Annotated in this window: 56 protein-coding genes and 1 other annotated feature (2 of these 57 running past the window's edge); of the genes, 9 read left to right on the plus strand and 47 right to left on the minus strand. The window is 38.7% G+C overall.

Going from position 1 to position 57,671, the window contains the following annotated elements:
• The 4 genes from ACIQVU_RS03240 to ACIQVU_RS03255 all read right to left on the minus strand — a co-directional run.
• Positions 1-1,047 carry the 5' portion of a M20/M25/M40 family metallo-hydrolase gene (locus ACIQVU_RS03240; RefSeq protein ID WP_340804693.1) on the minus strand. Its footprint begins 558 nt before the window's first position, so the window shows 1,047 of its 1,605 coding nt (coding positions 1-1,047); it begins with the start codon at positions 1,045-1,047; the stop codon falls past the left edge of the window.
• A gap of 39 nt (positions 1,048-1,086) precedes the next feature.
• Positions 1,087-2,517, minus strand: a complete 1,431-nt coding sequence (locus ACIQVU_RS03245) for an amino acid permease (protein ID WP_340808532.1) — start codon at positions 2,515-2,517, stop codon at positions 1,087-1,089.
• A gap of 101 nt (positions 2,518-2,618) precedes the next feature.
• Positions 2,619-3,380: a dimethylarginine dimethylaminohydrolase family protein gene (locus tag ACIQVU_RS03250; protein WP_340804692.1), complete on the minus strand. Its 762-nt coding sequence runs from the start codon at positions 3,378-3,380 to the stop codon at positions 2,619-2,621.
• Positions 3,381-3,393: 13 nt separating this feature from the next.
• Positions 3,394-4,266: a dimethylarginine dimethylaminohydrolase family protein gene (locus ACIQVU_RS03255; RefSeq protein WP_340804691.1), complete on the minus strand. Its 873-nt coding sequence runs from the start codon at positions 4,264-4,266 to the stop codon at positions 3,394-3,396.
• A 209-nt stretch (positions 4,267-4,475) separates the two neighbouring features.
• On the opposite strand from ACIQVU_RS03255, the gene ACIQVU_RS03260 reads away from it, so the two are divergent.
• Both ACIQVU_RS03260 and rpmB read left to right on the plus strand, forming a co-directional pair.
• Positions 4,476-5,219 (plus strand): IclR family transcriptional regulator, encoded by a 744-nt coding sequence (locus ACIQVU_RS03260; protein WP_340804690.1) that lies wholly within the window; start codon positions 4,476-4,478, stop codon positions 5,217-5,219.
• 171 nt (positions 5,220-5,390) lie between these two features.
• Positions 5,391-5,579 (plus strand): 50S ribosomal protein L28, encoded by a 189-nt coding sequence (gene rpmB, locus ACIQVU_RS03265; protein WP_340804689.1) that lies wholly within the window; start codon positions 5,391-5,393, stop codon positions 5,577-5,579.
• Between the two features lie 83 nt (positions 5,580-5,662).
• Here rpmB and spoVM read toward each other — a convergent pair whose 3' ends face one another.
• The 15 genes from spoVM to ACIQVU_RS03340 all read right to left on the minus strand — a co-directional run bounded on the left by spoVM (position 5,663) and on the right by ACIQVU_RS03340 (position 20,073).
• Positions 5,663-5,764, minus strand: a complete 102-nt coding sequence (gene spoVM, locus ACIQVU_RS03270) for a stage V sporulation protein SpoVM (RefSeq protein WP_099805045.1) — start codon at positions 5,762-5,764, stop codon at positions 5,663-5,665.
• Between the two features lie 18 nt (positions 5,765-5,782).
• On the minus strand, positions 5,783-6,436 hold the full coding sequence (locus ACIQVU_RS03275; protein WP_340804688.1) for a thiamine diphosphokinase: 654 nt from the start codon (positions 6,434-6,436) through the stop codon (positions 5,783-5,785).
• The gene (gene rpe, locus ACIQVU_RS03280) at positions 6,433-7,101 is read right to left on the minus strand and encodes a ribulose-phosphate 3-epimerase (RefSeq protein ID WP_340808531.1); all 669 of its coding nucleotides are present in this window, start codon (positions 7,099-7,101) and stop codon (positions 6,433-6,435) included. The genes ACIQVU_RS03275 and rpe overlap by 4 nt, the downstream gene beginning before the upstream one ends.
• A 2-nt stretch (positions 7,102-7,103) precedes the next feature.
• Positions 7,104-7,988, minus strand: a complete 885-nt coding sequence (rsgA, locus tag ACIQVU_RS03285; RefSeq protein ID WP_340804687.1) for a ribosome small subunit-dependent GTPase A — start codon at positions 7,986-7,988, stop codon at positions 7,104-7,106.
• Between the two features lie 11 nt (positions 7,989-7,999).
• Positions 8,000-9,979 carry a Stk1 family PASTA domain-containing Ser/Thr kinase gene (gene pknB, locus ACIQVU_RS03290; protein WP_340804686.1) on the minus strand — a complete coding sequence of 660 codons (1,980 nt, stop codon included), beginning with the start codon at positions 9,977-9,979 and terminating at the stop codon, positions 8,000-8,002.
• Positions 9,980-9,981: 2 nt separating this feature from the next.
• Complete coding sequence (locus ACIQVU_RS03295; protein WP_340804684.1) at positions 9,982-10,731, minus strand: Stp1/IreP family PP2C-type Ser/Thr phosphatase; 750 nt, start codon at positions 10,729-10,731, stop codon at positions 9,982-9,984.
• A gap of 6 nt (positions 10,732-10,737) precedes the next feature.
• Positions 10,738-11,880, minus strand: coding sequence for a dual-specificity RNA methyltransferase RlmN (gene rlmN, locus ACIQVU_RS03300; protein WP_340804683.1), 1,143 nt, complete (start codon positions 11,878-11,880; stop codon positions 10,738-10,740).
• On the minus strand, positions 11,858-13,240 hold the full coding sequence (gene rsmB, locus ACIQVU_RS03305) for a 16S rRNA (cytosine(967)-C(5))-methyltransferase RsmB (RefSeq protein WP_340804682.1): 1,383 nt from the start codon (positions 13,238-13,240) through the stop codon (positions 11,858-11,860). Before rsmB ends, rlmN begins: the two co-directional genes overlap by 23 nt.
• A complete protein-coding gene (gene fmt, locus ACIQVU_RS03310) occupies positions 13,237-14,178 on the minus strand; it encodes a methionyl-tRNA formyltransferase (RefSeq protein WP_340804681.1) in 942 nt (313 codons plus the stop codon). The genes rsmB and fmt overlap by 4 nt, the downstream gene beginning before the upstream one ends.
• A gap of 1 nt (position 14,179) precedes the next feature.
• A complete protein-coding gene (def, locus tag ACIQVU_RS03315) occupies positions 14,180-14,674 on the minus strand; it encodes a peptide deformylase (RefSeq protein WP_340804680.1) in 495 nt (164 codons plus the stop codon).
• 40 nt (positions 14,675-14,714) lie between these two features.
• Complete coding sequence (gene priA / locus ACIQVU_RS03320) at positions 14,715-17,126, minus strand: primosomal protein N' (protein ID WP_340804679.1); 2,412 nt, start codon at positions 17,124-17,126, stop codon at positions 14,715-14,717.
• Positions 17,123-18,133, minus strand: coding sequence for a bifunctional phosphopantothenoylcysteine decarboxylase/phosphopantothenate--cysteine ligase CoaBC (gene coaBC / locus ACIQVU_RS03325; RefSeq protein WP_340804678.1), 1,011 nt, complete (start codon positions 18,131-18,133; stop codon positions 17,123-17,125). Before coaBC ends, priA begins: the two co-directional genes overlap by 4 nt.
• 171 nt (positions 18,134-18,304) lie before the next feature.
• Entirely contained in the window at positions 18,305-18,532 is a 228-nt protein-coding gene (gene rpoZ / locus ACIQVU_RS03330) for a DNA-directed RNA polymerase subunit omega (RefSeq protein ID WP_053993872.1), read from the minus strand.
• A 4-nt stretch (positions 18,533-18,536) separates the two neighbouring features.
• On the minus strand, positions 18,537-19,154 hold the full coding sequence (gene gmk / locus ACIQVU_RS03335; protein WP_340804677.1) for a guanylate kinase: 618 nt from the start codon (positions 19,152-19,154) through the stop codon (positions 18,537-18,539).
• Positions 19,155-19,197: 43 nt separating this feature from the next.
• Positions 19,198-20,073 (minus strand): YicC/YloC family endoribonuclease, encoded by an 876-nt coding sequence (locus ACIQVU_RS03340; RefSeq protein WP_340804675.1) that lies wholly within the window; start codon positions 20,071-20,073, stop codon positions 19,198-19,200.
• Between the two features lie 260 nt (positions 20,074-20,333).
• Between ACIQVU_RS03340 and ACIQVU_RS03345 the strand changes: the two genes are divergently transcribed.
• The 6 genes from ACIQVU_RS03345 to ACIQVU_RS03370 all read left to right on the plus strand — a co-directional run bounded on the left by ACIQVU_RS03345 (position 20,334) and on the right by ACIQVU_RS03370 (position 29,412).
• Entirely contained in the window at positions 20,334-22,028 is a 1,695-nt protein-coding gene (locus tag ACIQVU_RS03345; RefSeq protein ID WP_340804674.1) for an Rqc2 family fibronectin-binding protein, read from the plus strand.
• 1,740 nt (positions 22,029-23,768) lie between these two features.
• On the plus strand, positions 23,769-25,427 hold the full coding sequence (locus ACIQVU_RS03350) for a peptide ABC transporter substrate-binding protein (protein WP_340804672.1): 1,659 nt from the start codon (positions 23,769-23,771) through the stop codon (positions 25,425-25,427).
• Between the two features lie 147 nt (positions 25,428-25,574).
• Positions 25,575-26,504 carry an ABC transporter permease gene (locus tag ACIQVU_RS03355; protein WP_340804671.1) on the plus strand — a complete coding sequence of 310 codons (930 nt, stop codon included), beginning with the start codon at positions 25,575-25,577 and terminating at the stop codon, positions 26,502-26,504.
• Positions 26,504-27,424, plus strand: a complete 921-nt coding sequence (locus ACIQVU_RS03360; RefSeq protein ID WP_340804670.1) for an ABC transporter permease — start codon at positions 26,504-26,506, stop codon at positions 27,422-27,424. Before ACIQVU_RS03355 ends, ACIQVU_RS03360 begins: the two co-directional genes overlap by 1 nt.
• A 13-nt stretch (positions 27,425-27,437) precedes the next feature.
• A complete protein-coding gene (locus ACIQVU_RS03365; RefSeq protein ID WP_340804669.1) occupies positions 27,438-28,493 on the plus strand; it encodes an ABC transporter ATP-binding protein in 1,056 nt (351 codons plus the stop codon).
• The gene (locus ACIQVU_RS03370; protein ID WP_402893843.1) at positions 28,486-29,412 is read left to right on the plus strand and encodes an ABC transporter ATP-binding protein; all 927 of its coding nucleotides are present in this window, start codon (positions 28,486-28,488) and stop codon (positions 29,410-29,412) included. The genes ACIQVU_RS03365 and ACIQVU_RS03370 overlap by 8 nt, the downstream gene beginning before the upstream one ends.
• Positions 29,413-29,774: 362 nt before the next feature.
• Here ACIQVU_RS03370 and pyrE read toward each other — a convergent pair whose 3' ends face one another.
• The 10 genes from pyrE to pyrR form a co-directional block, all read right to left on the minus strand.
• Positions 29,775-30,404: an orotate phosphoribosyltransferase gene (gene pyrE / locus ACIQVU_RS03375; protein ID WP_340804666.1), complete on the minus strand. Its 630-nt coding sequence runs from the start codon at positions 30,402-30,404 to the stop codon at positions 29,775-29,777.
• A gap of 3 nt (positions 30,405-30,407) precedes the next feature.
• Complete coding sequence (gene pyrF / locus ACIQVU_RS03380) at positions 30,408-31,112, minus strand: orotidine-5'-phosphate decarboxylase (protein ID WP_402893845.1); 705 nt, start codon at positions 31,110-31,112, stop codon at positions 30,408-30,410.
• On the minus strand, positions 31,112-32,023 hold the full coding sequence (locus ACIQVU_RS03385; protein WP_340804664.1) for a dihydroorotate dehydrogenase: 912 nt from the start codon (positions 32,021-32,023) through the stop codon (positions 31,112-31,114). The genes pyrF and ACIQVU_RS03385 overlap by 1 nt, the downstream gene beginning before the upstream one ends.
• Positions 32,020-32,793, minus strand: coding sequence for a dihydroorotate dehydrogenase electron transfer subunit (locus tag ACIQVU_RS03390; protein WP_340804663.1), 774 nt, complete (start codon positions 32,791-32,793; stop codon positions 32,020-32,022). Before ACIQVU_RS03390 ends, ACIQVU_RS03385 begins: the two co-directional genes overlap by 4 nt.
• 1 nt (position 32,794) lies before the next feature.
• Positions 32,795-35,992, minus strand: a complete 3,198-nt coding sequence (gene carB / locus ACIQVU_RS03395; protein WP_340804662.1) for a carbamoyl-phosphate synthase large subunit — start codon at positions 35,990-35,992, stop codon at positions 32,795-32,797.
• Complete coding sequence (carA, locus tag ACIQVU_RS03400) at positions 35,985-37,085, minus strand: glutamine-hydrolyzing carbamoyl-phosphate synthase small subunit (RefSeq protein WP_340804661.1); 1,101 nt, start codon at positions 37,083-37,085, stop codon at positions 35,985-35,987. Before carA ends, carB begins: the two co-directional genes overlap by 8 nt.
• Positions 37,085-38,362 carry a dihydroorotase gene (locus tag ACIQVU_RS03405; RefSeq protein ID WP_340804660.1) on the minus strand — a complete coding sequence of 426 codons (1,278 nt, stop codon included), beginning with the start codon at positions 38,360-38,362 and terminating at the stop codon, positions 37,085-37,087. The genes carA and ACIQVU_RS03405 overlap by 1 nt, the downstream gene beginning before the upstream one ends.
• A gap of 1 nt (position 38,363) precedes the next feature.
• Complete coding sequence (locus ACIQVU_RS03410) at positions 38,364-39,242, minus strand: aspartate carbamoyltransferase catalytic subunit (RefSeq protein WP_340804659.1); 879 nt, start codon at positions 39,240-39,242, stop codon at positions 38,364-38,366.
• Between the two features lie 192 nt (positions 39,243-39,434).
• Positions 39,435-40,745: a solute carrier family 23 protein gene (locus tag ACIQVU_RS03415; protein ID WP_340804658.1), complete on the minus strand. Its 1,311-nt coding sequence runs from the start codon at positions 40,743-40,745 to the stop codon at positions 39,435-39,437.
• A gap of 14 nt (positions 40,746-40,759) precedes the next feature.
• Entirely contained in the window at positions 40,760-41,308 is a 549-nt protein-coding gene (gene pyrR / locus ACIQVU_RS03420; protein WP_340804657.1) for a bifunctional pyr operon transcriptional regulator/uracil phosphoribosyltransferase PyrR, read from the minus strand.
• An 87-nt stretch (positions 41,309-41,395) separates the two neighbouring features.
• On the opposite strand from pyrR, the gene ACIQVU_RS03425 reads away from it, so the two are divergent.
• Positions 41,396-41,524, plus strand: a complete 129-nt coding sequence (locus ACIQVU_RS03425; RefSeq protein WP_340804656.1) for a hypothetical protein — start codon at positions 41,396-41,398, stop codon at positions 41,522-41,524.
• 23 nt (positions 41,525-41,547) lie between these two features.
• Here the strand turns inward: ACIQVU_RS03425 and ACIQVU_RS03430 are convergent, their stop codons facing one another.
• From ACIQVU_RS03430 to ACIQVU_RS03515, 18 genes are all read right to left on the minus strand, one after another.
• Complete coding sequence (locus tag ACIQVU_RS03430) at positions 41,548-42,459, minus strand: RluA family pseudouridine synthase (RefSeq protein WP_340804654.1); 912 nt, start codon at positions 42,457-42,459, stop codon at positions 41,548-41,550.
• Positions 42,456-42,935 carry a signal peptidase II gene (gene lspA / locus ACIQVU_RS03435; RefSeq protein WP_340804653.1) on the minus strand — a complete coding sequence of 160 codons (480 nt, stop codon included), beginning with the start codon at positions 42,933-42,935 and terminating at the stop codon, positions 42,456-42,458. Before lspA ends, ACIQVU_RS03430 begins: the two co-directional genes overlap by 4 nt.
• Before the next feature lie 162 nt (positions 42,936-43,097).
• Positions 43,098-45,866 (minus strand): isoleucine--tRNA ligase, encoded by a 2,769-nt coding sequence (gene ileS, locus ACIQVU_RS03440; protein ID WP_340804652.1) that lies wholly within the window; start codon positions 45,864-45,866, stop codon positions 43,098-43,100.
• 105 nt (positions 45,867-45,971) lie between these two features.
• Positions 45,972-46,196: a binding site (T-box leader), on the minus strand.
• Positions 46,197-46,282: 86 nt separating this feature from the next.
• Complete coding sequence (locus tag ACIQVU_RS03445) at positions 46,283-46,807, minus strand: DivIVA domain-containing protein (RefSeq protein WP_340804651.1); 525 nt, start codon at positions 46,805-46,807, stop codon at positions 46,283-46,285.
• 95 nt (positions 46,808-46,902) lie between these two features.
• Positions 46,903-47,691: a YlmH family RNA-binding protein gene (locus ACIQVU_RS03450; protein ID WP_340804650.1), complete on the minus strand. Its 789-nt coding sequence runs from the start codon at positions 47,689-47,691 to the stop codon at positions 46,903-46,905.
• A gap of 127 nt (positions 47,692-47,818) precedes the next feature.
• Positions 47,819-48,100: a YggT family protein gene (locus tag ACIQVU_RS03455; protein WP_340804649.1), complete on the minus strand. Its 282-nt coding sequence runs from the start codon at positions 48,098-48,100 to the stop codon at positions 47,819-47,821.
• A 20-nt stretch (positions 48,101-48,120) separates the two neighbouring features.
• Positions 48,121-48,618, minus strand: coding sequence for a cell division protein SepF (locus tag ACIQVU_RS03460; RefSeq protein WP_340804648.1), 498 nt, complete (start codon positions 48,616-48,618; stop codon positions 48,121-48,123).
• The gene (locus tag ACIQVU_RS03465) at positions 48,602-49,306 is read right to left on the minus strand and encodes a YggS family pyridoxal phosphate-dependent enzyme (protein WP_340808530.1); all 705 of its coding nucleotides are present in this window, start codon (positions 49,304-49,306) and stop codon (positions 48,602-48,604) included. The genes ACIQVU_RS03460 and ACIQVU_RS03465 overlap by 17 nt, the downstream gene beginning before the upstream one ends.
• A 117-nt stretch (positions 49,307-49,423) precedes the next feature.
• Positions 49,424-49,666, minus strand: a complete 243-nt coding sequence (locus tag ACIQVU_RS03470; protein ID WP_340804647.1) for a PRC-barrel domain-containing protein — start codon at positions 49,664-49,666, stop codon at positions 49,424-49,426.
• A 121-nt stretch (positions 49,667-49,787) separates the two neighbouring features.
• Positions 49,788-50,561: an RNA polymerase sporulation sigma factor SigG gene (gene sigG / locus ACIQVU_RS03475; RefSeq protein ID WP_004227313.1), complete on the minus strand. Its 774-nt coding sequence runs from the start codon at positions 50,559-50,561 to the stop codon at positions 49,788-49,790.
• Between the two features lie 114 nt (positions 50,562-50,675).
• On the minus strand, positions 50,676-51,383 hold the full coding sequence (gene sigE, locus ACIQVU_RS03480) for an RNA polymerase sporulation sigma factor SigE (protein ID WP_340804646.1): 708 nt from the start codon (positions 51,381-51,383) through the stop codon (positions 50,676-50,678).
• A gap of 13 nt (positions 51,384-51,396) precedes the next feature.
• A complete protein-coding gene (locus tag ACIQVU_RS03485) occupies positions 51,397-52,230 on the minus strand; it encodes a sigma-E processing peptidase SpoIIGA (RefSeq protein WP_340804644.1) in 834 nt (277 codons plus the stop codon).
• Positions 52,231-52,421: 191 nt separating this feature from the next.
• A complete protein-coding gene (gene ftsZ, locus ACIQVU_RS03490; protein ID WP_340804643.1) occupies positions 52,422-53,579 on the minus strand; it encodes a cell division protein FtsZ in 1,158 nt (385 codons plus the stop codon).
• A gap of 53 nt (positions 53,580-53,632) precedes the next feature.
• Positions 53,633-54,916, minus strand: coding sequence for a cell division protein FtsA (gene ftsA, locus ACIQVU_RS03495; RefSeq protein WP_340804642.1), 1,284 nt, complete (start codon positions 54,914-54,916; stop codon positions 53,633-53,635).
• 95 nt (positions 54,917-55,011) lie between these two features.
• Complete coding sequence (locus ACIQVU_RS03500) at positions 55,012-55,383, minus strand: small basic family protein (RefSeq protein ID WP_340804641.1); 372 nt, start codon at positions 55,381-55,383, stop codon at positions 55,012-55,014.
• A gap of 3 nt (positions 55,384-55,386) precedes the next feature.
• Positions 55,387-56,106 (minus strand): DUF881 domain-containing protein, encoded by a 720-nt coding sequence (locus ACIQVU_RS03505; RefSeq protein ID WP_340804640.1) that lies wholly within the window; start codon positions 56,104-56,106, stop codon positions 55,387-55,389.
• A gap of 104 nt (positions 56,107-56,210) precedes the next feature.
• Positions 56,211-56,936 (minus strand): DUF881 domain-containing protein, encoded by a 726-nt coding sequence (locus tag ACIQVU_RS03510; RefSeq protein ID WP_340804639.1) that lies wholly within the window; start codon positions 56,934-56,936, stop codon positions 56,211-56,213.
• Positions 56,917-57,671, minus strand: partial view of a cell division protein FtsQ/DivIB gene (locus tag ACIQVU_RS03515; protein ID WP_340804638.1) — the 3' portion only. 76 nt of this gene lie beyond the right edge of the window; only the last 755 of its 831 coding nucleotides appear in the window; the start codon falls outside the window, past its right edge; the stop codon is at positions 56,917-56,919. The genes ACIQVU_RS03510 and ACIQVU_RS03515 overlap by 20 nt, the downstream gene beginning before the upstream one ends.

Genomic DNA, 57,671 nt, shown 5'->3' on the forward strand with positions numbered 1-57,671 from the left:
TTTTACTTGTCCAACGCCCTGTACTTGTTCTCGCATACAAATTTGTTGGTATTGTTGGTTACAGGCAGCCATCGCTTCTACAGCCACCTGTTCAAAAATATCCATCACCTCTGAGGCTGTGCGCTTTAACAAAAACACATTATAAAGAGCAGCCGCACGATACGGTGTTTGTGTCGAATATTCCATTTTCAAATCTTTTAATTGTAACGATACTGGCAGTGGTGTGCTCTCTCCTAAATCGGTTTCACGGAAAAGAGGGTTCCATTCCATATGCTGTGTCATATAGGATGCAATAAAGTTCGCAGTCATCCCCTTCAATGGTTCACCAACATGCGTTTCTTTGCCATAAAACAAAGCGGCAGGCATAATTTTGCCAATTGTTCCTGAATAAATATATTCATTAATGTCAGACGGGCCTTGTGAAAAAGACGGCTCACTATTTAAAAATAGTTTATATGTTAAACCGTGCTGTTCACGAATTCGAACAAGCTCTACAACAGCAGCTCGCATCCCCGCAGAGTTTACTTCCTCATCAGGAACAGCCGTTAAAATTAAATTAATCGGCCATTGCTCAAAGCTTGCTTTTTCAATGAGCTGCATATGTAAGGCAAGTCCCATTTTCATATCCATTGTGCCACGGCCAAATAAATAATTCCCTGATTCTAAATCAATTCTAGCTGCCTCTGGTAAATCTTTTTTATATTTAGGCTCCATTAATTTTTTTGTTAACGCTTCTGGTTGACAAGCTAATGGCTCTAGTTCACCATACTCCTCCGTATGCACTGTATCAAAGTGACTGATTAATACAACGGTTTCAGTTGCAGTTGGATGCTTATACAACGCTGTAACAGCATTTCTACCAAGACCTGCATCATGCAATTCAATAAGCTCAGGATGTTGTTCAAAATATGGAATCGTTAATAGTTTGCTTTGTAATTTGTAAGCAAATTCTGTTTCACCCTCAGTCAACGTTCTACTTTCCCAGCTGACAATTTCACATAATAGTGCTCGTAGTTTCTCAGGTGTATCCCACATATAATTATTCATAAAAAATTCTCCTTTAGACCCAATTCGTATGACGCTCTTTTAACGAATATCTAGTGATTCTTTATTGTTATCTTCTATATCCGTTGGAATAATAGCTGTCTTTTTTAGTTTTAGTTGATAGAAAATCATACAAGCAATAAAGAAGCCAATCCCATATAGCAAGCCAATTCGTTGTGTTGGATCGAATGCTAAAAACGCTAAAATTACTAGACAAAACAGTATACAAAATACTGGAATTAACGGAAACAGTGGTGTTTTAAACTTCAAAGCATTCATATCTCCACCAGACTTTATATAACGATAGCGGAACATTAATTGAGAAGCGCAAATACCCATCCATGAAATTGTAACGGATATTCCTGCTATAGACATGAGTAAAACAAATACTGCATCCGCCTCCATAACACTTGTTAGTAATGATAGTAATGAGAAAAGCATCGTAAAGATTAATGCATTTAATGGCACTTTATTTTTCGTAAGACGTCCAAATAGTTTTGGTGCCATACCCTCTCGTGACATTGACCACAATAAACGTGTCGATGCGTATAGACATGAATTACCAACCGATAAAATCGCTGTCAATATAACAAAGTTCATAATACCTGCTGCATAAGGAACACCTGCTAAATTCATTAACGTTACAAAAGGACTTTCCATTAAGCCAAGCTCTGATGCTGGGAAAATCGCAGATAGCACGATAATCGATGCAATATAGAAAACGATAATTCTAAAAATAATTGTCCGTATAGCGCGTGGAATATTTTTTTCGGGATTTTCCGTTTCACCTGCTGCAATTCCAACAAGCTCTGACCCTTGATAAGAAAAAATAACATTCATCATTGTGACAAAAATAATGGCAATGCCTGCTGGGAATAAGCCAGTAGGTGCTAAATTTGTCAGATGTGGTGTTGGACGATCAGCTAATGGAATTAAGCCAAAAATTGCTGCACCGCCAATAATAATAAAAGCAATCACGGCAATCACTTTAATGCTTGCAAACCAAAATTCTGCTTCAGCAAACCCTTTTGTTGTTAAAGCATTTAGCACAAATAATAGCACCATAAAAACAGCACACCATATCCAAATTGGTATATCTGGAAACCAATGCTGCATTAAGATGCCCGCAGCTGTAAATTCAACGCCCGCTGTAGCAGCCGATCCAACAAAATACATCCACCCTAATGAAAACCCTGCTGAAGGGCTAATAAAACGTGTCGCATATGTTTGGAAGGAGCCTGTAACAGGCATATATACTGCTAATTCACCAAGACAGTTCATAACCATAAATAAAATTAAGCCACCAAATAAATAGCCAATCAAAGCGCCTCCTGGACCTGCCTGATTAATGGTATAGCCAACATTTAAAAATAGCCCTGTCCCAATAACACCTCCAAGTGAAAGCATTAATAGGTGACGGCTCTTCATGGAACGATTTAATTGATGATGAGATTGATCGTCTTTATTCAATATCCATCCCTACTTTCTATATAATGTAAATATTCTGATATTTTAAGAACGAAATTACCCAATCAATTTGCGCTGTTAAATTGATTGGGTAATGTTCGAATTATTTAAAAGCGTAATGATAAACAGCTTAAGCCACCATCATGCTTTCTAAATTCAGACATCTCTAGTTCAATTGTTTGATAGCCTAAATCATGTAATTTACGATTTGTTGCTGGATAGCCCGCTGGAATAATCACATAATCATTCACTTGAATACAATTTGCTGAGTATTCATCCTCTTTTGGAATAATGATTTTCTCATACGATTCAAATGCAGGATGATCAATAAACTCACCAGCCACTACCATACGATTTTGCCCTACATAGGCAATGCCTGTTTTTAAATGGAAAAATTCTTTTAATGGAATAACCGTTGCCTCATAGCCCTCTTGTTCCACAATTTCTTTAAATTGCTGTGCGCCCTCCTCATTTGTACGATCTGAAATTCCTACATAAAATTTCTTTTCAGCCTGTAATACATCTCCACCATCAAGTGTGCCAGAACCTTTAATATAATAAATTTTATCGTAAAACTGCTTTACAGCTGGTTCAATATCCTCAATCTCACGGTTACGAGCCTCTGCCCCAGGATTTGAAATAATGGCAAACTCAGGTGTTAAAACAGCTGTGTCCTCTACAAATGTTGAATCGGGAAATGCTTCATTTGCTGGTAGCTGTGTTACCTCAACACCGCATTTTTTTAAAGCCTCTACATATTTTTCATGCTGTTCAAATAATTTTTCTAAAATTGGTTTTCCTAAATCACTTGTTGTTAAGCCATTTACAAAGCTGTTTCCTGGATTTTTTACAATAACATTTTTAAACATATTCTCTGCTCCTTTATGCTCTGACTACTGGACAAGTAAGACATGTTGGTCCACCTGTTCCCTTTACAGTAATTTCATCACCTTTATATTCAAAAACCGTTGCACCAGCATCAAGTAACTGTTGCTTTGTCACATTATTACCTGCTGGAATCACGCATACCCTTGGTGCTAGTGCCAAGACATTACAGCCTAGTGCATCATATTCATCTTTTGGTACTTCCACTAATTGAATTCCTCGCTCTATTAGCAGTTGGCGGAAAAAGACAGGCATTAAGCGTGAATGCACAACAGCTAAATCCTTGTCTACCATGCTAATAAAGGACATTAAATGTAAACATTCATCTTCACCTAAATCATGCGGTAGCTGTACAACAATAAAATCATCTACCATATTAGCTGTTATTTCTTTTAGCTGACGGATTGCCTCATCATTTGTTCGATAGCCGCGACCAACAACAAGTGTTCGATCATCAAGCCAAACAATATCGCCACCATCTGATACAGCATCTCCTGTTAATTCACCAACAATGGGAATGCCCTTTTCCTGTAAAAATTGCTTATAGACTGTTGCTTCTGGCTGTCTTAATGTTTTACCTGATTTTAAAATAATCGCTCCATGTGGTGTAAACTTCACAGGATCATGTGCATAGAGCGAATCTAAGCCTACTTCTTCAGAAACTGGCAAATAATCAATTTTTTCTACATACTTTTCAAGAATTGCGATAAATTCAGCATACTCTGTTAAAGCTTTATCAAAATTTGGCTCTGATAAATAGTTAAATGTTTTCCATTTATCGCTAAGATGCTGTTGGTTGCGGAAAGCATCTTTTGGATGTTTGACGATGACATGTTTTAAAGGCGCATACATTGATGAACAATAATGCATTCCCTTCACCCCTTTTTCCGTGTAGTGGAAAACGTTTCCGTATAGAGGAAAGTTTATATAAAAAATATATGTGTTTTATGCTATACTGTCAATATATTTAGAAAAGTTTTTATTTTCCGTTTAATTTAAGAAAACAATAGAACTCTACTGAAAACCTTATAGACGCAGAATAAGAATAAAAATAGAATAGACAAGAGGAGGTGGGGCAGATGCAATTATTAGAACGAGCAATGACAATTGCAAAGGTGTTAGCTTCAGAAACACATCACAGTGGTTTGTCCATTTCGGAGCTTTCAACAAAATGTGATTTACCTTTAAGTACCTTACATAGAATTTTAAAAGCCATGATTCACCAAGGAATGATTGAACAGGATGAGCAAACAAAGCATTATTATCTTGGTACAATATGGATGGAATTAGGCTTGCAGGTCTATGATACGATGGATTATATTAGCAAAATCAGACCTGAATTAGAGCGGTTAGCAAGACAAGTAGAGGAAAGTGTCTATCTAAGTAAGCTAGCTGGTTTAGATACCATTATTATTGAAAGAATAGATAGCGCTGCAAATCCAATTCGTATTTATGACCAGCTAGGTATTCGCATACCTATGCATATTGGCGCTGCCAATAAAGCCATTCTTGCTGCTATGCCTAGCGCTCAATCGAAGGAAATAATCGCACAATTAGTAGCCAAGGAAGAGATTGCTACATTTGAACAACAGCTTGACCAAATCCGACAGCAAGGCTATGCAATCAGTCATGGAGAAAGAACAGCAGGTACCTCCTCAGTGGCAGTTGCGATTTTAGATGGTTTCGGTGAGGTGATTGGTGCAGTTAGCATCGGTTTTGTCACATTTAATAGCTCACAGGACTACATCAACACACTAGTAGAGCAGTTACTGGAAACTGGCAAGCGCGTATCCATGAAGCTTGGCTATCGAGGAAAAGGATAGATTATATCCTCAACGATCCACCGCAATTTTATGCCTGTAAAGGTTTTTTTCTTGAAAGGTTATGTGAAAACTGTTGCACTGAACGCCATCGTATGTTAAATTATTATGGTATGTGAAATACCGAACTGAAATAGTAATCTTTCAGCATTAACAGTAAGGAGGGAATACAACATGCCAAAACAATGTGTAATCACTGGTCGTAAAGCTCGTACTGGTAACAACCGTTCCCACGCTATGAACGCTAACAAACGTACTTGGGGTGCTAACCTTCAAAAAGTTCGTATCTTAGTTGACGGTAAACCAAAACGTGTATGGGTTTCTGCTCGTGCATTAAAATCAGGTAAAGTTGAGCGCGTTTAATCGCTGCTTCTAAAAAATCGATTTCGCCCTAAGCGTAAATCGATTTTTTTTATATCTTCAACAGTAAAAAAATCCGACTAGCTTCAGTCGGATTTTTTTACTTTCTTATCTTTTTTAAATAGGTTTATACACGTACGCGTAATACTACTCACAAATTTCGGCAGCTGGAACGTATATACTTTCAGGACTCTCTCCCCCTTACGCTAATCTATGCTTCTTATCATTAAACATATGCCTTGCGAGAAAGATATAGACCCTGAAGCTCCTATTATTTCATTACTTGTAAATCGAGATGTTCCTAGAGAAATTTCTTCTTTTGTTGTTTCATATTTGACCTGTCTTAATGTTACCTCTTGAACTGACTTCTCATATGCAAAAAAAGACAAATAGCGGTAGCGATTATCCGCATCAATTATATGTGTACCTGGCAATAAAAATTGCAGCATATTTGTATGATTCACAATTTTCAATGCAACAGATGGATACTCTTTTTGCAAGCGATACATGGAACGAACAGCTGCCTCATAATGATCTAAACGACCACCTGTTACACCTGTTAGCACAATTTCCTGTGGTGCATATGTCAATGCTTTCAATAAGGCTAAATCTGTATCTGTTTCATTTTTCTCCTGCTGAAAGCGTTGCTGGTCCTTTGCTTGTGCCATCACAGCTTGATATTCCTCAGCTGTTAAAGAATCAAAATCTCCCACAATAGCATGAGGTATAATTCCCTGCTCCACTAAATATAAAGCTCCACGGTCTGCACCGATAAACACAACATCCTGCTGCTGTTGAAAAAATGATAATGAGCAAAGCTCTTGTTTTGGTCCACCTGCACAAACAACGACTGTTGTCATCCTTTCAGCGCAGCCTCACCAGCCGCTAAAATTTCCTGAAGCGCAGCTGTCCGATCTTCTTTACTATAAATGGCTGACCCTGCTACAAAAATCGTCGCCCCTGCCTGTGCACATGGCACAATCGTTTCAGCAGTAATACCCCCATCAATTTCAATAGCAATGTCCAAGCCTCGCTCTTTAATCATTGTTGACAATGCTTCAATTTTAGGTACAACAGAATGTATAAACTTTTGTCCACCAAAGCCCGGGTTTACAGTCATTAATAATACCATATCAATATCTTGTAAAATATGTTGAATCGTTTCTATTGGTGTATGTGGATTTAATACAACGCCAGCCTTTACACCATATGAACGAATTAATTGAATTGTTCGATGTAAATGACGACATGCCTCTACATGTACTGTAATATAGTCTGCACCAGCCTTCGCAAACTGTTCAATATATTGATCTGGGTTTTCGATCATTAAATGGACATCTAACGGTAAATTCGTTAATGGTCGAATAGCATCTACTACAATAGAGCCAAAAGAAATATTTGGCACAAAATGACCGTCCATTACATCAATATGAAGTAACTTTGCCCCTGCCTGCTCTACTTCTTTTACTTCTTCTCCTAATTTTGCAAAATTCGCTGCTAAAATTGATGGTGCTATTTGTATCATCATTAATACCTCGGCTTTCGATCCATAATTTCTTGCATAAATTGTTCATAATGCTTGTAGCGGTAATCACGAATTTCTTCCGCTTCTACTGCTGCTTTCACTGCACATTTTGGCTCCTTTAAGTGGAGGCAGCCTCTAAATTTACAATTGTCAGCTATGCTAGCCATTTCAGGAAAACATAAGCCTAGCTCTTCTTTTTCAATTTCATCAAAATCAAAGGAGCTAAACCCAGGTGTATCTGCTAATAGACCACCGCAAACCTCAATTAGCTCAACATGGCGAGTTGTATGTTTACCTCGCCCTAAGCTTTGTGAAATAATGCCTGTTTTTAAATTTAATTCAGGAATTAGTGTGTTAAGCAGTGTTGATTTCCCAACGCCTGATTGTCCTGCTAATACAGTTGTTTTTCCCTTTAAAATAGGCTGTAGTCGCTCCACTAACTCTTTTTCATCTTTATAGGTTTGTAGTACCGTATAGCCTATTTGTTGATAGTCCTCTATATAGCGTTGCAATTCCTCCCGCTCATCGTTTTCTAGTAAATCCATCTTTGTTAAACAAATAATTGGATGTACATGGAATGATTCTAAAACAACTAAAAAACGATCTAATAGAACGGTATTGAAATAAGGCTCCTTTACGGAAAATACTAAAATTCCTTGATCGATATTCGCAATTGGCGGACGCACCAATTCATTTCGACGTTCCAAAATTTTTTGAATGGTTCCATCCGATCCTTCTGTTTCGATTGTGTACTCTACGATATCGCCAACAAGTGGAGATTCGCCACGATTGCGAAATACTCCACGTCCACGACATTGAATTAATTGCTGACCATCATATACATAATAATAACCGCTTAAAGCTTTTCTGATTTGGCCTTGCGCCATCCAATTCCCCCTTAGTTCACATCATTATAATCAATTTTTTCTTCATGAATAATCTCTGAATCGCGGATAATACGATACCCTGCCTGCTTGCCCTCTTCAATCACAAGCTGTATATTGTAAGGCGTATCACTTAAAATTGGAAATTCATCCGCTGGCTCTGACATTGTATGGTTTTTATCTTGAATTTCAATACGAATATTTTGTGCCAATCCCTCTTCTGTAGGAATATATTCAATCATAACCGTCTTGACAAGTGTTTTGACAGGCTTTTCAGCAGGTCCTTTACTTAAAATAACGGATATTGTTGAGCCTGCCTCAACTTGCGTGCCAGCTTTCGTCAGTTGAGAGATGACGCTACCAGCTGGAATTGTATCATGGTAGTCCTCACGAGAAACACGCCATTTCAAGCCTGCTCTTTGCACATAGTCATCCATATCCTCTTTCGTATAATTGACAACATCCTCTACTCGTACCATTTTAACACCTTGGCTAACTGTAAATGTGATAACTTCATTTTCTGCTACCACTTCTGTATCAGGAGAAATACTTTGGTCAATAATTCGACCTTCAGGCTCCTCAGAATGGACATATTCTGTTTTAACCTCTAAAAACTTTCCTTTTAATAAGGCTTCCACCTGATGAATATTTTGCCCTACATAATTATCCACTTTCGTCTTTTCAGCACCTAGACTTACCACCAAATCAATTTCTGAGCCCTTTACACGCATCGTTCCCTCTGATGGATCGGTTTCAATAACCTTGCCCTCTTCCACCTCTTCAGAGTGTCGCTCCTGATGCTCATCGCTCACAACAAAGCCTGCTTCTTCCAATATTTTTATTGCTTCATCAACGGTTAAATTAGCCACCTCAGGAATTGCCTCCTTTTTCGGGCTAAATAAATCTGTTGCATAAATTAGGAATAAAAAAACAGCAATAACTATTACAAGGAAGCTCGCCACATATATAGGCCACCTTTTCTTCGCTTTAGCAGGTGCTGGCTTATCGATAGGCTTTTTAGGTTGCTCTACAGGCTTCACTTCTTTAATCGGTGTAATTGCTCTTGTTTTTGCTAGGTCTTCTTCTTTTTCTATAGGCTGTTCCTTAATAATAGGAATTGCCTTTGTCACATCATTATCAACTGGTATCACAAATTTTGGCTCATTGATACGACTAGGTGTTAATACTGTTTCTAAATCCTCATACATTTCTTCCACTGTATTATAACGGTGAGAGGCATCTTTCGCAGTAGCTTTCAGTACCACATTTTCTAAGCTTTGTGGAATTGTTGCATCGAAAGCGCGGACAGATGGTGTTTCTGTCTGTAAATGCTTGAGCGCAATGGAAACAGCTGATTCTCCAGAAAACGGCAATTCACCTGTTAATAATTCATATAACACAATCCCAAGCGCATAAATATCTGATTTATTCGTTGCTGTACCACCACGAGCTTGCTCTGGCGATAAATAATGCACTGTTCCTAATACTGAGTTTGTTTGTGTAAAAGAAGTTGCACTCAGTGTCATGGCAATCCCAAAATCAGTAATTTTCACATTGCCTTCAGCATCCATTAAAATATTTTGCGGCTTAATATCACGGTGGATAATATGATTTTCATGCGCATTGGCAATAGCAGACGTTAATTGCTTCATAATATGCACACTTCTTGCAGGAGAAATTGGTGCAAATTCTTGTATGTACTGCTTTAACGTTTTTCCTTGAACATATTCCATCACAATATAATGTAGATCACCATCATCACCTACATCATAAATACTAACAATATTTGGATGTGTAAGACTTGTAGCAGACAGTGCCTCACGTTGAAAACGTCGATGTAATTCCTCCTCATTGGAAAAATCATAGCGCAATATTTTAATTGCAACATCACGGCCTAATATCATGTCATGTGCTAAATAAACATTCGACATACCACCGCCACCAATGAGTCCTAAAATTTTATAGCGGTCACTAATTCTTTTCCCTACAAGCATTCTTACACCTCCTCATCCCTTTTTGTTAGTAATACGAGGGAGATATTATCTTCTCCCCCGCTATCATTTGCTAATCCCACAAGTTTACGTCCCTTTTCTTGAATAGAGTCTGGAAACGTAATAATCGAAGCCATTTCATAGACCGTTAATTTATTGCTTAGTCCATCTGAACAAATTAATAAATACGATTGTAAGGCTAAATTGACCTCATAAAAATCTGGCTCAATGGTTTCCTCTGTGCCAATAGCCTTTAAAATAAAATTCTTTTTTGGATGTGTCAAAGCTTCTTCTTCGCTAATTTCGCCATTTTCCACCAGCACATTCACATATGAATGATCTCTTGTTATTTGTTGTGCGCCATCTTCAAAGAAATAATACACGCGACTATCTCCAACATGTGCGATGGAGCAGTGATATCCTTCAATTAATACCGCAATAAGTGTTGTGCCCATTCCTTTACAGTCTTCGTGTGATAAAGAATAGTTATAAATATCTTTATTCAATTGCTTAACTGTCTGCAATAACCATTCTTTTTTTGATGTTGTTGATACAAAATGACTTGTGTCTGCCTGTAAAAAAAAGGTTTCCATTTGTTTAATTGCCATGTCACTCGCTACATCACCAGCATTATGACCACCCATGCCATCTGCCACAAGTGCTAGTGCAAGGCCGTCTGGACGCTTAAAAAATGCAGCACGGTCTTCATTAATGGATCGTTTTAACCCAATATCACTTTCGACTGTATATTCCAACGCAGGTCACCTCGTTTCCTCAGCTCTCTCTTGTGCACGTAATTGTCCACATGCAGCTGCGATATCAGCACCTTGCTCTCTGCGGATCGTTACGTTAATTCCATTTTTCTTTAATGTTTTCTCAAAGGCAAAAATTTGACTGCGAGATGTGCGAACATAGTCACGCTCTGGCACATAGTTGACAGGAATTAAGTTGACATGACATTTAATACCTTTGATTAAAGCGGATAATTCCTCTGCAATTTCCACTGAATCATTTTCGCCAGACATTAAGCCATACTCAAAGCTAACACGTCGACCTGTCTTTTTCGTGTAATAACGCACAGCTTCCATTAATTCATCTAATTTATAAGCACGAGCAATTGGCATTAGCTTTTGGCGTGCCTCTTGATTTGGTGCATGTAATGACACGGCAAAATTAATTTGTAGCTGCTCATCAGCAAATTGATAAATTTTCGGTACAATGCCTGATGTAGATACAGTAATATGACGTGCGCCAATATTTAACCCTTTTTCGTGGTTAATCACTTTTAAGAAGTTCATCATAGCATCATAGTTATCAAACGGTTCGCCAATTCCCATAATAACAATATGTGATACACGTTCGCCTAACTCATCTAATGTTTGCTGTACTTTAACAACTTGCTCCACAATTTCTCCTGCTAATAAATGACGCTTTAAACCGCCTAATGTTGAAGCACAAAATGTACAGCCAATGCGGCAGCCCACTTGCGTCGTTACACAAACAGAATTACCATAATCATGGCGCATTAATACAGTTTCGATAGAATAGCCATCCTGCAATTGAAATAAAAATTTAATAGTGCCATCCTTCGATTCTTGCTGAATAATTGTTGATAATGTTGTTAAGGCGAAGTTAGCAGTAAGTTTTTCCCGTAAACCCTTTGATAAGTTTGACATTTCTTCAAATGTTTTTACACGTTTATTGTATAGCCAGTCAAAAATTTGCGCAGCACGGAAAGGCTTTTCCCCATTCTCCTTTAACCACTCTTCTAATTGATATGGCTGTAATGAATAAATCGATTCTTGTAAATTTGGTTTTTCTTTTTTTGTCCGTCGAACAGGCTTCTCTTCTGCTTCTTCGACTAAATCATTAATACGTTCATTAAATTTCTCTTGATCCATCATTAATTGGATTCTCCTTTTTACGAAAGGCAGCAACAAAGAAACCGTCGCTGCCAAAGTCTTGTGGAAAGACTTGAAGCATGCCATCTGCTTGCTTTTCCGCTAATTTTATTGGTAAAGATTCTAGTTGTATCGCTTCCATTTCTGGATGCGTTGCTAAAAAGGCTTTAACTGTGCCTTCGTTTTCTTGTTTATCGACAGTACATGTACTATATATAAGCTTACCATTTGTTTTCAACATTTTTGTTGCAGCATCCAGTAATGCTAATTGTATCGTTTGTAAGCTTGCTAAATCTTCTTCTCGCTTTGTATATTTAATATCTGGCTTGCGTCGCATCACACCTAGCCCGCTACAAGGTGCATCCACTAAAACCGCATCAAATGACGCCGCTTGTAAAAATTCTGGAGCCTTCCGACCATCTATTGGTGCTGTTTCTATAATATCAAGCCCTAGACGTTCTGTATTATGGTCGATTAAATCTAATTTATGTGGATGAAGGTCTGTTGCTAAAATAGACCCTTTATTTTTCATAATTTCAGCTAAATGCGTTGTTTTACCACCAGGAGCCGCACACATATCCAAAACACGCATACCTGAAGCTGGATTTAATACATTAGCTGGAATCATTGAGCTTTCATCCTGAATCGTAATCATACCTTCTTTGAACGCTTTTGTGCGTGCTGGCTGACCATTTGTTATGTGTAAGCATTCTGGCATAACATCGCTTTGCTTAGCTGTTAAACCTTCCGCTTCTAGTTCAGCGATAGCCCGTTCAACTGTTGCCTTTGTTAAATTGACGCGTACGGTTTGCACAGGCGGCACATTATTTTCATGTAGCATGGCTGCTGCAACATCTATACCATAATTATCAATAAAACGCTGGACTAGCCATTGTGGATGGCTTGTTTCAATCGCAAGACGTTCAACTGGGTCTGCTATATCACTTGTTGCACGAACACCTTTACGCAACACTGATCGTAAAATACCGTTGACCATTGAAGCGATACCACGATGACCTCGACGCTTCGCAATTTCCACAGCCTCATTCACCGCCGCATGTGATGGTATACGTGTTAAATAATGCATTTGGTAAAGCGATATTCTTAATAACCAGCGTACCCAATGATCTACTTTACCACGAATAAAGGGCTCTAAATAATAATCTAGCGTCATTTTATGCTGTAATGACCCATACGTAATTTCTGTTAATAATGCGCGATCCTTCGCTTCAATTTTATGTCGTTTAATCGTTTCATTAAGCAATAGATTGCTATAAGCTTGATTTTTATCCACTGCTAATAGTATGGAAAGTGCGGCATCTCGCACATTACCATCCCAAATTACTACACTTTTTTTACTCATTGAAATTGGTCCCCAATCTGTAATTTAGAACCTGTCCCACGCAAGTATTCCTCTGCTGTCATACGCTTTTTGCCAGCAGGCTGCACATCGTATAACGCTAGGGCTGTTCCATTGCCAGCAGCAACTTCAAAGTGATCCTTGGCAATCGCAATAACTGTACCTGGCGTAGCCTGATGACTGCTCGTGCCAATCGTTGCCCACCAAATTTTAAAGTTACCATCCTCAAACGTTGTATAGGCTACTGGCCATGGATGAAGACCGCGCACTTGATTGTATAAGGTTGTGGCATCTTGTGTCCAATCAATACGTTCTTGTTCCCTTGAAATATTACTAGCAAATGTTACTTGTGCCTCATCTTGCACTATGCGGTTATTTGTACCGCTAATAATAGAAGGAAGTGTTTCTTTTAATAGCTCACAGCCTACAATACTAAGTTTATCAAAAAGCTTGCCTGTATGGTCATCTGCTTCAATTGGAATTGCCTTTTGAGAGATAATATCACCTGCATCAAGCTTTTCTGCCATATACATAATCGTTACACCTGTTTCCTTTTCACCATCAATAATAGCCTGATGAATAGGTGCTCCACCTCGGTATTTAGGCAATAACGACGCATGAACATTAATACAGCCAAGAGCAGGTGCAGCGAGTAATTCCTTTGGTAAAATTTGTCCAAATGCTGCTGTCACAACTAAATCAGGTTGCAAAGCCAGTATTTGCTGTAGTTCCTCAGAGCCACGCAGCTTTTCAGGCTGAATGACTGGTAAGCCTAGCTCTAAAGCTGCTGCTTTTACAGGGGGCGGTGTTAGCACACGCTTACGCCCAACTGGACGATCAGGCTGTGTCACAACAGCCTTAATCGTGTAGCCTTCATCATGTAGCATACGTAAAATAGGTGCAGAGAAGTCGGGTGTTCCCATAAAAATAATTGATGTCATATTATTCCTCCTCTTCTGCATACATTTCTTCAAGCTCTTCTGCTGTGACAATGCGCTTAATTTTAGAATCAAATAGCACACCATCTAAATGATCGATCTCATGTAAAATTGCACGAGCATCAAAGCCGCCTGCCTCTACTTCATACACACGCCCTTCACGGTCACATGCTTCAATTTTCACATAATCAGGACGTTCAACCTCACCATATAATCCTGGGAAGCTTAAGCAGCCCTCAATATCAACCTCTGCTCCATCTGTTTCAATAACTGTTGGATTAATCATTTCTAAAATATCGCGTTCCTCACCTAGCTCCACAATCGCCACGCGTAAGCCTACATTTATTTGTGGTGCGGCAATACCTACACCATCGTATTCCACCATTGTGTCATATAAATCATCCAGCAATGTAAGTATATCATCATTAATTTCTGTTACTTCTGCACACGGTGTTGAAAGTATCTGTGCTGGGTGTTCAATTACTGTTCTTATTGCCATCTTATAATTTCCTCATTTCTATTACACTGTTCGTAATCCATTATATAGTAGACGGGTCTAGATCAACCGTCATTAAAACTCCTTGTTTAATCCACTCTGCTCGATACATCGCAAGCAGACGCTGTAACACTGGAATTAGATTTGGTTCAATTTTATATTTTATCAAACATTGATAACGATATCTATTTTGGAGGCGAGCAATACTGGCAGTTGTTGGGCCAATAATGGCTACTTGATTTGATAAGTTGCCACGTAGCCAATCCGCCGCACGTCCAGCATATTCAGCAGCCATCATCACATCCTCATGTGAAATTTGGACAAGCGCTACAAAATAATAGGGTGGATAGCTAGAGCGACGTCGTAAAAACATTTCACGCTCGTAAAATGGCTCATAGTCCTGCGTTTTGGCTAATTCAATCGCATAATGCTCAGGTGTATATGTTTGAATAATCACTTCTCCTGCCTTATCGTGTCGGCCTGCTCTGCCGCTCACTTGCGTTAGCAGCTGAAATGTACGCTCTGCTGCACGATAATCTGGTAAATACAGCGATGTATCGGCACTGAGTACACCAACAAGTGTAATATTCGGAAAATCTAGCCCTTTTGCAATCATCTGCGTTCCAAGTAAAATATCTGCTTGTCCCTCTCCAAATGCTTGTAGTATTTCCTCATGTGCCCCTTTATGCTTTGTGGTATCCACATCCATCCGCAATACTCTTGCTTCTGGAAACAGCTTATAAATTTCCTCCTCCACCTTTTGTGTGCCTGTTCCAAAATAACGAATATGATCACTTTGACATTGTGGACATGTTTGTGGAATAGGCTCCTCATAGCCGCAATAATGACATTTTAGCTTTTCCGTTGTACGGTGGTACGTTAATGAAATATCGCAGTTTGGACATTGTACGACTGTACCACAATCCCGACATAGCACAAATGATGAGTAGCCTCGACGGTTTAGAAACAATACTATTTGTTCCTTTTTTTCTAGCCTTACACGTATAGCCTCCACAAGTGATGTTGAAAACATCGAGCGATTTCCTTGGTGTAGCTCTTCACGCATATCTGCAATAAACACAGTTGGTAATGCTTGTTGCAATGCCCGGTGCTGTAATGTCAGCAGCGTATAAACACCCTTTTTCGCTCTAGCATATGACTCTAATGCTGGTGTTGCACTACCTAAAATCACAGGACATTGGTAAAATTCGCTGCGCCAAATCGCTACATCTCTTGCATGATAGCGTGGTGAATCCTCCTGCTTATAGGTTGATTCATGCTCCTCATCTAAAATAATAAGCCCTATATTCGTAAAGGGTGCAAAAATAGCAGAGCGCGCACCAACGACCACCTTCACTTTTCCTTGCTGGATTTTCCGCCATTCATCATACTTTTCACCAACAGATAAGCCACTATGCATCACAGCGACCATCTCACCAAAGCGACTGCGAAAGCGCTCTGTCATTTGCGGTGTTAATGAGATTTCAGGAACAAGCATAATGGCTTCTTTCCCTTCCTCTAAAACCTTTTGTATCGACTGCAAATAAACCTCTGTTTTGCCGCTCCCCGTTACGCCATGTAACAAAAATGTTTGCGCTATTTGCTGCTCCATAGCTGTAGTAATAGCTTGTAGAGCCACCTGCTGCTCCTCTGTTAATTGTAAAGAGTGTGTACGTGAAACTTCCTTTGTAAACGGATCACGGTATACTTCCTCGTGAATAAATTGGGCAGCTCCTTTTGCAATCACTGCCTCTAATACTGATGACGAAACACCTGTTTCATCATAAATTTGCTGTGGTGGTAACACCTCGCCTAAATGCTGGCACATCCATTGCAGAAGCAGTCGCTGTTTCACTGCTCTTGCTGATTGTGTGATCACCCTGTCAATCAGTTGCAGGTCTTCTGTAATTTTGACCATCCGTATTTCTTTTACATTGCCTTGCTGCTTCACTATATTTTCTATTGTCACAGTATTTTGTGCAACAAGCTGCTTTAATAATGGAAGTAAGCCTGCTCGCTCAAACTCTTTAAAGTTAGCCTGCTGACGTTTGCCAAATATAGCTTGCACTTCCTCTGGTAGATTTTGCGAGTCCTGTAGTTTAATGATTTTTTCATATTTTGCACGAAGCGCTGACGGTAGCATCACTTGTAAGGCATCAATTTCATAGCAAATTGTATTATTTTTCAACCATTTCGCCATTTGCAGCATTTCTTCTGTTAAGACCTGCTCCATATCTAAAATTTGCGAGATCGGTTTTAGTTTATTCAGTGGCACATCTGTCTCTGTTTTCAAGCCTGTCACAAAGCCTAACACATTTCTTGCCCCAAATGGCACTTTTACTCGGCAGCCTGTTTCGATTACATTTGCCCATTCTAACGGTACTTGGTAATCAAAGGGTCGATCAACATGATAAGTAGGAACATCTACAATCACCTCTGCTATTAGCAAGCTCATTGCTCCTCACCCTGCAGAAGATAACGCCAGAAAGCTTGTGCAAAAAGCTGAGGGTTTGTAACCTCTAACGTTTGTCCATTGAGCTGTGCTTGCTTACTAAAATCAATCCAGCTATCTGATAATACCGTTAGCATTGGCTGTCCTTGTACCTTTTGTCCAAAGGTAACTGCCTTGATGCCTTCTATAGATACAATTGGTGCGCCTTCAATGGTTGGAGCATTTGCAGCATAAATAAACAATGCCTGAGGATATTGTTGCTTATAAGCCTCAAACTGTTGAATAAAATAATGTAAGCTACCTGTTTCATGCTGCATGGATAGCACCTTCGCTCCAAGTGCCCTTGCCTCATCTGCTAAAGCCTGTCCAATGACACCATTTGCTTGTGTGCTAATAATATGCTGGGCATCGAGCGGTACATGCAAAGCACCAGCCGCTATAATAACCGTTTTACCTGCAAGTGGCTGCGCTTTCTCTGTAAAATAATCCTTGACAATAGCCGTTATTTTCTCAGGCTCCTCTAAACGTCCCTTGCCAACATAGCCACATGCTAAAAATCCTTCTGATGGCTCAATAAATTGATAGCCATCAGCTGCTAATCTTGCAATATTGCGCTTGACGGCTGGGTGATCATACATATGCACATTCATCGCTGGCGCGAGCCATACAGGTGCAGTTGTAGCAAGTAAGGTTGTTGTGACCATATCATCTGCAATACCATTGGCGATTTTTCCAATAACATTAGCAGTAGCTGGTGCTACCAAAATTAAATCAGCCCAATCTGCTAAATCAATATGGGCAATCACATTGGAATCCTTTTCATCAAATGTATCAAAATAAACATCATTTTTGGACATTACTTGAAAGCTTAATGGATTGACAAATTGTTTAGCTGATGCTGTCATAATTACTTTTACATTGGCTCCTGCCTGTGATAGCTTACTAACAAGAGCAACAGCCTTATACACGGCAATCCCGCCTGAAACACAAAGCAAAATATTTTTATTCATGTGACGTATCATCCTTTCAAATGATAAGCTCCCAAAGGACAATTTCCCTGGGAGCTCTCGGCATTCTGTATAATCTCGCATTTATAGTCCCTTCTCATCGCTGAGGGCTGTTATACTATCTATCACCCTTCCCTTTGATAATGAACTAAAAAATAGCTTTTTACATTTCAATTAGATTTCGTCCTCGTATACCGCTGACTCATCCTGTGATACTTTTGTAAGTACACCTGCTGCTACTTCTTCAAGTGCTTTGCCTACATATTTGTAAGATACATATTTGTGTAAGCGCTCTGTACCTGGCTCTTCCTGCATTTGACGAGCACGCTTAGAGGCAAGGCTCACTAATGAATACTTGGAATCAATTTCTTTTTTTAATGCATCTACTGATGGATATAGCATGGATTTATTCTCCTCTCAACATTGACAAATATCTTTTTTCTACACGTTCTCTACGACAATGCTCAGCTTTAATAATCGCATTAATACGATCGCAGGCATTTGTCACTTCGTCATTTTCCACAACATAGTCGTATAAGCTCATCATTTCAAGCTCTTCGCTTGCCGTGGCAATACGTTTTGCAATAATATCCTCTGTTTCTGTCCCACGCCCAACTAAACGATCCTTTAATTCCGTTAAACTTGGAGGGGCTAAGAAAATAAATAAGGCATCTGGCGCTTTTTTACGAATTTGTGCTGCACCTTGCACTTCAATCTCTAAAAATACATCACGCCCTGCATCAAGTGTTTCATTGACATAGGCTAATGGTGTGCCATAGTAGTTTCCTACAAATTCAGCGTGCTCCAATAGACCACCCTGTTCAATTAACGCCTCAAATTCTTCACGCGTTTTGAAAAAATAGTCTACACCATCTACCTCACCTTCGCGAGGCTTTCGTGTTGTCATCGAGATAGAATACTCATAATTCGTATACGGCTGAGAAAATAATTCTTTTCGCACTGTCCCTTTACCTACACCAGATGGGCCAGACAGAACAATTAATAATCCACGTTCTTTTATCATTTATTCTCTATATCTCCCTTAATTTATAACAGATACGTGTGAGTTATTCGATATTTTGAACTTGCTCACGCATCTTTTCTAATATTGTTTTTGCCTGAACAACAGCAATAGCTGCTTCTGTTGATTGATTTTTCGAACCAATCGTATTGATCTCACGATGAATTTCCTGCATTAAAAAATCTAATTTCCGTCCAACTGAAATTGTTTCAAGCAATGTTTCCTCCAGCTGATTGAAATGACTATCTAATCGATCTAACTCTTCTGAGATATCTACTCGTTCTGCAAAAATCGCTACTTCAGCTAATAAGCGATCTTCTAACAATGCGCCATCTGCAACTTCAGCAATCCGTTCTACTAATCGTGTACGATATTTTTCAACAGCAAGCGTAGCATATGAACGAATTTTATTCACTTGCTCCATCAACTGTTCCTTATATTGTACAACAACTTCTTGCAATTCCTGTCCTTCACGCTCACGCATTTGTACAAGCTGTTCAATTGCTTGTAAAATCGCCTGCTCAACAGCTTGCAGTAAATCCTCTGGTGTAAGCTGTGGTTTCTGTTGTACAAGTGCTTGCTCTAACGATAAAAGCTCTTGCATCGTCCATTTTTCTTCCAATGGTACTTTACTGGCTAACTGTTCTTTTGCCTTACGATACGCTTCAATTAATGACCAATTAATTTCAATAGATTGCTCTACATTCTCTAAATCCTTCACATATACCATCACATCAATTTTGCCGCGTGACAAAGCTTGAGAAATTAATTTCTTTGCAAAAACTTCCGCTTCAAGCCACTCTTTCGGAAATTTTGCATTAATTTCTAAAAAACGATGGTTGACCGAGCGCATTTCTACGGTTAATTGAAAGTTTCTAGTTGTTGTGACACCTCTGCCAAAACCAGTCATACTACGCACCAAGGTTCGTCACACCTTTCTTTGCATACTGGAATTATTATAACATAAGCGCTATCGATTATGCCGCCTCTTCCAAAAAAATTGAGGAGAGTAAAAGCTAATTCTACCACAATTGAAGCTATATTTTAATATTCACCTAAAAAATGCTATGATAAACATACAAAAATGCAGATGCGGATGCTTTGCCAATAGCTGAAGCAACTGCCTATTGAAAAAATATGAAAGTACCAAGATGCTTAATATCGTTGGAAAGAGGAATTTATATGGCATTTGATGGCTTATTTACTTATGCAGTAACTGCCGACCTACAACAGCTTGTTACAGGCCGCATTACAAAAATACATCAACCAAACGCCCAAGAGGTCGTATTACACATTCGTGCAAATGGCAAAAATCATAAATTACTTTTTTCGATTCATTCTTCCTATGCACGCGTTCATCTAACGGAACAAACAATTGATAACCCAGCAGAGCCCCCAATGTTTTGCATGCTGCTGCGCAAGCATTTAGAGGGAGGCTTTATTGCTTCCATTAAACAGCACGATTTTGACCGCATTATAATAGTAGAAATTGCTAGCAAAAATGAAATTGGTGACCCAATTGTTAGGGAAATACATGCTGAAATTATGGGCAGACATAGTAATTTGCTATTGATTGATCAGGAACAGGGAAAAATTATCGATAGCTTAAAGCATTTGCCGCCATCCGTAAATAGCTTCCGTACAGTATTACCTGGTCAGCCGTATATTGCACCACCTGCACAGCATAAATGGAATCCGTTAACCGTAGCAGATGACGAGCTAGCTATATTTTTTGCTGAGCCAAAAAACGCCAAAGAAATCGTAGCACAGTTTGCTGGCTTTTCACCCCTTCATGCAGAGGAATTATTGTATAGACTGACATCAGCTCAAAATGCAACTGTATGCTTTAGAGAGTTTATGACATCCTTTGCAAATGGTGGTGCAAAGCCTATGTATGTGCTTGCAAATGGCAAAACATACTTCTCCCCTATCGACTTAACACATTTGCAGGGAGAGGTATCCCTGTACCCAAATGTTCATGCATTATTAGACCGTGTGTTTTTTGCACGTGCGGAGCGAGATCGTGTGAAGCAGCAGGCAGGTGATTTAGAGCGCTGGCTGCATAATGAAATTGAGAAGCTTGCCTTAAAAACGAAAAAGCTAACAAAGGATTATGAGCGTGCTTCCAAGCTCGACCAATTCCAATTATATGGCGAGCTATTAATGGCAAATATTTATGCCTTTGAGAAGGGAGCTACAGCAGTAACGGTTACAAACTACTATAGCGAAACAGGCGAAGAAATTACTATTCCAGTTAGTGAGCGTAAAACACCGATTGAAAATGCGCAAAGCTATTACACAAAATATACAAAGGCAAAAAATGCGTTAGTAATGGTACAAGAGCAGCTTGAAAAAACAAAAGAGGAAATTGCTTACCTTGAAATGCTGGCACAGCAAGTTCAACAAGCCTCTCCTGGAGATATTGAGGAAATTCGTGAGGAGCTAGCAGAGCAAGGCTATTTAAAATTGCGCCATGCCAAGAAAAAGAAAAAGCAAGCAAAGCCTGAGCCTGAACGCTATCTATCCTCTACAGGTATAGCCATCTCTGTTGGCAAGAACAATAAGCAAAATGATATGCTCACATTTAAGCTGGCAAAGCGCACAGAGATTTGGCTGCATACAAAGGATATTCCAGGCTCCCATGTTGTTATTCATTCAAGTGAGCCCGATGAAACAACATTGCGTGAGGCGGCTACACTAGCTGCTTACTTTTCTAAGGCTAGAGATTCGTCCTCTGTGCCTGTAGATTACACAGAAATTCGTCAGGTGAAAAAGCCAAATGGCGCAAAGCCTGGTTTTGTTATTTATTTCGAGCAAAAAACATTGTATATCGACCCTGATGAAGCGGTTGTTTTACAATTAAAAAAGCAATCGTAATCAACAACTAAAGCAGCACCCTATAGGACGCTAAAAAGCCTCTCCTATAGGGTGCTGTTGTTTGTAGTAAGAAAATTTCAAGTTAAAAAACACTAATTTTAAATATCCATTATAAGGGATGGTTTTTTTCATAACTTTGATATGAATGTATCAAGCTATTTTAATAGCAAGCTTTCTATACTCCAAGAAACTCCACAATATCTCCTGCTTGACGATTATTACTTAGGTTTAAATCGAGTCCTCTTAATATCCTGTACAAGAACCATTACGACCATCAGCACCACTTAAATATTTTTAATGGATGAAGAATCAATACGTTCATTTGATATTTTATCAGTTCCTTCTTTTCCATATGCCCTCATCATTTGAGTTAAACAATTTTTACTGTAATCCTCATATTTCATCACTTCTCTCTTTGAATTCACCATGTCATAAGGATGTGAAACTTTACCTGAATCAAAATTGAATGTTCCCAAGGAGTCCTCTGCCAAAACATGCATTGGAATTAATAACAAAATAGCTAAAAAAATTAGTTAAGAAGGCTTTCTTCTTACTTTGAAATCCCCTTATATTTGGATTTGAATACATTAATAAAGTTAATTAAAGAACGATAGTTACGATTTTACATGTTTGATTTCAAGAGGGTTTTCGCACCAGGTTTAATCATTTTTTGTGCCTCCTTTGCTAAGTACCCTTCCATGCATTTTTTATATACAATCTTCCTTATTATATATAGCTATAAAATATCACTACTCAATCCATCAGAAAAAATAAAGTATAGGTATTTCTCTGTTAAAGCTAACTATTGATTAAAAACCTCTCGATCAACTACTATTCATTCAAGTAAGACAATAGACTTTTCACCATATATAAACATATTTCTTATTATTTCGACAGTCCATGCCTGATCGAAATCAATAAAATTTCTCCTAGCGAAAGGTAACAGAAATCTGCGATAAGCAAAGTAGCTGATTTTTAGTAATTATTTGCATAATTAGTCCGTATCAGTAAGACAATTGACATTCTCAGGAAAACAACACGACTTAAATAGATGAGATTACAACAAAATCAAACAATCTTTTAACGATTTGATAGAGGAATAAAACTTATGACTTAAGCATAGATACATCTATACATAATCGAGTTAGAAGCTATTCCAAAAAAATATATTTCAGCTAACTCTCTACTTTTTTAAGACGATTTTTTCTAAATTAAAGTATATTTTTTCGTGCATTTTCTCTATTTTTCTTTTTTTACCTTGCTAATGGCATAATCTTAAAAAAATACAAAACAAGTTTCTTATATATCATTAATAGATAAAAATATTCATGTTTCACGATAAGAATCTACAAAAAATTACCTGCTAAAGAAACCAATTCACTGAGTTTTACATAAATTTTCTACAAATCTATACAAATCTCTTAAGGTAATACCTCCATGACTTTTGACTTATTTTTTGGAATATCAATAATATTATCAAAAAAATAGGAATTTTCGATATAGTAAATCATTTTTTTATTTTTGTTTTATTTTTGATATAAACTATCTATTAATATCATTTTTTTATCATATAAGCACTTTGTTTCTTTAGCATAATAAATCGGAAAAATTTATTATTCTCTTAGATGTCAGATAATACTAGATAAATTCGAATCTTTTTTATTTTGTACACAATGATTTTTTTGGTATATTAAATAGGAGCTTCAAAAAAGGCTTAAAAATTGTATAGGGGGATTCACTATGAATAAAAACAAAAAGTTTTTATTATTAACAGTCCTTGCAGTATTTTCTTTAGTGCTTGCTGCATGTGGCTTCGGTGGAGATTCGTCTGATAGTTCAAAAGATGGCAGTAAAGATTCTGGTTCATCTGGAACATCTTCATCAGGTGGCGAATTAAATTTAGTAGTAGCTTCTGAGCCACCATCACTACACCCTGCATTAGCAACTGATACAACTTCTGGTGTTATTCTTACAAACACATTTGAAGGTTTAACAACGCTTGATGCAGATGCTAAACCGGTTGCAGCTATGGCTGAAAGTTGGGAAATTAGCGAAGACCAAAAAACATACACATTCAAATTACGTGATGCTAAATGGTCAAATGGAGATCCAGTAACTGCTGGTGACTTCGAATACGCTTGGAAATGGGCATTAAACCCAGATAACCTTTCGGAGTATGCTTCAATTCTTTACCCTATTAAAGGGGCTACAGCTTACAACAACGGTGAAGGTTCTGCTGATGATGTAGGCATTAAAGCTGAAGATGACAAAACTTTAGTTGTAACTTTAGAAAACCCAACACCTTACTTCTTAGAATTAACAGCATTCAAAACGTATGCACCATTAAACCAAAAAGTAGTTGAAGGTAATGATGATTGGTATACAGATGCTGGTGAAAACTATGTAACAAACGGACCATTCACATTAGCTGAATGGAGACACAATGATACTGTTGTATTAAAGAAAAATCCAGAATACTGGGATGCTGATAAAGTATCTTTAGAAACAGTTAATATCGGTATGGTAGAATCTGAAACAACTGCTGCTACAATGTTTAAAGGTGGCGAAATCGACTACTTAGGTGCACCATTCCAAACTGTTGCACTTGACTCAATCGAAGAATTTAAAGCTGACGGTTCATTAAAAATTGCTGACCAAGCTTCTGTTTATTGGTACAAGCTAAACACAACTGATAAATTTACTGGAAACGCTAACATTCGTAAAGCGTTAACATTAGCAATTGATCGTCAAGGTTTAATTGACAATGTTACTAAAGGTGAACAAAAACCTGCATTAGGTATGGTTCCTATCGCAGTTAATGGCTTTGAAGAAGACCGTGGTTACTTCAAAGACAATGATATCGAAGAAGCTAAAGCTGCACTTGAAGCTGGTATGCAAGAACTTGGTATTACAAACCCAGCAGATATTACAGTTAATATTTCTTACAACACTAGTGAAGCACACGCTGCTATCGCTCAATTCATTCAAGAGGGCTGGACGAAAAACCTTGGTATTACTGTAGGTCTTGATAACTCTGAATGGCAAGTTTATTTAGAAAAGCTTAACCAATTAGATTACCAAGCTGGACGTATGGGCTGGGTTGGTGACTACAATGATGCTTATACATTCTTAGAAATGTATGATACTGCTGACAATGGAAATAACGATACTGGCTGGGAAAACCCAGAGTACAAAAAATTATTAGAACAATCTAATACAGAAGTAGATCCAGCTAAACGTCTTGAGCTTTTAAAACAAGCTGAAGCAGTTGCTATGGCTGAATTCCCTGTTGCACCTATCTACTACTACACAAATCTTTCTGTAGTACAAGATAACGTGAAAAACATGCAAGCAGATATCCTTGGTAACATTTCACTTAAAGAGGTTGTAGTAGAATAAAAATAATTTTTTCACATTATTTTATTTCACTTATTTAGCTCTACAACAAAGAGCTGCCTCGTAGCCACTATGGCGCGAGTCAGCTCTTTTTAAAATACGAAGGCATATATTTGTCTGACAATTGACAAATAGAAGGAGGAGTTTTATGTGATTAAATATATTTTGAAAAGGCTGATGTATATACTTCTCGCGCTTTTCGTCATCGTAACTGTTACGTTTTTCTTAATGCGTCTCGCTCCTGGTAGCCCTTTTGCGAGCGAACGTAATTTCCCACCTCAAATTGAGGAGAAGTTAAACGAAACGTATGGATTAAATAACCCTTGGTATATACAATATAAAGATTATTTAATCGATACGGCCACTTTCAATTTCGGTGAGTCCATGAAATATAAAGCGCGTTCGACAAATGATATGATTGCAGAAAGTTTCCCTGTTTCGTTAACATTAGGGATTGAAGCTATGCTATTGGCAGTTGGATTTGGTATTTTAATAGGCGTAGTTTCCGCGCTATATCATAATAAGTTCCCGGATTATTTGGCAACGTCCTTTGCGGTGTTATTTATTTCAGTACCTTCATTTATTTTAGCGGGATTAATGCAGTATTTCTTAGCCTTTAAGCTAGGTTTGTTCCCGATTAGTGGATGGAAAGGCTTTGTTTATAGTATATTACCTGCCTTTGCAATTGCTTTAACTCATATGGGCTTTATTGCAAAATTAACGCGTTCAAGTATGCTTGAACAAAACAATAGTGACTATGTAAAAATGGCTCGTGCGAAAGGGATTGGGAAATGGACAATCGTTTTCCGTCATACTTTGCGTAATGCGCTACTTCCAGTTGTCACTTATTTAGGTCCATTAACAGCGGGTGTTGTAACAGGTAGTTTCATTATTGAGCAAATTTTCGCTATTCCTGGGCTTGGGAAACACTTCGTTCAAAGTATTACAAACCGTGACTATACCGTTATTATGGGTACGACAGTGTTCTTCTCCATCATCCTTTTATTTGCGGTATTAATCGTTGATATTTTATATAGTGTGATTGATCCGCGTATTAAACTGAAAGGAGCGAAAAAATAATGACACAGCAACAAATTGAAAAAGATAAGTTTAAAATTGTTGGTGGTAATCATGAAGTAACGGAAAAATTAGCCGATAAATCCGTTTCCTTTTGGAAGGAAGTATTTATCCGTTTCTCTCATAACAAATTAGCCATTGTTGGGATCATTATTTTAATTATTGTTATTTTAATGGCTACGTTTGTACCAATGTTCTCTCAATATAAAGCAAGTGATCAATTAGGTGTTTATAATGCACCGCCGTCTGCACAATTTTGGTTTGGAACAGATGACCTTGGTCGTGATATTTTCGTTCGTATTTGGGAAGGTGCTCGTATCTCCCTCTTTATCGGAATTGCCGCAGCAATTATTGATTTAATTATCGGTGTTATTTGGGGCAGTATTTCAGGTTTAGCAGGTGGTCGTGTTGATAATATTATGATGCGTATTGCCGATGTTTTAACAGCTGTACCTTACCTATTAGTTGTAATCGTCTTACTAGTTGTTATGCAGCCTGGCTTAATTCCAATGATTGTTGCCTTATCTATCACTGGTTGGATTAATATGGCTCGTATTGTGCGTGGTGAAGTATTATCCATTAAAAATCAAGAATATGTACTTGCAGCTCGTACATTAGGGGCTAGTACAAGTCATTTAATTATCAAACATTTAATTCCAAATGCTCTTGGTGCAATTTTAGTAACAATGACATTAACAATTCCATCTGCTATTTTCACTGAGTCATTCTTAAGTTATCTTGGTCTTGGTGTACCTGCTCCAACAGCTTCTTGGGGTACAATGGCATCTGATGGGAATAAAGCCATTGCGAATGCTCCTTGGCGCTTAATTTTCCCGGCAGTATTTATTTCACTAACAATCTTTGCATTTAATGCAGTTGGTGACGGCTTACGTGATGCACTTGATCCAAAACTACGTAAATAAGGAGGTGGCCGTAATGAGTAAAACAATTTTAGAAGTAAAAGATTTAAGAATTAACTTTAAAACCTATGCAGGACTTGTTCATGCTGTACGTGGTGTTACCTTTGATTTAAAGGAAGGTGAAACGCTCGCTATAGTTGGTGAATCAGGTTCTGGTAAAAGTGTTACGAGTAATGCATTAATGAAACTAATTCCACAGCCACCTGGTATTTATGCGTCAGGACAAATTTTATTCAATGGTCGTGATTTAGTACCACTAACAGATAAAGAAATGTCAAAAGTACGTGGAAATGAAATTGCAATGATTTTCCAAGATCCAATGACAAGTTTGAATCCAACAATGAAGGTCGGACGTCAAATAACTGAAGTAATTTTGCAACATAAAAAGGTTTCAAAAGCTGATGCGAAAAAACGTGCAATCGAGCTTTTATCACAGGTAGGTATCCCCTTCCCTGAAAAACGCTATAACCAATATCCACATGAATTTTCAGGTGGTATGCGTCAGCGTGTTGTTATCGCTATCGCACTTGCTGCTGATCCAAAGCTGCTAATTGCCGATGAACCGACAACAGCTTTAGACGTAACAATTCAAGCACAAATTTTAGAGCTAATGAAAGAAATTCAAAAAAACTCGAAAACATCTATCATTTTCATTACACACGATTTAGGTGTTGTGGCAAACGTTGCTGATCGTGTGGCAGTTATGTATGCTGGTCAAATCGTTGAATACGGTACTGTTAATGATATTTTCTATAATCCAAAGCACCCTTACACATGGGGTCTACTTGGCTCGATGCCTGATTTAGATAATGATACAGACGAGCTATTGCGTACAATTCCAGGCTCACCGCCTGATTTAACAAATCCGCCAAAAGGCGATGCATTTGCAGCACGTAATGAGTTTGCAATGGAAATTGATTATGAACAAGAGCCGCCAATGTTCCAAGTAAGCGAAACGCATTTTGCAAAAACTTGGTTGTTGCATCCTGATGCACCAAAAGTTCCTCTTCCTGATGCAGTTGCTAAACGTATTGAAGGGTATTTAGCAAAGGAGGCACAAGAAAATGACTAAACCTGGTGCGAAAAAAATTCTTGAAATCAAAAATGTAAAGCAGTATTTTGGTTCGCCAGCTAATCCCATTAAAGCTGTAGACGGTATTAGCTTCGATGTTTACGAAGGTGAAACACTTGGTCTTGTGGGTGAATCAGGCTGTGGTAAATCAACAACTGGTCGTTCAATTATTCGCTTATACGACATTACAGATGGTGAGATTATTTTCAATGGTGAAAATGTCCATGGAAAAAAATCTAAAAGTGAGTTAAAGAAGTTTAACCGTCAAATGCAAATGATTTTCCAAGACCCTTATGCGTCTTTAAACCCTCGTATGACAGCGGGTGAAATCATTGGTGAAGCCTTTGATATTCATGGTCTTTACAAGGATAAAAAGGAACGTCGTGCAAAAATTCAAGAATTACTTGAAGCTGTCGGTTTAAACAAAGAGCATGCGAATCGTTACGCACACGAATTCTCTGGTGGTCAACGTCAACGTATTGGGATTGCTCGTGCATTAAGCTTAGACCCTAAGTTTATTATTGCCGATGAGCCGATCTCAGCACTTGATGTATCGATTCAAGCACAGGTTGTTAACCTATTAAAGCAGCTTCAAAAAGAACGTGGCTTAACATATCTTTTTATTGCCCATGACCTCTCCATGGTAAAATACATCAGTGATCGCATTGCTGTGATGTACCGTGGAAAAATTATGGAAATTGGAAAAGCAGATGATATTTACAATCACCCTGTTCATCCATACACAAAATCATTATTATCAGCGATTCCACTTCCTGACCCAATCTCGGAAAAACGCCGTCAACGTATTCCGTACAAACATACAGAAGTGGATGATAGTGCAACATACCACGAAGTAGGCGACCAGCATTATGTATATGGTACTGCTGACCTTGTGAAAACATGGGTTGCGAACAGATAAGTATAAAGCTCCTATTAACAGTCTACACACTGTAATGGGAGTTTTTTTAGTTGATAATAAAAGGTAAAAATCCGCTATACTGTCTATGAATAAGTGCCAAGTGTATCTTTTATCAGCTTCTTATCTTCTATTCATGGACATCTTTATGGATTTTTACCTTTTATTGATGCTACACAAAGAAATTTTCCCATAAGCATGTATATATTAAAAATAAACACTATAGAAGAAAAAATGACAAAAGGAATCGAGCGTGAACTTCTCGATTCCTTTTGTCTACAATCTGAGCTATCGATAAAATTATCGACAGTTGCTTTTGACTTTTATTTAAGGCGTTCTAAACTTTAGTAGTAAAAATTTAAAAATTATAGCTCGCCTGCTTTTAACTTGCTGTGCCACTCTTTTAAGAATGGGATATCCTCTTGTTGAATAGCGCCTGATTCATTTGCTGCTTCGATTAAATAATCAAAGTTTGTTAATGATACATATTGAATGCCTGCCTCATCAAAGGCTTGCTCTGCACGTGGTAGATTATATGTGTACACACAAACAACACCTAGCACTTCACAGCCTGCTGCACGCAATGCTTCTACAGCCGTAATGGATGAACCACCTGTTGAAACGATATCTTCTACTACAACAACTTTTTGACCTGCTGCATATTTTCCTTCGATCTGATTGCCACGGCCATGTTCCTTTGCTTTTGAACGTACATAAACCATCGGTAATTCTAAAATATCACTTACCCATGCTGCATGAGGAATACCTGCTGTAGCTGTACCTGCAACGATTTCTGTTGCGCCAAAGCTCTCTTTAATAACAGAGGCTAAGCCATTTGCTAATTGCTTACGAATCACTGGATCAGAGATTGTTAAGCGTGTATCACAGTAAATTGGCGATTTTATGCCAGATGCCCATGTAAATAATTCTGTTGGATTTAATTCTACAGCACCTACTTTTAACATAGCGTGTGCGATTTCATTTTGTAATGTCATGCTTTATGCCTCCCATAATTCAGTTACGATTTTATATGCTGCTACTGGGTCTTGTGCGCCTGTTACAGCACGCCCTACAACAATCAATGAAGAACCATCTCGTTTAGCCCCATCTGGCGTTGCAATACGCTTTTGATCGTGTGCAGCACCACCTGCTAAACGAATTCCGGGTGTGACACGTAGAAAATCCTCTCCACATGTCTGTGCAATAGCTTTCGCCTCATGGACAGAGCACACAACCCCTTGTAGGCCAGCCTGCTTTGTAAGACTTGCATAGTGCAAAACAGATTCTTGCAAGGAGAGAGCAATTTTTTGCTCTGCTTGCATTTGTTCTTCTGTTGTTGATGTTAATTGTGTAACAGCTATTAATGCTGGACGTTCTTTGCCAGCAGGTGTTCCCGCTTCAAGGCCTTCTAATGCTGCCTCCATCATTGGACGCCCGCCTGCAGCATGGACATTAACTAAATCTACACCTAATTTTGCTAGCCCTTTCATTGCAGAGCCTACTGTATTTGGAATATCATGTAATTTTAAATCTAGGAAAATATCATGCCCTAAATCCTTTACTTTGCGTACAATATCAGGTCCTTCTTGCATATATAATTCCATACCAATTTTTACGAAAAGAGGCTCATTGAACTGTTGAAGAAAATCGGATACTTCTTTTTCTCCTGGAAAATCTAATGCTAATATAGGTTTGGTGTTCATCAACGATGGCTCCTTCCAATAATATCTGTTATATGCTCTACGCCTAATGCATCAAGCTTTGCTGGTAATTCATCAATAATGGTTGGGCATACAAAGTGGTCAACGAAGTTGGCTGTGCCTACTGCAACGGCTGAAGCACCCGCAGACATAAAATCAATGACATCCTGTGCCTCTGTTACACCACCCATACCGATAATCGGAATATTTACCGCTTTATATACCTCATATACCATGCGTATTGCAACTGGCTTCACCGCTGGGCCTGATAAGCCACCTGTGCCATTTGCAATCACTGGCTTACCTGTACGCTCATCTAAACGCATCCCTACTAACGTATTAATCATTGTAATACCATCTGCGCCACCCGCTTCAACGGCTACAGCAATATCTACAATGCTTGTCACGTTTGGCGAGAGCTTCACATAAACTGGCACTGAAGAAACCGCTTTGACAGCCTCTACTAGCTCGCGTGCTGTTGCTGGGTCTGTGCCAAATTGAATACCACCACATTTAACATTTGGACAAGAAATATTAAGCTCCAATGCTTTTACATTTGACGCTGTGGAAATACGACGTGCCACTTCTACATAGTCTGCTGTTTCCGTACCTGCAACATTGGCAATTATCGGCACATCATAGCTCTCTAAAAACTTTAGCTCCTCATTCATCACTTTTTCAATGCCTGGATTTTGTAGCCCGATGGCATTTAGCATTCCTGCTGCTGTTTCGGCAACGCGCGGTGTTGGATTCCCAGCACGCGTTTCAACCGTTGTTGCCTTAATCATAATTGCACCTAGCTTTGATAAATCATAAAGCTGTGCATATTCACGCCCAAAGCCGAAGCAGCCTGAAGCTGGCATAATAGGGTTTTTTAAATCTAAGCCTGGTAATTGCATTGCTAAACGACTCATAGTGCCACCGTACCTTTCGGGAAGACTGGACCATCAGAGCATACTTTCACATAGTCTTTATCAATCTGATCTGTTGTTTGACAAACACAAGCAAAGCAAGCGCCAATTCCACAGCCCATACGCTCTTCAAATGATAAATAACCCTCTTTTTCTGGATAAAAGCTTTCTAATGCCTTGAGCATTGGCAATGGTCCACAGGAATAAAAGATATCGAACTCTGGGGCACGCGATTCTAATACATTTGTCACAAAGCCCTTTGTCCCTTTAGAGCCATCCACTGTCACATAATGTGTTTCGCCAAGCGCATTAAACTCATCCTCATAAAAGCATACATCCTCTGTTTGGAAGCCTAATACATGGATTGTTTTTACACCACGTGCATTAAGCTGTTTAGATAACTCATATAATGGCGGTACACCGATACCACCACCTACTAGTAGTGCTGTGCCTCCCTCTTGCACTGCGTCTATAGGGAAGCCATTACCGATTGGTCCAAGCACATTGACCTGCTGACCCTCACGATTTGTTGCTAACACTTTTGTACCGCGCCCTTCTGCACGATAAATCATCGTAAATTCGCTATTGGCTTTATCAATATTTGCAATACTAATTGGTCGACGTAAAAGCGGCTCCAATGAATCTGACACCTTGACATGGACAAACTGGCCAGGAGTCATATCCTGAACCAGTTCCCCACGAAGTGTCAGTTCGAAAATGTTTGTCGCAATTTGCTTTTGAGAAACGACCGTCATTTTCTCTTGACATATCATATTAGTGTACTACCTCCGCTTTTGGCATTTGTTCTGCTGTAAATGTCATCGATTCAATAACACGTACCATTGCTTCTGCTGTATCTAGAGATGTCAGACAAGGCACACCATTTTCTACAGACTCACGACGGATTCGGAAGCCATCACGCGCTGGCTGCTTACCTTTTGTTAATGTGTTGACAACAAGCTGAGCTTCACCGTTTTGGATAAGGTCAATTAATGTTTGCCCTTTTGCCCCGATTTTGCCAACAACATCTGTGCGTACACCTGCTGCTTCAAAGCTGCGCGCTGTACCTTCAGTAGCTACAATGCGATAGCCAACTGTTGAGAAACGTTTTGCTAGTGCAATTGCTTCTTCCTTATCTTTATCAGACACCGTAAACAATACTGTACCTTCTGTACGAATTTCCATACCAGCTGCTACTAAGCCTTTATAAAGAGCCTTTTCTAATGTTGCATCTTTCCCCATTACTTCCCCTGTCGATTTCATTTCAGGGCCGAGTGTAATATCTACACGGCGTAATTTTGCAAATGAGAACACTGGTACTTTCACAAAGACACCATTTTGCTCAGGAGCTAAGCCTGTTGGGTAGCCTTGCTCAACAATAGACTTGCCAAGAATCGCTTTTGTCGCAATGTTCGCCATTGGGATATTCGTAATTTTACTTAAGAATGGTACTGTACGTGATGAACGTGGGTTCACCTCTATAACAAATACATCTCCTTGTGAAATAACATATTGAATGTTCATTAAGCCAATAATGCCAAGACCTTTCGCAAGGCGAGTTGTATAATCCACTAGTGTATCTTTTTGTGCCTGTGTCAGCTTTTGTGGAGGATAGACAGAGATAGAGTCACCAGAGTGAACCCCTGCACGCTCGATATGCTCCATAATCCCCGGAATTAATACATTTTCACCATCACAAATTGCATCTACTTCAATTTCTTGACCTGTTAAGTAACGGTCTACTAGCACTGGATGATCTGGTGATGCTTCTACCGCGTTCTCCATATAATGGTGAAGCTCTTCTTCATTGTAGACAATCTCCATTGCACGTCCACCAAGTACATAAGAAGGACGAACAAGCACTGGGAACCCTAAACGTTGACCAATAGCAAGAGCTTCCTCTGTCGAAACTGCTGTTTCTCCTTTTGGTTGAGGAATATTTAACTCATGTAAAGCTTGCTCAAATTTATCACGGTTTTCTGCACGGTCAATATCTTCTAATGTTGTGCCTAAAATTTTCACGCCATTGGCAGCTAATTTATCTGCAAGATTAATCGCTGTTTGACCACCGAATTGCACAACAACACCAATCGGTTGCTCTAGGTCAATAATATGCATAACATCCTCGATTGTTAATGGCTCAAAGTATAATTTATCTGAAATCGAGAAGTCTGTTGATACCGTTTCTGGATTTGAGTTAATAATAATCGCTTCATAGCCAGCTTCTTGAATCGCCCATACAGAGTGGACAGTTGCATAGTCGAATTCTACCCCTTGACCGATACGGATTGGACCTGAACCAAGCACCACAACAGAAGGCTTATCTGATTTAATGGATTCATTTTCTTCCTCATATGTGCCATAGAAATATGGTGTTTCTGAAGCAAATTCCGCTGCACATGTATCAACCATTTTATAGACAGGAATAATGCCTTGCTCTTTACGATAAGCATAAATCGCTTCTGGTGTTGTTTCCCAAAGTTCTGCAATTTTCTTATCAGCAAAGCCTAAACGTTTTGCTGTACGTAATACTTCTTTATCATTTTTATTGTTAGCAAGTGTTTGCTCCATATCAATGATATTTTTAAATTTATTTAAGAAGAATAAGTCAATTGCCGACCATTCATGAATTTGTTCAATTGTAACACCGCGGCGTAATGCTTCACCAATAAAGAATAAACGCTCATCCCCAGCTTTACGTATACGCTTTTCAACCCAAGCATCTGAGTTATCTTCAGCATGTTTTAGCTCTAAGTGTACTTGACCTGTTTCCAATGAACGTACAGCCTTTAACATTGCTTCCTCAAATGTACGACCTAGTGCCATTACCTCACCAGTTGCCTTCATTTGTGTACCAAGATTACGTTTCGCTGATTCAAATTTATCGAACGGCCAGCGTGGAATTTTCGCTACAATATAGTCCAATGCAGGCTCGAAGCATGCATATGTTGAGCCTGTTACAGGGTTTTTAATTTCATCTAATGTTAAACCAACAGCAATTTTAGCAGCTAGCTTCGCAATTGGATAGCCTGTCGCTTTAGATGCTAATGCAGATGAACGTGATACACGTGGGTTTACTTCGATTACATAGTAATTAAAGCTATATGGATCAAGTGCTAGCTGAACGTTACAGCCACCTTCGATTTTTAATGCACGAATAATATCTAATGAAATATTGCGTAGCATTTGGTTTTCACGATCTGATAATGTTTGTGTTGGGGCAACTACAATGGAATCACCTGTATGAATACCTACTGGGTCAACGTTTTCCATATTACATACAACAATGGCATTGTCAGCCGCATCACGCATTACCTCATATTCAATCTCTTTATAGCCTGCGATTGATTTTTCAAGAAGACACTGTGTTACTGGCGAATATTTTAGACCAGATGTTACGATTTCCTCTAAATCTTGATCATTATAACAAATACCACCGCCTGTACCGCCAAGCGTAAATGCTGGACGAACAATTACAGGATAGCCGATTTTTGCAACAAAGCTTTTTGCTTCATCTAAGTTATGGATAATATCAGATTCAGGTACTGGCGCACCTAGCTCGTACATTAAATTACGGAATAAATCACGGTCTTCCGCTTTATGAATTGCCTCTAATTTTGTCCCAAGAATTTCAATGCCGAGCTCGTCTAAAATACCTGATTCATCTAATTCAATGGCCATATTTAAGCCTGTTTGTCCACCAAGTGTCGGTAAAATAGCATCTGGACGTTCTTTACGTAAAATACGTGATACGAAATCAAGTGAAATTGGCTCGATATAGACTTTATCTGCAATTTCTGTATCTGTCATAATTGTTGCAGGGTTTGAATTGATTAAAATAACACGGTAGCCTTCTTCTTTTAAGGAAAGACAAGCTTGTGTTCCTGCATAGTCAAATTCTGCTGCTTGTCCGATAACGATTGGGCCTGAGCCGATTACTAAAATAGTTTCAATATCTGTACGTTTAGGCATGTTGTTTCCCCTTCCCTGCTTCTACTTCCATCATTTCGATGAATTCATCAAATAAGTGGTTTGAATCTTCTGGTCCTGGTGATGCTTCTGGATGATATTGCACTGTAAAAATTGGATATTTCTTATGACGTACACCCTCACATGTACCGTCATTTAACGCGATATGTGTTAATTCTAAGTCTGTATCTTTTAATGATTCAATATCAATGGCATAGCCATGGTTTTGAGATGTTAAATCTGTGCGACCTGTGCGTAAATCTTTTACAGGATGGTTACCACCACGGTGTCCAAACGGTAATTTGAAGGATTTTGCGCCACAAGCTAATGAAAAGATTTGGTGACCTAAGCAAATGCCAAACATTGGTACTTTCCCAATAAGATTGCGCACTGTTTCAATACCTTCTGGCACCTCGTCAGGGTTCCCTGGTCCGTTTGATAGCATAATGCCGTCTGGATGCCAAGCTAAAATTTCCTCAGCAGGCGTATTATAAGGCACAACAAGCACATCACAGTCACGTTTATTTAATTCACGAAGAATACCGTGCTTCATACCATAATCAATTAGCACAACTCGTTTACCACGTCCAGGAGATGGATAGGCAGCTTTTGGCGATACTTCACGTACATGGTGCGTAATGGCTGGTGTTGCTTGTAGTTGTGCCACAATTTCATCCACATTTACTTCTTCATCAGCAGCCGTTAAAATCGCTTTTACTGATCCTTTACTACGAATAATACGTGTTAATTTGCGTGTATCAATCCCTTCAATACCTGGGATATCCTTTGATGTTAAATAGTCATCAACCGTTAAATCACAGCGGAAGTTGGAAGGTGTTTTGGCTAATTCACGTACAACAAACCCACGAATAACAGGTGTAATAGATTCAAAATCATCACGATTAATGCCATAATTCCCAACTAATGGATATGTGATAGTAACAATTTGTCCGTAAAATGAAGGATCAGAGATTGATTCCTGATAACCCGTCATACCTGTTGTAAATACAACCTCACCTTGTGAAGCGCGATCACTACCGAATGCCGTACCTGTAAACACTGTGCCATCTTCTAAAATTAGTAAACGTTTTTTCATTACTCTGCCTCCTGATATACGATATTGCCTTCAAAAATTGTTACTACTGGCCAGCCTTTCGCTACCCAACCATTGAATGGTGTATTGCGCCCTTTTGATACAAAGCCCTCTGCATTAACTGTTTGCTCTTTTTCAAGATCAATTAACACCATATCAGCCGAAGCACCTACCGCTAATGTGCCGTATGGAAGGTCAAAAATAGCTGCTGCTTTTACAGTCATCCAATCGATTAATTGCTTTAATGACCATTTTCCTGTTTCTACAAATTGTGTATAAAGCAGTGGGAAGGCTGTTTCAAAGCCAACGATGCCAAATGGTGCACCAACCATACCACAGCATTTTTCCTCAACCGTATGTGGTGCATGGTCTGTTGCAATACAGTCAATTGTGCCATCAAGTAGTGCGGCATGCAGGGAATCCTTATCATCAGCTGCACGTAATGGCGGGTTCATTTTCCAGTTTGCATCATCTGCTGGAATATCCATTTCCTCTAGCAATAAGTGGTGCGGACAAACCTCTGCTGTGACACGAATCCCTGCTGCCTTTGCATCTCTTACTGCACGTACAGATTCTTTTGTTGACACATGACAAACATGGTAGCGTGCACCTGCTGCCTCCGCTAATAAAACATCTCGTGCGATTTGTACTGACTCACAAATGGAAGGGATACCTGGAAGCCCAAGCTCCTTATTACGCTTACCTTCATGCATGACACCATCATAAATTAATGAATTATCTTCACAATGTGCCACAACAACCATATCATGCTCCGCTGCATCTTTCATTTGCTCATACATTGTAGCCGCAAGCTGAATGCCTACACCATCGTCTGAAAACGCAACAGCGCCATGTGCTTTTAATTGCTCAATATTTGTACGCACCTCACCTGAAATATCCTTTGTAAGAGAGCCATATGGCAATACGCGAATAACAGCACTTTCCTGAATAAGCCCATTAATCAGCTGCATATTTTCAACAGAGTCTGGTACTGGTTTTGTATTTGGCATTGCACAAATTGTTGTAAAGCCTCCTTTTGCTGCTGATGCTGACCCTGTTGCAATTGTTTCTTTATGCTCAAAGCCTGGCTCACGTAAATGTGTATGTACATCAACAAAACCTGGCGCAACAATAAATCCGTTCCCTTCAATAATTTCAGCATCCGCTACAGAAACGTCCTGTCCAATTGCTGTAATCTTGCCATTCGCCATAGCGATATTAACTGTTTGTAGCTCACCTTGCTCATTTACCATTTGCACATTTCGAAGTACCTTTGCCATCCTATTCTCTCTCCTTTAAAATAGTTTCGATAATAGCCATTCGTGTGTAAACACCATTTCGCACTTGCTCGAAAATACGTGACCGTTCACACTCCACTAGCTCAGAAGCAATTTCTACATCGCGATTCACAGGCGCTGGATGCATAATAATTGCGGATTCTTTCATTTGTTGCTCTCGTTCGATTGTTAAACCATATTCCTGATGGTAGCTTTCTTTTGAAAAGCTTTTGTTTACTTTATGACGTTCATGCTGCACACGTAGTAACATAATCACATCACTTATTTCGATTAAGTCATCCCATGAATGATGTGCCTCAAAACTTCCTGCCCATTCTTCTGGACATAGGAAGTGGACGTTTGCACCTAAGCGCTGCAATGCCACTGCATTTGATTTTGCCACACGGCTATGGGATATATCGCCAGCAATAGTAATATTCAATCCTTCAAACTTACCAAACTCTTTTTTGATTGTATAAAGGTCCAATAATGATTGCGAAGGATGCTGACCTGCACCATCACCCGCATTAATAATGGCTACATTAATACCGTTTAGCAGCTCATTGTAATATTCATCCTCTGTTGCACGAATAACAACGGCATCTAAGCCGATCATTTCTAGTGTTTTAACCGTATCATACATCGTTTCCCCCTTTGTAACACTTGAAAACCCGGCATCGAAAGGAATAACGGTACAACCAATTTTGCGCTCTGCCATTTCAAAGCTTGTTTTTGTACGAGTGCTTGGTTCGAAAAATAAATTGGCTACATTGTACTTACGAGATAATGATGATGCTTCACCGTTTTCAAATGCTTGTGCAAGGTCAAGAATATGATGAATTTCCTCTATTGTTAAATGTTCCATCGATAATAAGTTTCTCATTATATGACCTCCATTAGGTTGTGTGTCATGAACGTCTATGTATGACGTTCTCTTTATAAAGGAAAAGCCCCATTGATCGTATCAATGAGGCAGAAGGAGGCGTGACAAACTATAGCAGGTTATAGCACCTACTTCAGCTTGTCCACAGCTTCCCTTTTTTTGCCTCTCTGGACAATTCATTAAAAGGTACTACTATGAATTTTTATGTTGATTGTCTTGTACAGGTATTGCCGCTTCTTGTTTGCCTGGCAAAACAGCATTCAATAGCACACCGATAATCGCTGCTAGTGCCATGCCCTCAATGCTCAATGATTCTGAAATCACAAACTTTGCACCGCCAATACCGATAACTAAAATAACCGATGCAATCACTAGGTTACGGCTATTGCCAAAATCAATATGATTATCTACTAGCATGCGTAAACCACTTGCTGCAATAATACCAAATAGTAAGATAGATACGCCACCAAGTACCGCAGTTGGAATTGTTGCAATTACGGCCATAGCTTTTCCGAAGAATGATAGTAAAATTGCCACAATCGCTGCACCTGCAATAACGTAGATACTGTACACACGCGTAATTGCTAGGACACCAATATTTTCACCATACGTTGTTTTTGGTGGACCACCAATAAGCGCACTAATAAATGTACCAAGCCCGTCCCCAAGCAGTGAGCGGTGTAAACCAGGTTCTTTAATATAATCACGCTCCACAACTTTTCCTAATACAAGCTGGTGACCGATATGCTCTGAAATTGTAACAATAACAATTGGTACCATTGTCAGCAAAATTTTGGTTGTCACTTCAAATTCATAATGCACACCTGGTATTAAGAAATCAGGGATGGCAAAAAATTTTGCAGCAGCAATTGGTGTATAATCTACAATGCCAATGATCATGGAGTAAATATAGCCTACGATTAAACCAATTAAAATTGGCATTGTGCTTAAAATACCTTTGAAGGAAATCGTAAAAATAATGGCTGTAAAAACAGTAACTAATGCAGCAGAAAAGTGTAAAAAGCTATATTGACCATCAACGTTCATTGCCATATCTACAGCTGTGCCTGATAGTCCAAGACCAATTACCATAATAACTGGCCCTACTACAATTGGCGGTAAAATTTTCATTATCCATTTATAGCCACTTTTCCAAATAACTAAGGATACAATTCCATATGTAACCCCAACAGCCATCGCACCAATCATGGCGTGTCCCGGATTTACACTAGAGCCATCTGCATTTAAACCACCTGCTACAAGCAAAATTGGTGCAATAAATGCAAAGGATGATCCTAAATACGCAGGCACTTGAAATTTCGTAATTAATAGGAAGAAAAGCGTAGCAATTCCACTTGTTAATAACGCAATAGCTGGGCTTAAGCCAACGAGCTGTGGCACTAAAATGGTTGAGCCAAACATGGCAAACATATGCTGGAAGCTTAATGTCACCAGTTGGAGTGCGTTTGGTTTATCCTTAATATCTAACACTGCATTTGACATATTGCTTCCTCACCTTATCGTTCATCTTCTTTATAAATAATAACGCAATCTTCTCCATCAACTTCTTGCAAGTTTACAACAATACGCTCAGAGCCTGAAGTCGGCACATTCTTTCCTACATAATCTGCTCGAATCGGTAGCTCTCGATGCCCTCTATCCACAAGCACAGCCAATTGGATTTGTGCAGGTCTTCCTAAGTCCATGACAGCGTCTAGTGCTGCACGAACGGTGCGCCCTGTATAAAGTACATCATCCACTAAAATAATTTTTTGATTTTTTACGGTATAATCAATATCCACTTGCTCTACATGTGCTTGCTCATTTTCGTGCTTTGTTGTTAAATCGTCCCGATATAGCGTAATATCAAGCTCGCCTGTACGAATCGCTTGTCCTTCAATTTTTTCAATTCGTTGTGCTAGACGTTTGGCTAGAAAAGCACCTCGTGTTTTAATACCAACGAGAATACATTCATCAATTCCTTTATTGCGTTCAATAATTTCATGGGCAATACGCGTTAACGCTCTTGTCATTGACGGACCATCTAATAACTCATTTTGTGCCATATTCATGTCCTCCTCCCTATCATCTATTATCAGTCATATGTCCATAAAAAAACCTCTCAAGGCGAGTAGCCTGAGAGGATTATATACATGTTGAAAAAGCATGTTGAACAATTTGCAGCACAAATTATCACAACACTATCACATAAACCTTCTCAGCCTCTCTGGACTGTCATTAAAGGTGACTATTTAGTTTTCTTATTTATTCACTGTCGTTAGTATAGACCTTCTTCGTATATACGTCAATGCCTATTTCGTAAATCCTTTAATAATTGCTCATAATCAGCAGGAAGTGGCGCTTCAAATTCCAGATATTCACCAGATACAGGATGGTCAAACCCTAAAACACCCGCATGCAGCACTTGTCCACCAAAATCAAGTGTTTTTTTCGGACCATATTTTGGATCACCTACAAGCGGGAAGCCAATATAATTCATATGTACACGAATTTGGTGTGTACGTCCTGTTTCTAAACGGCACTCCACAAGCGTATAATCGCCAAAGCGCTCAATCACTTGGAAATGTGTAATAGCATGCTTGCCCTGATCAACAACAGCCTGTTTTTGACGGTCTTTTGGGTCACGTGCAATTGGTGCATCAATTGTTCCTTTATCATGTGCAATATGTCCATGTACAAGCGCTGTATATTTACGAGTGACTGTTTTATTGACTAACTGATTCACTAAGGATTCATGGGCTACATCGTTTTTTGCCACCATTAATAAGCCTGATGTATCCTTATCAATACGATGCACAATACCAGGTCGCATTACACCATTAATCCCTGATAAATCTTGACAATGCGCCATTAGTCCATTTACTAGCGTACCTGTCATATGTCCTGGTGCTGGATGTACCACCATGCCCTTTGGTTTATTCACAACAAGCACATCTGCATCCTCATAAACAATATCCAACGCTAAGTTTTCTGCGACAACATCCAATTCTTCAACTTCTGGTACATCAATAACAATGAGGTCACCAGCTTTAACCTTATATTTTGCCTTAACAGCATCGCCATTTACTTTAATAGCTCCATCACTAATCCAGTTCCCTATTTGCGTACGTGACCATTCTGACTGTAGACTTGAGAGTGCCTTATCAATGCGCTCTCCTTGTTGCTGTTCTTCAATTGTATATGTTACTTGCGTCATTGTTTCACCTGTTTCTTTTCTTTTTTATCTTCCACGATTAAGCCAATCATTAGCAGTACAACAGCTATTGTTAACGCAGCATCTGCTACATTAAAAATAGGGAAGTCATAGTTAATAATAGGAATGAAAACATCTGCAAAATCAACCACTTCACCTCTAAATAAACGATCAATAAAGTTGCCAATCGCGCCACCTAACAATAGCATTAAGCCAACCTGAAAAAGTGGTTTACCTTTTGCTTCTTTATGATAAAAGTAGAGAATCGCACATATAACGACAACGGTTACGATACTAAACAACCATATTTGTCCCTCCAGCATTCCCCATGCTGCTCCTCGATTGCGATGAGATAAAATGCCAAACCATGGGTCCCATAGCGCAATGCGCTCCCCATACGCCATATTTTTGACAACGAGCCATTTTGTCCATTGATCGAGTAAAATAACAAAAGCAGCAAATCCATAATATTTATACACAAACATTCCTCCGATCGCTCAACATCTAACCTATTCTACCATAACAGCACCCTTTGCCATAACTACGAGCATATAAAAATCTGGTGCTAACAGCATATGTGCAATAGCTATAAAAAAGCAAGCTAGAAATCAAACAACCATTTCTAACTTGCTTTATATTTATTATGCGTAATATTTTTCTACAACATCTGCACAGCGCGCACATAATGTTGGATGTGCTGCATTTGTGCCAACTGTTTCAGAAATTGACCAGCAGCGCTCACATTTTTCACCTGCTGCCTTTTCCACAGCAATTGATACATGCTCAAGCGCTAATGCATGGGCAGGTGCTTCTGCTAATGTTGCTACCTCAAATGCCGAAACAATAGAAAGCTGTGCAAAATCAATATTTGCATCGTTCAGTAATACTACAATATCCTCTTTTGCATAGACAGTTACTTTTGCTTCAAGTGATTTCCCAATTATTTTAGCATTACGTGCTTCCTCTAATGCTTTTAAAATATCATCACGAACATCGATAACCTTTTCCCATTTTGCACGAAGGCTATCAAAATTCGCTTGCTCATCTACCTCTGGTAAGTCTGTTAATTGGACAGAAATTTCCTCTACAAGACCTTGTGCATATAGGTATGACCACATTTCATCTGTTGTATGTGGAATAATCGGTGTCATTACTTTCACCAATGTCATTAATGTATCATACATAACCGTTTGCATTGCACGGCGGTCTTGATTGTCATAGCCTTCAATATAGACAACATCTTTGGCAATATCTAAATAGAAGGAGGATAGCTCTACAGCAACAAAGTTATTGACCACATGGTACACAGCAGCGAAATCATAACGATCATAAGCAGCACGCACTGTTTTTAAGACGTCTTGCAAGCGCATATATACATATTGATCCATTTCACGAAGCTCTGTATAAGCCACACGATTTTTCTGTGGATCAAAATCAGCGATATTGCCGTGTAAGAAACGCAATGTATTACGAATTTTACGATATACTTCAGACACTTGCTTTAGCATATCCATTGAAATACGTACATCTGCTGTATAATCCACAGAAGCAACCCATAAACGAAGAATATCTGCACCATATTGATCCATTACTTTTTGTGGCACAATTGTATTCCCTAGCGATTTACTCATTTTTCGCCCTTCACCATCAAGCACAAAGCCGTGTGTTAAAAGCCCTTTATAGGGTGCAAAGCCGTTGATTGCTACAGATGTAATAAGGGATGAGTTAAACCAACCACGGTGTTGGTCAGAACCTTCTAAATAAAGGTCAGCTGGATACTTCATACCACGCTCTACTAAGACACCTTGGTGTGAAGAACCTGAGTCAAACCATACGTCCATAATATCGTTTTCTTTTGTAAATTCACCATTTGGGCTACCTGGATGTGTAAAGCCTTCAGGTAATAATTCTTTTGCCTCTTTTTGGAACCAAATATTCGATCCATGCTCACGGAATAACGCAGCTACATGAGCAATTGTTTCTGGTGTAATAATTGGTTCACCATTTTCAGCGTAGAAAATTGGAATCGGCACACCCCATGCCCGTTGACGTGAAATGACCCAGTCGCCACGATCACGAATCATATTATAAAGACGAGTTTCACCCCAAGCAGGTGTAAATGTTGTTGCTTTTACAGCCTCTAGTAGCTCGCCACGGAATGCTTCAACCGATGCAAACCATTGTGGTGTCGCGCGGTAAATAACAGGCTTTTTCGTACGCCAATCATGTGGATATGAGTGTGTAAAGAAGTCTAGCTTCTCTAATGCTCCAACTTCTTTGAGCTTTTCTGTAATGAGTTTATTGGCATCATTATAAAAGACACCTTCAAAGCCAGGTGCTTCATCTGTATAGCAACCACTATTATCAAGAGGGCTAAGAATACCTAAACCATATTGTTTACTAATATAGTAATCGTCTTCCCCGTGTCCAGGTGCAGTATGCACACAGCCAGTACCAGCATCAGCCGTTACATGCTCACCTACCATAATAAGTGATTCACGATCATAGAATGGATGCTGTGCTACAATACGGTCAAGTGCCTCACCTTTCACTTCCTGTACAATTTCATACGATTCCCAGTTAAGCGCAGTTGCCACTGACTCTACTAATTCTTTAGCAATAATGAATTTCTTCTCTGCCACTGCCACTACTACATAGATAAATTCAGGATTTAAAGAAATCCCTAAGTTTGCTGGTAATGTCCAAGGTGTTGTTGTCCAAATAATAAATTTCGCATCTGCTGGCACAACGCCTTTTGCATCTTTAATCGCAAAGCTGACATAAATAGATGGTGATTTAATATCTTTATACTCGATTTCAGCCTCTGCAAGAGCCGATTCAGAAGATGGTGACCAATAAACAGGCTTTAAGCCCTTATAGATATAGCCCTTTTCTGCCATTTTCCCGAATACTTCAATTTGACGCGCTTCAAATTCAGGCTTTAATGTAATATATGGATTTTCCCAATCACCACGTACACCTAAACGTTTAAATTGCTGGCGTTGATTGTCGATTTGCTCATAAGCATATTTTTCACAAAGCTGACGGAATTCCGCCACAGACATTTCCTTACGTTTAACACCTTTATTTGCTAATGCCTGCTCAATTGGTAAACCATGTGTATCCCAACCTGGTACATAGTTCACATGATAACCAGACATTGAACGATGACGTGTAATCATATCCTTTAATACTTTGTTTAATGCGTGACCAATATGAATATCACCATTTGCATATGGAGGACCATCATGTAACACAAACTCAGGGCGACCTTCTGTACGCTCCATCTGTAATTTGTTAATATCCATGTCATTCCATTTTTCTTGCATTTTTGGCTCATTTGCTGGTAAATTTCCGCGCATTGGGAAATCTGTTTTTGGCATTAATAAAGTATCCTTGTATTCAACCATTAAAATTCCTCCTTTACGATTACAAACAAAACATCTACAACAATTATTGGCAAACATAGCAAACCTAATGCTTCTGCCTGCAAATAAAAAAAGCCCTCAATCCCACAAAGGGACGAGAAGCTTCTACTCGCGGTACCACCCTAGTTGCAGCACAATTCAAATTGCACTACCTCTTTCAAGCACGTTAACGTTGTGCGGCACGAAATAACTTACTGCTTTCAGTTATTTAGCTCGGAAGTGATCTTCATTGTTAGTTGTTTGTTTGGGCTTCCACTATCCCCAAATCGCTTCACTACGCCTAACAATTACTATCTTCGTCTTTGCCTGTATGCATATCTGTTCAAATAATTGCTAGTATAAAGTATATGAAATTCAATCATTCACGTCAAGTTTCAATTATAGGGCAAGAGAAAAAATTATAAATCTTCGGATTCCTGTGCTTCCTCTACAGACGCTTGAATTTCAGTTAGATCAATATCATATTGCAGCAAATGATCCCAATCATCTGCATTTAATAGGTCAAGCTGTGCCTCCACAAGCATTTTAAAGCGATTACGGAATACTTTGGATTGTTTCTTGAGCTCATCGATTTCAATCGTTACCTTACGTGCCTTTGTTAATGCTTCATTGACAATTCGATCAGCATTTTTTTCAGCTTCTTTGACAATAAGCTTTGCCTCTTTTTGTGAATTTCTGCGTACTTCATCCGCTGCCTCTTGTGCCACAACTATAGATTTTTGTAAAGTTTCTTCTAAGGTGTTAAAATGCCTCGCTTGCTCTAAAGCGATTTCTAACTGTCGATCAACTTCTTTTTTCTCACGCAATAAAATTTCATAATCTTTAATAATCTGATCTAAAAATTCATTGACCTCGTCCTCAGCATAGCCCCTGAAGGTCTTTGTAAACTCCTTATTATGTATATCAATAGGTGATAATGGCATACAATCCTTCTCTCCTTTACGTGTACATTCATAATTTCTATTATACAATTGTTGCGACAACTTAGCAGTAAAAATTAATGAAAATTACTTCACTTTCAAGCTTTTTGGGCCAATCGACCGATTTGTAGACGAATTTTATCTTTTTTTGTACGGCCTTCTGTCATAATAATTTTAACACGTCCACTTCCTCGTATCGATAAAATATCGCCCTCTTGTAATTCAAAAGCAACAGCATCTCGCTCTGTCCAATTTACACGTACTTTATTTCCTGTAATAAGTGCTTGTGCCTTTTGACGGGACACATTTAAAACAGTTGCAATAATAACATCTAAACGCATCGAAGACACCGTATGAGATTCCTCAAGCCATTCGTCCTCATTAACAAGCAGCGGCTCCATTTCCTTTATTGCCTCCACATGTACCTTTACCTTGCCAATGCCTGTTAAATGCAAACGTACATAGTCTGCTACCTCTTGCGCAACGACAAATTGCACCTGATGCTCATTCACACGAATATCTCCAAACTTACCACGGTTTAAGCCTAATGATAACAATGCACCTAAAACGTCAGGATGTCGCAATTGTACAAATTTCACAGGGTAATGAATGGTAAATGCTACGAGCTGGAAGTCATCCTCAGTCGGTTCAAAATAAGTAGGAAAAATAAGCATACGCTGCCTCTCCGCCTTATCAAATAACCCCATGCTTGCTGTTTTTAATGTATCGTCTTGTCCAATAATGGATGCCACAATAAAGCGCTGCCTTGGATCAAGAAAATCCGTTAGCTTTGGTGCATAGCGATCTTCCACCTCACGCTGCCAATTAACCACCTGTTCAATAAAGGGTTGTTCCTCTTTTCGAAAATGCTGAATTAAATGCTCCATTTGATTATCTCCTTCACCTTTGACATTCTATCCGCCACTTTTAGTATTCTATCCGTCACTCTTAGCATTCTATCCACCAACTACTATAGCATTAAAAAAACCCTCACCAAATCGTGAGGATTTTCTTTTAAATAAACATAAAGTATATTTTCTGAATGACTATAAAAAGCCCTCGTTCAATAAAATTCAGCATAAAGATTGCCACGATAGGAGAAATATCAATCATTCCAATAGGTGGAATAAATCGTCTGAAAATCCCTAAGTATGGCTCACATACTCTTGCCAGCATACGTCCAAATGATGAATTTTGCGCAGCAGGCACCCAAGACATTAAAATATATATAATTAGCAAAAATGAATAAATCCTAAATGCTAACGATATATAGTTAAGTATAATCAAAAAAGTCATATAAACTACAATCCTCGCTATTAATTATCGTCTAAAATAAAGTTCGTAATTTCCCCAGTTACTTCTACGTTATCAGGTGTGCAAAGGAAAATATCTTTACCAATTCGTTGAATATCCCCTGCAAGGGCATACACTGTACCGCTTAAAAAATCAATAATTCGTTTTCCTTGCTCCCGCTCGATACGCTGCAAATTTACAATTGTTGCCCGTTTATTTTTTAAATGCTCTGCGATATCTTGCGCTTCTGCATATACTCTAGGCTCAACTAAAACCACTTTTGCTCCTTTCGAACTCATCGCTGCCTGTAAACTAACAATGTTGTTAGGCGTTGCTGTGCTTTGTGGCATAATTTCATGGACGGGCGCTTTGCGTTCTTTCATGTTTTTTTTAGGCTTTGCTGTTTGAACTTGTTGCTGGTGTTGTATGGGTTGTTGCTGTTGAATAGGAGCTTGCGTGATCTCTTCTTCTAGTTCCTCTTCAAGGTAAAAGAAGTTTTTAATTTTATTTTTCATGCTCATCCTGTTCCCCTCTTTCATTTCCAACAAGAGCCGTACCGACTCGAACAAAAGTAGCCCCTTCCTCTACCGCAATTTCAAAGTCATTAGACATGCCCATTGATAACTCGGTACAAGGTGCATGTGCGAATCCTCGCTCGGCTATTTGCTGTTGACATTGTTTTAATTGCTTGAAAACAGAGCGAATAAGTGCTTTGTCTTCTGTATTTGGTGCCATTGTCATTAAACCCACAACTTGAATTTTTGTAAAACTTGTTAATGCTTCTACAAAAGGTAAAACTTCCTCAACCATTAGCCCATGCTTTGATTCTTCACCAGAAACATTTACTTGTACAAAACATTTAACAGGTTTTTCTGCTCGTTTTTCAATTTCTTGTGCCAAACTCAAACGATCTAAGGAGTGTAAATAATCAATGTTGTTAATAACTTGCTTGACTTTGCGTGTTTGTAGTGACCCAATATAATGCCAATGCACATCGGCTTGAATCGCTGCAATTTTATGATTGAAGCCTTCAGGTCTATTTTCGCCAAAATGAATAAGCCCTGCATCAATTGCTTCTTGTGTTCTTTCCACAGAAACTTCTTTTGTTACGGCAATAATTTGAACTTTACTAGCATCACGATTGCCTCGCTTTGCTGCTGCTATCAGTACATCATTTATTTTGCTTAAATTTGTTAAGATTTTTGTCACTGTTCTTCCCAACTTTACAACAATAGTTTCTCTTATTGTAACAAGCAATGGTTGATTTATCAATGAATAGCCTGACCTATATCAGCATTAGCATGCATAAAAAACGAATCTTTTGTCTTAAGAAAGTGCCTTCACTAAAATAACGTCCTTGCCGACGACAAGCACATCCTTCATATATACCTTTCTCACAGATTCCTCCCCTTTAAAAAAGCCCAAATATTTACGAGGCTCAGCAATTAAAAATGCGGTAACATAGCCTGTTTCCTTTGATACTTCAGCATCTACAACAAACCCTATAAAACGTCCATTCCCTGCTTCAATTACTTCTTTTTGCTGCAACATTGAGAATCGCACTAACATCCCTCCTCTATCTATTACCATCTACTTCCATTCTAAAACGTTGCTATCTCTTTATATTTATGTATCAATTGTTCATTGAATGAAGAGAAAATGCGCACCGAATAATCGGATGCGCATTTTTTTATTTGTAATCTTTTTGCATTGTTTCAATCGCATTTTTTTCTAGGCGTGAGATTTGTGCTTGTGAAATCCCTAACTCCTTGGCAATTTCAGTTTGTGTTTCACCGTAATAAAAACGCTTTGCCACAATCATTTGCTGACGTTCATCTAACTTTTGTAAGCTTTCCTTCACCGATACATAGGCAACCCATTGATCCTCTGATACATCATCATCACGCAATTGGTCCATCATATAAACAGCATCTCCGCCGTCTGAATAAATAGGTTCCTGCAATGAAACAGGGTCTTGAATAGCATCTAAAGCAAATAACACATCTTCTTTTTTCATATCAATCATTTCGGCAATTTCTTCAATCGTAGGTTCTCGCAAATTATCAGTTATCCATTGCTCTTTTGCCTGCATTGCTTTATAGGCTATATCTCTTAAGGAGCGAGAAACTCGCAATGCATGATGATCACGCAGATGGCGACGAATTTCACCAATAATCATTGGCACAGCATATGTCGAAAACCGTACATTATGCTTTAAATCAAAATGATCAATGGCTTTCATAAGGCCAATACACCCTACTTGAAATAAATCATCTGCCTGTTCACCTCGATAGGCAAATCGACCAACAATACTTAGCACTAACCTTAAATTGCACATGACAAGCTCTTCTCGAATTTCCGTTTCCCCTGCTTGCAAACGGATAAAGAGCTCCTTCATTTCCTCGTGCTTTAAAATTGGCAAAGTCGATGTATCTAAGCCGCAAAGATCTACTTTTGTTCGCATATTCGATTCCTCCGGATGTTATTCTCTGACTAAACCGTGACATCAGTTTGTCCGAGAGCAACAAGAATATGCACAAAAGCTATGACCAATTTTAGGTAGGGTAAAATTCCCTTTCTATGATATCGGTTGATTTAAGTTTTCACGTAAATCTTGAATAATTTTCTTTTCTAAACGGGAAATATAGGATTGAGATATACCTAAATGGTCGGCAACCTCTTTTTGTGTCATTTCCGCTTTACCGTTTAGTCCAAAGCGGCATTCCATAATATAACGTTCACGTGCACCAAGCAAATTAATCGCATGGAACATATGCTGACGTTCGATTTTTTTCTCTACATTATCTAAAATAATATGCTCTTCTGTTCCTAAAATATCCGATAATAATAATTCATTTCCATCTGCATCGGAGTTGAGTGGTTCATCTAATGAAACTTCACCTTTCATACGGCTTGTTTTTCGTAAGTGCATTAAAATTTCATTTTCAATGCAGCGTGATGCATAGGTTGCAAGTTTAATATTTTTATCTGTATTAAATGTTTCAATCGCTTTGATTAATCCAATGGAGCCAATGCTAATTAAATCCTCAATTGGCGTACCTGTATTATCAAAACGTCTAGCAATATAAACAACAAGACGCAAATTGCGTTCAATTAGTGTATCTCTAGCTCGTAAATCACCGTTCATAAAGGATGCAATCACTGTAACTTCTTCTTCTCGACTTAGTGGCACTGGCAATGAATCATTTCCCCCTATATAGTACGTTTCACGACTTCGAAACTTACTCCATAATTTTTTCAAGCTAGCAAGTAGCCTAAGAAGCAATCGTTCTCCCCCTCTATGAGTTATTTGAAAGCGCTGAAAAATGTAAAATTGCTGCTGTGCTATGCGGAAAATTTTTAGCTTTTTTGGTTAACACGATATATTCATTTGTTTTCACTTGTGAGGGCTCTCCCTTGATATGCCATTCATCAAAACGAAAGCCAAGTACAACGCTTTGCTGCTGTACGGTATTAACATGAATAAATCGGATATAACGCTGGTAATCTTCTGCAAACATGGATACATTGTATGGGTCTGTTTCCTGCCACTCTATTAATGATTTGCGGAAAGCTGCGGGTAAATGTGGACGTAAAGCTGTATAAGAAACAAAATGAACAGGTTTTCCTGAAAGTGGTTCAATCGCTTGATTGCCTGTATCAACAAAGGCAGATAGCGGTATGGCTGCGCCAAAAATTTTCAATGTCGTATCAAAGACAAACTGACCACTTAAGCGTTCAAGCTTAACGAAACCCCATTGTTTATAAAACAAGACGAGATTCGCCACTGCAAGCACAAAGCAAATCATAATAAAATGAGCAACAGCTAGATTTTTTAAATAAGGTTGTAAAGCTGTTAACAAACCGCCAATTACAATAGTTGCTGTTACAACAATAGGTCCTTGCTTTTGAAAACTTCGAAGCTTGAATTGAAAAGCTATACCAATTAATAATAGAAAGCTTAGCACCGTTGTCCACAGCGTTTGGCCGCCAATGACAGCTACTAAACTACTGCAAATCGAACTCATTAATAATCTTGAATGTTTAACAACAACGCCTGTTACTCTTACTGTAAACATAAGTATTGCTAGATTAAAAAGTGTATTAATGAGCACCAGCCATTCTCCATACATAACAGCCGCCTCCTACTTACAAAGTTAGCATGTTCCTCCCACAAATATTGTCAAACAATCGCATCATTTTCAGAAAATGTTTTGACAAAAAACATGGTTTCCTTACATGTTTGAACATCATTGTGGCAAATATAAAAAGCTCATAATTTACATATGTAAATTACAAGCTTTCTAGAAGTTATTTATTGAAGTTATCCGCGATTTTTACGATTGCGTAAAAATGCTGGTACTTCAAGCATATCGTCTTGTGCATAATTTTGTTGATTTTGACGTGGCTGCTCTTGTTGTGTAGGCATTTCTTGTCGTTGTTCACGAATAGGAGCCTGTTGCTGTGGAGCAGATTGTCTATTTACATTAAGCGATGGCTTCGGTGTATTGCGTTGCTGCTGTAAAGCTTCCTCTGAAAAACCAGTTGCAATAACAGTTACAATGATTTCATCTTTTAGATTTTCATTGATAACAGAACCGAAAATCATATTTACTTCTTCATCTGATGCAGAGGCTACAATATCTGCTGCCTCCTGTACTTCAAATAAGCTAAGATTCGAGCCACCTGTAATATTCATGAGGACACCTTTCGCACCATCAATGGACGATTCAAGCAATGGACTTGAAATAGCCTTTTTTGCTGCTTCAGAAGCTCGGTTTTCACCTGTGGCAATACCGATCCCCATTAATGCTGAACCTTTATTAGACATAATTGTTTTAACGTCTGCAAAGTCTAAGTTAATAAGACCAGGTGTTGCAATTAAATCTGAAATACCTTGCACACCTTGACGTAAAACATTATCAGCTTCTCTAAATGCTTCTAACATAGGTGTAGATTTATCGACAATTTGTAGGAGCTTATCATTCGGAATAACAATTAATGTATCCACTGACTCCTTCATGCTGCCAATACCACCGATTGCCTGTGTTTGACGTTTACGACCTTCAAAAGTAAATGGACGTGTCACAACACCTACTGTAAGGGCTCCTAATTCACGAGCAATCTGAGCAATGACTGGTGCAGCACCAGTACCTGTTCCTCCACCCATACCAGCCGTTACGAAGACCATATCTGCGCCACGCAGTACCTCTTCTAGCTGCTCTCGGCTTTCTTCTGCGGCTTTTTTACCTACTTCAGGATTTGCTCCTGCGCCTAGCCCACGCGTTAGCTTAGCACCAATTTGTAGCCTTACTTCCGCCTTTGATAAATTTAATGCTTGTGCATCTGTGTTCACTGCGATAAAGTCAACGCCTTGTACACCATGCTCAATCATACGATTGACAGCGTTGTTACCGCCGCCACCGACACCTATGACCTTTATTACTGCAAGTTCATCAACACTTGTATCAAATTCTAACATCTCTTTTTCCTCCCACGGTAACTCGACTCTGTATCATTCATTACGCATTCTAGTTAATCAAAAAACTTATCGAATAATTTTTTTGCTTTCCCGATTACGCTTTCTTTTGGTTCTGAAGGTGCAGAATACTCTTGCTTTTTAGGTGTAGCTGCTTGAGCTCCTACAACTGCATATTCAACAGGCTGCGTATTCGTACTCTTACCGTAAAAATCATCTTCTAAATGGGCGTAACGAATAAGTCCAACTGCCGTCGCAAATGAAGGCTCTCTAACGCCAATATAATCGGGTGTATAGATTCTTACACGCGTTTGTAGAATTTGACGTGCTAATTGTGCGATACCTTCAAGCTTTGCAACACCACCTGTTAAAACAACGCCACCAGGTAAATCTCGAACACCTAAACGTGCTAATTCATCAATCACTAGCTCTAATAATTCCTCTAAACGAGCACCAATAATTTCTGATATATAACGCTGGCTATACTGGTCAGTAGAATCTGTACCCACAATCGGTACTTCAAAAACTTCATCATCAGATGCATCGTCATAAAAGGCATGTCCAAATTGGTGTTTAATTTGCTCTGCTTGTTCTGTTGGTGTTTTTAAAACAATTGAAATATCTTTCGTTATATGATCACCACCGACTGGTATAACACCTGTATGCGTTAACAATCCCTCTTCAAACACCGCAATTGTTGTAGAGCCACCTCCTATATCAATAAAGGCAGTCCCTTGGTTTTTTTCGTCTTCCGTTAAAGCAAAGTAGCCTGATGCTAATGGCTGTAAATATATTTCTCGTATACTTAAACCAGCCCGCTCAACACAGCGCAGAACATTGTGTAAAAGCGTTTTGGATGTCGTTATCATTGTTGCATCCATTTCAAGACGGATGCCAATCATGCCACGAGGGTCTTTAATCTCATCAAGATTATCCACAATAAATTGTCTTGGAATGATGTTCACTAATTCACGTTCAGGAGGTATCGACATGACTTGTGCAGATTCTACTACTCTGTCTAAATCATCATCTGTAATTTCTCTGTTTTCACTATTTACAGCGACAACACCTTTAACTAGCTGTAACATCGTCTGGTTAGCAGGAACACCTAAAACGACTTCTTGAATTTGATATCCTGTCATTCGTTCGGCTTGTTCTATTGCTTTTCGAATAGATTGAACTGTTGCATCAATATCAACAATTGCCCCTTTTCGAACCCCATTCGACTTTACATTTCCGACGCCAATTACATGTAACTGTCCGTCGCTCATTTCACCGATTAATACCTTGATAGAGGACGACCCTATATCAAGAGAAATGTATAAATCTTGCTGATTCAATTCGCTGCACCTCCTTGAAAAATGCTCTTATTTTCATTCTATTGTAAATTTAGCGTAATGTCTAAGCAAATCGAGTATTTTGGTCAATTTTTCTCTTATTCTACGGTAGTTTTCTTCTTTTTGTGATGTTTCTCATCTAATCGAGTTAGTAAAATCCGCCTAATTATTGCTATATTTTGGAACAAACGTACACCAAAAGCGAAAATTGCTGCTAAATATAAATCTATTCCTAAATTAACACCTAAAAAGGCTAATCCTGCTGCTAGCATAATATTAAAAAAGAATCCTGATAGAAATACTTTATCATCATATACTTGCTGTAATTGTGCACGAATACCACCAAATAATGTATCTAAAGCTGCTAACACAGCGATTGACAGATAACTTTCATACATAGAGGGGATTTGTATATTTGTTAATAAGCCCAGAGCAAGTCCAAATATCAAACCTAAAAATGGTAGCCACATATATTAATCTCCTTTTTTTACCTCTGCTAAATAATCACTTGTCAATGGCTGATCAAATGCTGGTATTTGTAACTGTTCGCTCGGCTCTTCAATCACTAATTTAAAATTATCTAGATAAAACGAATCAACAAATGTTGAGGCTTGCAATGAATTATACATTTTTTGTGCTGCCTTAAAATCGCTTGTCCCAACATAAATTTCAAATGGTGGTGAGGACAATGGCGTGCTATTCACAGTTGTCCTTCCATTAATATCTCGAATAGCAGTTGTTTGGACAACACGATTTCCGTCTATCGAAACACTTGTGGCATCATTTTTAAATAATGTATTTAATAATTGTGTTAATAAATCTGGTGAAATTTCTTTTATTTCGTAACCCATTGCTATTAACTCAGCTGCGGGTTCAACGCGAAGTATCACCCCCGGCCCAGTAACTTCTGTTAGGCCTGCTTGAAGCTTTAAACGCTTTAATGTTTCCGTTAAAGCCGCTTGCTGATTTACTTTTTCAGATTGCTCATAGCGATCCACTACTTCCTGCAGTGAGCGAATTTCTGCTAGTAATGTGGAATGTCGTTGTTTTTCTTGTGCTAATTCCTCTCTGATTGCCCAAATATCTCGTGTATCTCGCTCAGCTGGTTTTTGTATGGTATTGTATTGTACCGCTATCATCAAACCGATAATAAATAGCACGATCGTTATTCGGGTATACATATTTCTTTGCAAAATAGCCCCTCCTAGACGTATCGTATGCCTCCTTAGGATACGACCCTAAACTCTTCTGCCACTTATTCGGAGGCTAAGATTGAACTGTAAACAAGAGCTTGTCCTTAGCTCTCTACTTTTACCTTTGGCATTGTAAGCTTTTGACTTTCTTCTAACGACACCACGATATTATCATTTAATAACTGGTCGACTACACCACCATTTAGGTTTAAAGAAGCCATTAATGTTTCAGCGTTACCAATCGCTTCAATAACAAATGGAGCAGGATGCTGTGTACCATCAATCGTTATCACTGGACCATTGCAGTGAATATAGGAGTTTGCCATTACACGTTGCCCATTAATAGCAATCGCTTGAGCACCTGAAATTTTTAACTCATTTAACAATTTAAAAACATGGCTCTCATGAACAATATAGTCGTTAGGGTTCAAAGATTTCGGATCATAGTCACCATCTTGCAGTGTAATGCGCACGCCCTTCCCTTCACTATTTAATTCACCAAGCAATAATCGTAAATCCTCTGCTTGCTCCACTAGCTTTTTATAGGCTTTTTCATCTGAGGCAAGGGATTGCTCATATTCCCGAATTTGCTCCTGCAAACTATTTAGTTCCTCTGAAAGCTCTTTGTTGCGTTCCTGCTGTGCAATAAGCTCCTCACGGTATGACTCTTCTTGTTCAAAAAGCTCTGAATCAATTGCACCTGCCTCACGTTTATCTTGCGCCTGGTTGTATGAATAGCCAATAATAAACCCTGTTGTAATGCATACAAGCAATAATTCAAATTGTTTTCTTGTGAAAAAGCTACCCTTGCTATTCTTCTTGTTGTTCATCTTCTGTCACTTCCTGGTTAACCATTTCCCCTTCTGCAGTGGTCTCCATATTGATATCTACCTTGTTGTATTCCTCATTAAAGGGACGATAATACGATCCAACCTCTAAATCAATCACACCTTTTTCTAAATCTGCGATTTGCGCTACAATTGAGGGGTAATAATTTAACTTCTCCGCTAATGTTTGAATAACCGCTCGCACTTCATAGCCGTCATTCATATAAAGCTTCACTGCATTTGGATTCGTTTCATTATTATTTGTGTTAACCTGAGAAATTAAAGCTAATACTTCTGGCTTTAACTGTGCTAGCTGTTCGACAAGCTTCTGAATCGTTTTTTCGCCAGCTATACCGATAAAAACAGGTGCATCAATGGGATTATCATTACCTGCTTGCTCAAAGCGTTGACCGTTTTCAAGCAATGGATAATAGGTGCCATCACCAGCTAAGTACGCAACTTTTTTCCATTCTTTAATATCAATTGTTACGCTCTGTAGCCACTTACGCTTAACTTGTACCTCTTTTACCCATTTATCCTTTTGTAAGCGCTTCTCAATATCTTCTACTTTGAAGCCCCACATCGATTTACCCGGCGCAAGTGTACTTGCCTCCACATAATATTGTTCATCTACAAGCTTAGCCCCATTGACAGTTATGTTCTTAATATCGCTGTATGGAGATTGAAAATAAAGGAGTACCCCTAAAACAATAAAGAAAAGTAATATGAGCACGATAA

The organism is Lysinibacillus sp. NPDC098008 (assembly GCF_044760715.1).
Classification (GTDB): Bacteria; Bacillota; Bacilli; order Bacillales_A; family Planococcaceae; genus Lysinibacillus.

Bases quoted from the DNA above. Each gene is read 5' to 3' on its own strand.
- ACIQVU_RS03415 (WP_340804658.1), bottom strand. From the start codon at position 40,745: ATGTCAAATGCAGTGTTAGATATTAAGGATAAACCAAACGCACTCCAA.
- ACIQVU_RS03365 (WP_340804669.1), top strand. From the start codon at position 27,438: ATGAGTAAAACAATTTTAGAAGTAAAAGATTTAAGAATTAACTTTAAA.
- carB (WP_340804662.1), bottom strand. From the start codon at position 35,992: ATGCCTAAACGTACAGATATTGAAACTATTTTAGTAATCGGCTCAGGC.
- rpmB (WP_340804689.1), top strand. From the start codon at position 5,391: ATGCCAAAACAATGTGTAATCACTGGTCGTAAAGCTCGTACTGGTAAC.
- ACIQVU_RS03510 (WP_340804639.1), bottom strand. From the start codon at position 56,936: ATGAACAACAAGAAGAATAGCAAGGGTAGCTTTTTCACAAGAAAACAA.
- pyrE (WP_340804666.1), bottom strand. From the start codon at position 30,404: ATGACATTACAAAATGAAATCGCACACGCTATGTTAAAAGTAGGTGCT.
- rlmN (WP_340804683.1), bottom strand. From the start codon at position 11,880: ATGATGGATCAAGAGAAATTTAATGAACGTATTAATGATTTAGTCGAA.
- ACIQVU_RS03345 (WP_340804674.1), top strand. From the start codon at position 20,334: ATGGCATTTGATGGCTTATTTACTTATGCAGTAACTGCCGACCTACAA.
- ACIQVU_RS03430 (WP_340804654.1), bottom strand. From the start codon at position 42,459: ATGACGCAAGTAACATATACAATTGAAGAACAGCAACAAGGAGAGCGC.
- ACIQVU_RS03260 (WP_340804690.1), top strand. From the start codon at position 4,476: ATGCAATTATTAGAACGAGCAATGACAATTGCAAAGGTGTTAGCTTCA.
- rsmB (WP_340804682.1), bottom strand. From the start codon at position 13,240: ATGAGTAAAAAAAGTGTAGTAATTTGGGATGGTAATGTGCGAGATGCC.
- gmk (WP_340804677.1), bottom strand. From the start codon at position 19,154: ATGATAAAAGAACGTGGATTATTAATTGTTCTGTCTGGCCCATCTGGT.
- rsgA (WP_340804687.1), bottom strand. From the start codon at position 7,988: ATGGCGCAAGGCCAAATCAGAAAAGCTTTAAGCGGTTATTATTATGTA.
- carA (WP_340804661.1), bottom strand. From the start codon at position 37,085: ATGAAAAAACGTTTACTAATTTTAGAAGATGGCACAGTGTTTACAGGT.
- ACIQVU_RS03370 (WP_402893843.1), top strand. From the start codon at position 28,486: ATGACTAAACCTGGTGCGAAAAAAATTCTTGAAATCAAAAATGTAAAG.
- ileS (WP_340804652.1), bottom strand. From the start codon at position 45,866: ATGGTTGAATACAAGGATACTTTATTAATGCCAAAAACAGATTTCCCA.
- rpoZ (WP_053993872.1), bottom strand. From the start codon at position 18,532: ATGCTATATCCATCAGTAGATGCATTAAAAAAAGAAATTGATTCCAAG.
- ACIQVU_RS03455 (WP_340804649.1), bottom strand. From the start codon at position 48,100: ATGACTTTTTTGATTATACTTAACTATATATCGTTAGCATTTAGGATT.
- ACIQVU_RS03405 (WP_340804660.1), bottom strand. From the start codon at position 38,362: ATGGCAAAGGTACTTCGAAATGTGCAAATGGTAAATGAGCAAGGTGAG.
- pknB (WP_340804686.1), bottom strand. From the start codon at position 9,979: ATGCTTGTAGGGAAAAGAATTAGTGACCGCTATAAAATTTTAGGACTC.
- ACIQVU_RS03410 (WP_340804659.1), bottom strand. From the start codon at position 39,242: ATGAGAAACTTATTATCGATGGAACATTTAACAATAGAGGAAATTCAT.
- pyrR (WP_340804657.1), bottom strand. From the start codon at position 41,308: ATGGCACAAAATGAGTTATTAGATGGTCCGTCAATGACAAGAGCGTTA.
- rpe (WP_340808531.1), bottom strand. From the start codon at position 7,101: ATGATACAAATAGCACCATCAATTTTAGCAGCGAATTTTGCAAAATTA.
- ftsZ (WP_340804643.1), bottom strand. From the start codon at position 53,579: ATGTTAGAATTTGATACAAGTGTTGATGAACTTGCAGTAATAAAGGTC.
- ACIQVU_RS03460 (WP_340804648.1), bottom strand. From the start codon at position 48,618: ATGAGCATGAAAAATAAAATTAAAAACTTCTTTTACCTTGAAGAGGAA.
- fmt (WP_340804681.1), bottom strand. From the start codon at position 14,178: ATGACATCAATTATTTTTATGGGAACACCCGACTTCTCTGCACCTATT.
- ACIQVU_RS03350 (WP_340804672.1), top strand. From the start codon at position 23,769: ATGAATAAAAACAAAAAGTTTTTATTATTAACAGTCCTTGCAGTATTT.
- ACIQVU_RS03500 (WP_340804641.1), bottom strand. From the start codon at position 55,383: ATGTGGCTACCATTTTTAGGTTTGATATTTGGACTTGCTCTGGGCTTA.
- ACIQVU_RS03485 (WP_340804644.1), bottom strand. From the start codon at position 52,230: ATGTATGGAGAATGGCTGGTGCTCATTAATACACTTTTTAATCTAGCA.
- ACIQVU_RS03250 (WP_340804692.1), bottom strand. From the start codon at position 3,380: ATGTTTAAAAATGTTATTGTAAAAAATCCAGGAAACAGCTTTGTAAAT.
- sigG (WP_004227313.1), bottom strand. From the start codon at position 50,561: ATGCGAACAAAAGTAGATCTTTGCGGCTTAGATACATCGACTTTGCCA.
- ACIQVU_RS03385 (WP_340804664.1), bottom strand. From the start codon at position 32,023: ATGAGTCGTTTAGCAATGCAATTACCAGGCTTAGATTTAAAAAACCCT.
- coaBC (WP_340804678.1), bottom strand. From the start codon at position 18,133: ATGAATAAAAATATTTTGCTTTGTGTTTCAGGCGGGATTGCCGTGTAT.
- ACIQVU_RS03360 (WP_340804670.1), top strand. From the start codon at position 26,504: ATGACACAGCAACAAATTGAAAAAGATAAGTTTAAAATTGTTGGTGGT.
- ACIQVU_RS03255 (WP_340804691.1), bottom strand. From the start codon at position 4,266: ATGCATTATTGTTCATCAATGTATGCGCCTTTAAAACATGTCATCGTC.
- def (WP_340804680.1), bottom strand. From the start codon at position 14,674: ATGGCAATAAGAACAGTAATTGAACACCCAGCACAGATACTTTCAACA.
- ACIQVU_RS03275 (WP_340804688.1), bottom strand. From the start codon at position 6,436: ATGACAACAGTCGTTGTTTGTGCAGGTGGACCAAAACAAGAGCTTTGC.
- ACIQVU_RS03390 (WP_340804663.1), bottom strand. From the start codon at position 32,793: ATGATATGTCAAGAGAAAATGACGGTCGTTTCTCAAAAGCAAATTGCG.
- ACIQVU_RS03425 (WP_340804656.1), top strand. From the start codon at position 41,396: ATGTTGAAAAAGCATGTTGAACAATTTGCAGCACAAATTATCACAACA.
- pyrF (WP_402893845.1), bottom strand. From the start codon at position 31,112: ATGAACACCAAACCTATATTAGCATTAGATTTTCCAGGAGAAAAAGAA.
- ACIQVU_RS03450 (WP_340804650.1), bottom strand. From the start codon at position 47,691: ATGGAGCATTTAATTCAGCATTTTCGAAAAGAGGAACAACCCTTTATT.
- ACIQVU_RS03445 (WP_340804651.1), bottom strand. From the start codon at position 46,807: ATGCCATTATCACCTATTGATATACATAATAAGGAGTTTACAAAGACC.
- ACIQVU_RS03470 (WP_340804647.1), bottom strand. From the start codon at position 49,666: ATGTTAGTGCGATTCTCAATGTTGCAGCAAAAAGAAGTAATTGAAGCA.
- priA (WP_340804679.1), bottom strand. From the start codon at position 17,126: ATGAGCTTGCTAATAGCAGAGGTGATTGTAGATGTTCCTACTTATCAT.